General features: G+C 40.0%; 53 protein-coding genes and 1 riboswitch. Of the genes, 3 read left to right on the top strand and 50 right to left on the bottom strand.

Annotated features, from left to right (window positions below; translation table 11 throughout):
• Positions 1 to 375: 375 nt before the first annotated feature.
• The 29 genes from lysS to pth form a co-directional block, all read right to left on the bottom strand.
• On the bottom strand, positions 376 to 1,908 hold the full coding sequence (gene lysS / locus PaeCFBP13512_RS20900) for a lysine--tRNA ligase (RefSeq protein WP_069326098.1): 1,533 nt from the start codon (positions 1,906 to 1,908) through the stop codon (positions 376 to 378).
• A gap of 281 nt (positions 1,909 to 2,189) precedes the next feature.
• Entirely contained in the window at positions 2,190 to 2,669 is a 480-nt protein-coding gene (greA, locus tag PaeCFBP13512_RS20895) for a transcription elongation factor GreA (protein ID WP_069326097.1), read from the bottom strand.
• 239 nt (positions 2,670 to 2,908) lie between these two features.
• Positions 2,909 to 3,940 (bottom strand): tRNA dihydrouridine synthase DusB, encoded by a 1,032-nt coding sequence (gene dusB / locus PaeCFBP13512_RS20890; RefSeq protein WP_069326096.1) that lies wholly within the window; start codon positions 3,938 to 3,940, stop codon positions 2,909 to 2,911.
• A 93-nt stretch (positions 3,941 to 4,033) separates the two neighbouring features.
• Positions 4,034 to 4,579, bottom strand: a complete 546-nt coding sequence (gene folK / locus PaeCFBP13512_RS20885; RefSeq protein ID WP_137225709.1) for a 2-amino-4-hydroxy-6-hydroxymethyldihydropteridine diphosphokinase — start codon at positions 4,577 to 4,579, stop codon at positions 4,034 to 4,036.
• Positions 4,580 to 4,588: 9 nt separating this feature from the next.
• Positions 4,589 to 4,951, bottom strand: coding sequence for a dihydroneopterin aldolase (folB, locus tag PaeCFBP13512_RS20880; protein ID WP_137225707.1), 363 nt, complete (start codon positions 4,949 to 4,951; stop codon positions 4,589 to 4,591).
• Between the two features lie 43 nt (positions 4,952 to 4,994).
• A complete protein-coding gene (gene folP / locus PaeCFBP13512_RS20875; RefSeq protein WP_241669446.1) occupies positions 4,995 to 5,846 on the bottom strand; it encodes a dihydropteroate synthase in 852 nt (283 codons plus the stop codon).
• Positions 5,843 to 6,745 carry an aminodeoxychorismate lyase gene (gene pabC, locus PaeCFBP13512_RS20870; protein WP_137225705.1) on the bottom strand — a complete coding sequence of 301 codons (903 nt, stop codon included), beginning with the start codon at positions 6,743 to 6,745 and terminating at the stop codon, positions 5,843 to 5,845. Before pabC ends, folP begins: the two co-directional genes overlap by 4 nt.
• The gene (gene pabA, locus PaeCFBP13512_RS20865; protein WP_069326092.1) at positions 6,742 to 7,329 is read right to left on the bottom strand and encodes an aminodeoxychorismate/anthranilate synthase component II; all 588 of its coding nucleotides are present in this window, start codon (positions 7,327 to 7,329) and stop codon (positions 6,742 to 6,744) included. Before pabA ends, pabC begins: the two co-directional genes overlap by 4 nt.
• Complete coding sequence (locus tag PaeCFBP13512_RS20860) at positions 7,329 to 8,930, bottom strand: anthranilate synthase component I family protein (RefSeq protein ID WP_137225703.1); 1,602 nt, start codon at positions 8,928 to 8,930, stop codon at positions 7,329 to 7,331. The genes pabA and PaeCFBP13512_RS20860 overlap by 1 nt, the downstream gene beginning before the upstream one ends.
• A gap of 248 nt (positions 8,931 to 9,178) precedes the next feature.
• Positions 9,179 to 10,117, bottom strand: coding sequence for a cysteine synthase A (cysK, locus tag PaeCFBP13512_RS20855; RefSeq protein WP_069326090.1), 939 nt, complete (start codon positions 10,115 to 10,117; stop codon positions 9,179 to 9,181).
• A gap of 187 nt (positions 10,118 to 10,304) precedes the next feature.
• Entirely contained in the window at positions 10,305 to 11,213 is a 909-nt protein-coding gene (locus PaeCFBP13512_RS20850; protein WP_137225701.1) for a peptidyl-prolyl cis-trans isomerase, read from the bottom strand.
• 14 nt (positions 11,214 to 11,227) lie between these two features.
• On the bottom strand, positions 11,228 to 12,124 hold the full coding sequence (gene hslO, locus PaeCFBP13512_RS20845) for an Hsp33 family molecular chaperone HslO (RefSeq protein WP_137225699.1): 897 nt from the start codon (positions 12,122 to 12,124) through the stop codon (positions 11,228 to 11,230).
• Positions 12,125 to 12,184: 60 nt separating this feature from the next.
• A complete protein-coding gene (locus PaeCFBP13512_RS20840) occupies positions 12,185 to 12,997 on the bottom strand; it encodes a type III pantothenate kinase (RefSeq protein WP_137225697.1) in 813 nt (270 codons plus the stop codon).
• Positions 12,998 to 13,003: 6 nt separating this feature from the next.
• Complete coding sequence (gene nadC, locus PaeCFBP13512_RS20835) at positions 13,004 to 13,870, bottom strand: carboxylating nicotinate-nucleotide diphosphorylase (RefSeq protein WP_137225694.1); 867 nt, start codon at positions 13,868 to 13,870, stop codon at positions 13,004 to 13,006.
• A complete protein-coding gene (gene nadB / locus PaeCFBP13512_RS20830; RefSeq protein ID WP_137225692.1) occupies positions 13,860 to 15,506 on the bottom strand; it encodes an L-aspartate oxidase in 1,647 nt (548 codons plus the stop codon). The genes nadC and nadB overlap by 11 nt, the downstream gene beginning before the upstream one ends.
• A gap of 21 nt (positions 15,507 to 15,527) precedes the next feature.
• A complete protein-coding gene (gene nadA, locus PaeCFBP13512_RS20825) occupies positions 15,528 to 16,472 on the bottom strand; it encodes a quinolinate synthase NadA (RefSeq protein ID WP_137225690.1) in 945 nt (314 codons plus the stop codon).
• A gap of 276 nt (positions 16,473 to 16,748) precedes the next feature.
• On the bottom strand, positions 16,749 to 18,803 hold the full coding sequence (gene ftsH, locus PaeCFBP13512_RS20820) for an ATP-dependent zinc metalloprotease FtsH (protein ID WP_069326083.1): 2,055 nt from the start codon (positions 18,801 to 18,803) through the stop codon (positions 16,749 to 16,751).
• Positions 18,804 to 18,912: 109 nt separating this feature from the next.
• The gene (gene hpt, locus PaeCFBP13512_RS20815; protein ID WP_069326082.1) at positions 18,913 to 19,452 is read right to left on the bottom strand and encodes a hypoxanthine phosphoribosyltransferase; all 540 of its coding nucleotides are present in this window, start codon (positions 19,450 to 19,452) and stop codon (positions 18,913 to 18,915) included.
• Between the two features lie 48 nt (positions 19,453 to 19,500).
• On the bottom strand, positions 19,501 to 20,943 hold the full coding sequence (gene tilS, locus PaeCFBP13512_RS20810) for a tRNA lysidine(34) synthetase TilS (RefSeq protein ID WP_137225689.1): 1,443 nt from the start codon (positions 20,941 to 20,943) through the stop codon (positions 19,501 to 19,503).
• A 28-nt stretch (positions 20,944 to 20,971) separates the two neighbouring features.
• Positions 20,972 to 21,922 carry a protein kinase domain-containing protein gene (locus PaeCFBP13512_RS20805; protein ID WP_137225687.1) on the bottom strand — a complete coding sequence of 317 codons (951 nt, stop codon included), beginning with the start codon at positions 21,920 to 21,922 and terminating at the stop codon, positions 20,972 to 20,974.
• A gap of 120 nt (positions 21,923 to 22,042) precedes the next feature.
• Positions 22,043 to 22,573 (bottom strand): S1 domain-containing RNA-binding protein, encoded by a 531-nt coding sequence (locus tag PaeCFBP13512_RS20800; protein ID WP_069326079.1) that lies wholly within the window; start codon positions 22,571 to 22,573, stop codon positions 22,043 to 22,045.
• A gap of 138 nt (positions 22,574 to 22,711) precedes the next feature.
• A complete protein-coding gene (locus PaeCFBP13512_RS20795; RefSeq protein ID WP_137225685.1) occupies positions 22,712 to 23,071 on the bottom strand; it encodes an FtsB family cell division protein in 360 nt (119 codons plus the stop codon).
• A 199-nt stretch (positions 23,072 to 23,270) separates the two neighbouring features.
• Positions 23,271 to 23,555, bottom strand: coding sequence for an RNA-binding S4 domain-containing protein (locus PaeCFBP13512_RS20790; protein WP_069326078.1), 285 nt, complete (start codon positions 23,553 to 23,555; stop codon positions 23,271 to 23,273).
• Positions 23,555 to 23,827: an HU family DNA-binding protein gene (locus PaeCFBP13512_RS20785; RefSeq protein ID WP_069326077.1), complete on the bottom strand. Its 273-nt coding sequence runs from the start codon at positions 23,825 to 23,827 to the stop codon at positions 23,555 to 23,557. Before PaeCFBP13512_RS20785 ends, PaeCFBP13512_RS20790 begins: the two co-directional genes overlap by 1 nt.
• A 254-nt stretch (positions 23,828 to 24,081) precedes the next feature.
• Positions 24,082 to 25,569 (bottom strand): nucleoside triphosphate pyrophosphohydrolase, encoded by a 1,488-nt coding sequence (mazG, locus tag PaeCFBP13512_RS20780; protein WP_137225683.1) that lies wholly within the window; start codon positions 25,567 to 25,569, stop codon positions 24,082 to 24,084.
• Positions 25,570 to 25,607: 38 nt separating this feature from the next.
• Entirely contained in the window at positions 25,608 to 27,242 is a 1,635-nt protein-coding gene (locus PaeCFBP13512_RS20775; protein WP_137225681.1) for a putative polysaccharide biosynthesis protein, read from the bottom strand.
• A gap of 139 nt (positions 27,243 to 27,381) precedes the next feature.
• Positions 27,382 to 28,494: a peptidylprolyl isomerase gene (locus PaeCFBP13512_RS20770; RefSeq protein ID WP_137225679.1), complete on the bottom strand. Its 1,113-nt coding sequence runs from the start codon at positions 28,492 to 28,494 to the stop codon at positions 27,382 to 27,384.
• A complete protein-coding gene (mfd, locus tag PaeCFBP13512_RS20765) occupies positions 28,481 to 32,005 on the bottom strand; it encodes a transcription-repair coupling factor (RefSeq protein ID WP_137225677.1) in 3,525 nt (1,174 codons plus the stop codon). The genes PaeCFBP13512_RS20770 and mfd overlap by 14 nt, the downstream gene beginning before the upstream one ends.
• A 185-nt stretch (positions 32,006 to 32,190) precedes the next feature.
• The gene (pth, locus tag PaeCFBP13512_RS20760; protein WP_069326072.1) at positions 32,191 to 32,751 is read right to left on the bottom strand and encodes an aminoacyl-tRNA hydrolase; all 561 of its coding nucleotides are present in this window, start codon (positions 32,749 to 32,751) and stop codon (positions 32,191 to 32,193) included.
• A 179-nt stretch (positions 32,752 to 32,930) separates the two neighbouring features.
• On the opposite strand from pth, the gene PaeCFBP13512_RS20755 reads away from it, so the two are divergent.
• Positions 32,931 to 33,131 carry a hypothetical protein gene (locus tag PaeCFBP13512_RS20755; protein WP_069326071.1) on the top strand — a complete coding sequence of 67 codons (201 nt, stop codon included), beginning with the start codon at positions 32,931 to 32,933 and terminating at the stop codon, positions 33,129 to 33,131.
• Positions 33,132 to 33,197: 66 nt separating this feature from the next.
• Here the strand turns inward: PaeCFBP13512_RS20755 and PaeCFBP13512_RS20750 are convergent, their stop codons facing one another.
• From PaeCFBP13512_RS20750 to PaeCFBP13512_RS20700, 11 genes are all read right to left on the bottom strand, one after another.
• The gene (locus tag PaeCFBP13512_RS20750) at positions 33,198 to 34,151 is read right to left on the bottom strand and encodes a ribose-phosphate diphosphokinase (RefSeq protein ID WP_069326070.1); all 954 of its coding nucleotides are present in this window, start codon (positions 34,149 to 34,151) and stop codon (positions 33,198 to 33,200) included.
• Positions 34,152 to 34,350: 199 nt separating this feature from the next.
• Complete coding sequence (glmU, locus tag PaeCFBP13512_RS20745; RefSeq protein WP_137225713.1) at positions 34,351 to 35,736, bottom strand: bifunctional UDP-N-acetylglucosamine diphosphorylase/glucosamine-1-phosphate N-acetyltransferase GlmU; 1,386 nt, start codon at positions 35,734 to 35,736, stop codon at positions 34,351 to 34,353.
• Between the two features lie 176 nt (positions 35,737 to 35,912).
• Entirely contained in the window at positions 35,913 to 36,209 is a 297-nt protein-coding gene (spoVG, locus tag PaeCFBP13512_RS20740; RefSeq protein WP_069326069.1) for a septation regulator SpoVG, read from the bottom strand.
• Between the two features lie 195 nt (positions 36,210 to 36,404).
• A complete protein-coding gene (gene purR / locus PaeCFBP13512_RS20735) occupies positions 36,405 to 37,241 on the bottom strand; it encodes a pur operon repressor (protein WP_137225675.1) in 837 nt (278 codons plus the stop codon).
• A gap of 170 nt (positions 37,242 to 37,411) precedes the next feature.
• Complete coding sequence (gene ispE, locus PaeCFBP13512_RS20730; RefSeq protein WP_069326067.1) at positions 37,412 to 38,266, bottom strand: 4-(cytidine 5'-diphospho)-2-C-methyl-D-erythritol kinase; 855 nt, start codon at positions 38,264 to 38,266, stop codon at positions 37,412 to 37,414.
• A 219-nt stretch (positions 38,267 to 38,485) separates the two neighbouring features.
• Positions 38,486 to 38,761, bottom strand: a complete 276-nt coding sequence (veg, locus tag PaeCFBP13512_RS20725) for a biofilm formation stimulator Veg (RefSeq protein ID WP_069326066.1) — start codon at positions 38,759 to 38,761, stop codon at positions 38,486 to 38,488.
• Between the two features lie 106 nt (positions 38,762 to 38,867).
• A complete protein-coding gene (gene rsmA, locus PaeCFBP13512_RS20720; protein WP_069326065.1) occupies positions 38,868 to 39,752 on the bottom strand; it encodes a 16S rRNA (adenine(1518)-N(6)/adenine(1519)-N(6))-dimethyltransferase RsmA in 885 nt (294 codons plus the stop codon).
• A gap of 1 nt (position 39,753) precedes the next feature.
• Positions 39,754 to 40,302 (bottom strand): ribonuclease M5, encoded by a 549-nt coding sequence (gene rnmV, locus PaeCFBP13512_RS20715; RefSeq protein WP_069326064.1) that lies wholly within the window; start codon positions 40,300 to 40,302, stop codon positions 39,754 to 39,756.
• Positions 40,303 to 40,494: 192 nt separating this feature from the next.
• Complete coding sequence (locus PaeCFBP13512_RS20710) at positions 40,495 to 41,613, bottom strand: ubiquitin-like domain-containing protein (RefSeq protein WP_441343342.1); 1,119 nt, start codon at positions 41,611 to 41,613, stop codon at positions 40,495 to 40,497.
• Between the two features lie 323 nt (positions 41,614 to 41,936).
• Positions 41,937 to 42,160: riboswitch (cyclic di-AMP (ydaO/yuaA leader) on the bottom strand.
• A 195-nt stretch (positions 42,161 to 42,355) separates the two neighbouring features.
• Positions 42,356 to 43,123 (bottom strand): TatD family hydrolase, encoded by a 768-nt coding sequence (locus tag PaeCFBP13512_RS20705; RefSeq protein WP_069326063.1) that lies wholly within the window; start codon positions 43,121 to 43,123, stop codon positions 42,356 to 42,358.
• A gap of 47 nt (positions 43,124 to 43,170) precedes the next feature.
• Positions 43,171 to 44,493, bottom strand: coding sequence for an HD domain-containing protein (locus PaeCFBP13512_RS20700; RefSeq protein WP_137225673.1), 1,323 nt, complete (start codon positions 44,491 to 44,493; stop codon positions 43,171 to 43,173).
• 332 nt (positions 44,494 to 44,825) lie between these two features.
• Between PaeCFBP13512_RS20700 and PaeCFBP13512_RS20695 the strand changes: the two genes are divergently transcribed.
• Positions 44,826 to 45,080 carry an AbrB/MazE/SpoVT family DNA-binding domain-containing protein gene (locus PaeCFBP13512_RS20695; RefSeq protein ID WP_017815545.1) on the top strand — a complete coding sequence of 85 codons (255 nt, stop codon included), beginning with the start codon at positions 44,826 to 44,828 and terminating at the stop codon, positions 45,078 to 45,080.
• A gap of 324 nt (positions 45,081 to 45,404) precedes the next feature.
• Here the strand turns inward: PaeCFBP13512_RS20695 and rsmI are convergent, their stop codons facing one another.
• The 9 genes from rsmI to PaeCFBP13512_RS20650 form a co-directional block, all read right to left on the bottom strand.
• Positions 45,405 to 46,316 (bottom strand): 16S rRNA (cytidine(1402)-2'-O)-methyltransferase, encoded by a 912-nt coding sequence (gene rsmI / locus PaeCFBP13512_RS20690; RefSeq protein WP_137225671.1) that lies wholly within the window; start codon positions 46,314 to 46,316, stop codon positions 45,405 to 45,407.
• The gene (locus PaeCFBP13512_RS20685) at positions 46,313 to 47,065 is read right to left on the bottom strand and encodes a tRNA1(Val) (adenine(37)-N6)-methyltransferase (protein ID WP_137225669.1); all 753 of its coding nucleotides are present in this window, start codon (positions 47,063 to 47,065) and stop codon (positions 46,313 to 46,315) included. Before PaeCFBP13512_RS20685 ends, rsmI begins: the two co-directional genes overlap by 4 nt.
• Positions 47,066 to 47,168: 103 nt before the next feature.
• Positions 47,169 to 47,540: a DNA replication initiation control protein YabA gene (gene yabA, locus PaeCFBP13512_RS20680; protein WP_137225667.1), complete on the bottom strand. Its 372-nt coding sequence runs from the start codon at positions 47,538 to 47,540 to the stop codon at positions 47,169 to 47,171.
• A 31-nt stretch (positions 47,541 to 47,571) separates the two neighbouring features.
• Positions 47,572 to 48,372 (bottom strand): PSP1 domain-containing protein, encoded by an 801-nt coding sequence (locus tag PaeCFBP13512_RS20675; RefSeq protein ID WP_069326058.1) that lies wholly within the window; start codon positions 48,370 to 48,372, stop codon positions 47,572 to 47,574.
• Between the two features lie 175 nt (positions 48,373 to 48,547).
• Positions 48,548 to 49,522, bottom strand: a complete 975-nt coding sequence (gene holB, locus PaeCFBP13512_RS20670) for a DNA polymerase III subunit delta' (RefSeq protein WP_069326057.1) — start codon at positions 49,520 to 49,522, stop codon at positions 48,548 to 48,550.
• Between the two features lie 47 nt (positions 49,523 to 49,569).
• Entirely contained in the window at positions 49,570 to 50,013 is a 444-nt protein-coding gene (locus PaeCFBP13512_RS20665) for a YaaR family protein (protein WP_069326056.1), read from the bottom strand.
• Between the two features lie 344 nt (positions 50,014 to 50,357).
• Positions 50,358 to 50,687, bottom strand: a complete 330-nt coding sequence (locus tag PaeCFBP13512_RS20660) for a cyclic-di-AMP receptor (protein ID WP_069326055.1) — start codon at positions 50,685 to 50,687, stop codon at positions 50,358 to 50,360.
• 139 nt (positions 50,688 to 50,826) lie between these two features.
• Entirely contained in the window at positions 50,827 to 51,480 is a 654-nt protein-coding gene (gene tmk, locus PaeCFBP13512_RS20655; protein WP_137225666.1) for a dTMP kinase, read from the bottom strand.
• Positions 51,481 to 51,520: 40 nt separating this feature from the next.
• A complete protein-coding gene (locus PaeCFBP13512_RS20650) occupies positions 51,521 to 53,221 on the bottom strand; it encodes an aminotransferase class I/II-fold pyridoxal phosphate-dependent enzyme (RefSeq protein WP_137225664.1) in 1,701 nt (566 codons plus the stop codon).
• A 265-nt stretch (positions 53,222 to 53,486) separates the two neighbouring features.
• Here PaeCFBP13512_RS20650 and PaeCFBP13512_RS20645 point away from each other — a divergent pair, with 265 nt between their 5' ends.
• Positions 53,487 to 54,011: a hypothetical protein gene (locus tag PaeCFBP13512_RS20645; protein WP_069326052.1), complete on the top strand. Its 525-nt coding sequence runs from the start codon at positions 53,487 to 53,489 to the stop codon at positions 54,009 to 54,011.
• A 540-nt stretch (positions 54,012 to 54,551) separates the two neighbouring features.
• Here the strand turns inward: PaeCFBP13512_RS20645 and PaeCFBP13512_RS20640 are convergent.
• The gene (locus PaeCFBP13512_RS20640) at positions 54,552 to 54,980 is read right to left on the bottom strand and encodes a hypothetical protein (protein ID WP_137225662.1); all 429 of its coding nucleotides are present in this window, start codon (positions 54,978 to 54,980) and stop codon (positions 54,552 to 54,554) included.
• Between the last annotated feature and the right edge of the window lie 1,345 nt (positions 54,981 to 56,325).

Here is a 56,325-nt window from a genome sequence, read left to right as displayed (position 1 = left end):
GTTGTCTGTGTTTCTCGGTGACAACTTTTATATCATATCATGTTTCCAACCACTTGGCAAGCACTTTTTTTGAAAAAGTTTTTTAAGTTGTTCTCACAACCTGTCTTGCACACGATGGCGCCAGTTGTTGACTGGATTTATAGAATACCACATATTTTTCATTAGTGCAACACTTTCTATAAACTTTTTTTATATTGTTGAACAGTTTAATTAATAGATGATGCATTTATATACTGCTATACTATATGTATGACAACTATTTACATAAAAAAGGATCAAGCTAGTCGTTAAGCTAGACCAGCTTGATCCTTTTTCTATTGCTATTCATTATGAACTGAAATGAAGCTTTATCTCTTCTTACTTATAAAGAACAGCTTATTCAGCTGAACGATTACGCATATGTGGGAATAGTAGTACATCACGGATAGAAGCTGCATCTGTTAACAGCATAACTAGACGATCTATACCGATACCTAATCCACCTGTAGGCGGCATACCGTATTCTAGTGCACGAATAAAGTCATCATCCATTTCATGTGCTTCATCGTTTCCTTTTTCTTTTTCAACCATTTGTGCTTCGAAACGTTGACGTTGGTCAATCGGATCATTAAGCTCTGTAAACGCGTTAGCATGTTCACGTGCCACAACAAACAGCTCAAAACGGTCTGTAAAGCGTGGATCTTCTGTGTTACGTTTAGCAAGTGGAGAGATTTCAACCGGATGTCCTGTAATAAAGGTTGGCTGAATCAATGTCTCTTCTACAAATTGTTCAAAGAACTCATTTAAAATATGACCGAATGTCATATGCGGTTCTACTTTAACATGATGTTCCTTAGCTAGTGCATGAGCTTCTTCATTCGTCATGTGTACGCCAAAGTCTACTCCTTTTACTTCTTTAACAGCATCTACCATAGACAGGCGACGCCATTGTGGAGTTAGATCAATATCTTGTCCTTGATATTGAATATGTGTTGTACCCAGTACTTCTTGAGCGATATGAGCGATCATATTCTCTGTTAGACTCATAATATCTTTGTAATCTGCATATGCTTCATACAATTCAATCATTGTGAATTCAGGGTTATGGCGCGTTGATGTTCCTTCATTACGGTATACGCGTCCGATTTCGTATACTTTCTCCAGACCGCCGACAATTAAGCGTTTCAAGTGAAGCTCAATTGCAATACGCATATACAGTTCCATATCTAGCGCATTATGATGCGTGATAAAAGGTTTGGCTGCGGCTCCACCTGCGATAGAGTGTAGTGTAGGTGTTTCCACTTCTAGATAACCTAATGAATCCAAATAACGACGCATCGATTGAATAATACGGGAACGCGTGATAAATGACTGCTGAACTTCAGGATTCACAATCAAATCTACATAACGTTGACGGTAACGCAATTCAACGTCTTTTAGACCATGATATTTCTCTGGCAATGGATATAGTGATTTGGACAATACTTCTAGATCACTTACTTTAATAGAAGTTTCGCCTGTTTTGGTTTTGAATACTTTACCTGTAACACCTACGATATCTCCAAGATCTAGAATAGAGAACGCTTGGTACTTCACTTCTGGCGTGCTGTCTTGACGAACATAGATTTGAATACGTCCGCTTAAATCTTGAATATGTGCAAAGCTTGCTTTACCCATACCACGTTTAGCCATAATACGTCCTGCTAAACTTACTGTGATACTTTTTTCTTCTAGTTCTTCTTTGGTCAAACTATCATACTCACTAATAACGTCTGCTGCTGTAGAAGTACGTACATACTTTTGACCAAATGGATCAATACCTAGACCGCGTAACTCGTCTAATTTGTCTCTACGTATCTGCAATAGCTCACTTATTTCGTTTTCGTTATCCATCTCTTCTGGATTGGGGTTTACATTTTCTTCAGACATTGCTGAACTTCAACTCCTTCAAAGTAATACCTGTTGGCTATATTTCATATCTATTAATCGCGTTACATACAGGCTATGAAATATACACTATGAGTATAGTGTAACTGATTTGGCAGTATTCATAAATCTATAAAACGATTTTAACTGATAATATCTGCTTAACCTTTGCGAAATGTCCATATATTTCGTATTCATTTCAAGAAAAAAGCTTCCCAAAGGAAGCTTTTTCATAGGATATAACATAAATACGATCTACTTATCTTAACGTACATAAGACAATCTTATTTTTTGATTTCAAGAATTTTGTACTGGATCACACCGCCAGCAGGAACGCTAACATCAACGGTTGTTCCTTTTTGCTTACCAAGAATAGCTTTACCTACAGGGCTTTCATTCGAAATCTTATTCTGTGAAGGGTTAGATTCAGCACTACCTACAATGGTATATTCCATTGTGTCGCCAAATTCCATATCTTCTACAATAACAGTAGCACCAATACTTACGATATTAGTAACGATCTCATCACTATTGATAATACGAGCGTTGCGTAGCAACTTTTCAAGTGTAATAATGCGTCCCTCGATAAATGCTTGTTCGTTCTTAGCATCTTCGTATTCAGAGTTCTCACTAATATCACCGTACCCGATAGCAACTTTGATCCGTTCTGCTACTTCACGTCTTTTTACAGATTTAAGCATTTCTAGCTCGTCTTCCAGCTTCTTCAGACCGTCCTGTGTTAAAATGACTTCTTTGTCGCTCATCTCAACCGATTCTCCTGTCATGTGAATAATTTTCGCTCATCGCGCTTCGGGGTTTCTTGTCGAAATGATGATTGCAATAGGGATTCCCCAAAGAGGCTTAATTACTGTATCTAAACCTTTAGTTCAGGCAAATTTATACTGAAAAAGTATATGGGAATGATTACGAAATGTCAATAAAAAGGCAGGAGCAGTATTAAACACTGTATCCTGCCTTTATTATTTATACCTATGACGATCATTTAGATGCTACATACTTGCTCTGCTTCTTCGATTTCATTCCCCGGAGAACTTAGCTCACCTACAGGAAGTCCTTCTAAGAAGTTGTGCAAAATCTGTACCATTTCGTCACGCTTTACTTCTTCCATAATAGAATCTTTGATTTTGGCTGATCCTTTGATTCCTTTTAAATACCAAGAAAGATGCTTACGCATTTCTCTCACAGCCACATGTTCCCCTTTGAGATCAATCAAACGATCCATATGCAAAATCGCTATTCTGATTTTCTCTTCTGCGGTTGGCTCGGATAGTAATTGACCGGTCTTAAGGTATTCGATGGTACGGTATAACATCCATGGATTCCCTAGAGCGCCCCGTCCGATCATAACCCCATCACAACCTGTGGTATCCAGCATACGCTTCGCATCTTCAGGAGTAATCACATCTCCATTACCGATTACTGGAATAGAGACTGCTTCTTTGGCTTGCTTGATATATGACCAATCAGCTTGTCCTGTGTATAGTTGTTGACGTGTACGACCGTGTACGCTGACCGCTTTACCACCTGCATCAGCTACCGCTTTGACGTTATCGACTACGAAGATATGATCACTATCCCAACCGATACGCATTTTAACGGTAACAGGCTTACTTACATTAGCAACTACAGCAGCGACCATTTCATTGATTTTATTCGGATCAAGTAGCCATTTGGCTCCTGCATCACTTTTGTTAATTTTGGGAGCCGGGCAACCCATATTGATATCAATAATATCTGCATTGGTATCTTGATCCACCACTTTGGCAGCTGCAACTAGAGATTCACGATCTCCTCCAAAAATTTGTAGACTTAGCGGCTTCTCGCGCTCATCCACAAATAACATTTCGTGTGTACGCTTATTACCATTCAAGATGGCTTTATCACTTACCATTTCAGCACAGACTAGACCTGTACCAAATTCTTTGGCTATTAAACGGAAAGCAGGATTACATACTCCAGCCATAGGTGCGAGTACGACCTGATTTTTCATTTCTATATCACCGATTTTTAACATTCGGGTTCACTCCTTGTATCTCTATCCATAATGTAGCATGCAAACAAGCGACTGATTCCCTGTATCAAACAACAGATTTTATAATCTGTATATTTATTTTAATTTTGAATTAAAGGGCATAGTAAAAGCTTTGACATAGTGAATTCCTTGTTGTTCGGCTTCAATAAGCTGTAGCGATTGCTGAACCGAATAAAATAACTCGGGGTGCTGATCAGAGGATACTATTTCTGCTAATGGCGCCAGTACAAAAGCACGTTCGTTCATCCGTGGATGAGGTAACTCTAAACGCTCGGTATGCAATTGTTGATGATCCATCCATAGTAAATCGAGATCGACTGTACGTGGGCCCCAGCGAATATCTCGTACCCTACCTAACTTATTCTCAACATCCAACATGCTCATTAATAACGGTTCCGGTTCTAATGTGGTACGTAACCTTAATACCATATTTAAAAAAGAAGGTTGATCGATATACCCGACCGGTGCTGTCTCATACAGACCTGAACAACGAACAATCTCTATATCGGAATGATCACCAAGCATCTGTATAGCTTCTGTTAAGGTCTGCTCACGATCGCCCAAATTAGCGCCTAAAGCAATATAAGCCTCTGAATATTCAGAGGGAACAGATGACTTCATGACCGACTCTCACTTTCGTGTACGCCGCAATTCCACAGTAACGCCTTGAAAATGAATATCAAACGGTGGATGAGGCTTGGTTACTCTAACAGTTAGTGCATGTACCCCAGTATAAGCGTCCAGTAAAGAGGATGCAATACATTCTGCCAGAGCTTCAATCAATTTAAAAGACTGCTTTTCGACGATTTGTTTTACTTTTTCATGAATTTCAGCGTAGTTGATCGTTGTGCTAAGATCGTCGGTCTGTCCAGCAGTTGCCAGATCCATTTCTAATTCTAAATCGACATAAAAACGTTGACCTAATCTACGTTCTTCTTCAAAAACACCATGATAACCGTAATATTCCATCCGTGTTAGAATCATTTTATCCATTGATTATTTATCCTCCTGTATATCTTATTTCATTGGTTAACTTCTATTGATTGATGGTAGACTCTAGCATCGCATCACACATCATCGCCATCCGCTTATTCTGCTTAATATCATGCACACGTATAATCTGACAGCCTTGAGCAATCCCAAAAGCAGTGGTAGCTGTTGTTCCTTCAACTACATCGTTAGCAGGTAGATCAAGTACTGTCCGAATAAACTTTTTGCGAGATGTTCCTAATAATAATGGATAGCCTAGTGAAGATAGTTGATCGAGTTGCGACATTAGTTGTAAATTGTGTTGCGCTGTTTTGGCAAATCCGATACCCGGATCTAAAATGATATGTTCAGCTTGGACTCCTGCTTGCAGAGCATGATCGATACAAGCCTGAAGATCATGACGAATATCAGATACCAGATCGGTATAATCCATGTTATCTCGATTATGCATTAAAATAATCGGACATTGGGCAGTAGCAGCTACTTGTACCAGCAGAGGGTCAGCTTGTCCGCCCCAAACATCATTAATGATATGTGCTCCGGCTTGCAGTGCTTGCTTAGCCACTTCTGCTTTGTAGGTGTCTATTGATAATGGAATATGGGGAGCTTGACGATGCAAAGCTTCAATAATAGGAATTACACGTTCTAACTCTTGCTCTGTCGATACGGGGTCATGTCCGGGACGAGTGGATTCGCCGCCAATATCAATCAGATCTGCTCCGTCTTGCATCATTTGCAAAGCATGTTCAACAGCTCGCTCTACTAATGTATATTGTCCTCCATCTGAAAAAGAATCTGGAGTGACATTCAAAATGCCCATTATTAATGTTGTATCTCCAAGTGTTAAGTTGGTCGAACCCAAATCGTATGTTCTTTTATAGCGTATAGGCTGTTTCACTGCTGATAAGCCTCCTTAAGATAAGCGTAAGCTAATTGCAAAGTCATTGAATGGGAAAGATCATGAGGAACCTCATACGTTACTGTATCTTCTAATAATTGCTTTACAGGAACAATTTCTTGAACTGAATTGGTTAAAAATATTTCATCTGCTTCAAGTAAATGCTCCCATGTATAATGACCTTCATGCACAACAATACCTGCTGCCATAGCTAATTGGATAACAAAAGCGCGTGTAATGCCGGGTAGTATGCCTGTATCTATAGCAGGCGTATACAGTTGCTGATTTTTCACAAAAAAGAGATTGCTTACAATACCTTCTGCTATATGTTGTTCTTTGGTCAGCATTAGCCCTTCTACAGCCGTAGATGGATGATCTTGATATTGCATCAATTCGCGTTTGCCCAAAATACTATTCATATAATGGAGTGACTTAAAACGAATATCGCCTTCTGGTGTGTTTCGTAATGTGTGTAAGCGACGTAATGACTTGCTATGACTATATAGATGATCGATAAGCGACATTGAATCAGGACGTGCTGGAGGTAATGATTTGGCATATATAATGATATTCGGTTGCTCATAGGCTCCAGAAGGCAAACCTAATATATCGGTTCCTGCTGAAACGGTATACCGAATGTACGCCTCTGTTAATTCATTAGCATACATGAGATCTCGAATCTGATTTTGCACCTGATCTACCGATTCGTTCCACATGATTTCGAGCGACTCACAGCTATTAGCTAGTCGGCTTAAATGTTGATTCAGTAAAAAAGGCTGTCCATTATAAGTACGAAACGTCTCAAACAATCCCATTCCATACAAAAAACCGTGATCCATGACAGAGACCACGGCTTGATCTGTAGCAATAACTTGTCCGTTTAATGATACATATTTCATAATGTGGGTGCTTTATCTACTTTACGACTCAAAAAGCTACGCAACATTTCATGTCCATGATCGGTCACAATCGATTCAGGATGGAATTGCACACCTTCGACTGCATATTCTTTATGACGTAGACCCATAATTTCGCCTTCCGCTGTCTCCGCTGTAATTTCTAAACAATCCGGTAGACTTTCACGTTCCACGATCAATGAATGATAACGAGTCGCAGTAAATGGAGAAGGTAGATTCTCAAAAACAGATTTCTTATCATGCAAAATAGGTGACGTCTTACCATGCATTAATCGCTCTGCGCGAATAACATTGCCTCCAAAAGCTTGACCAATCGCTTGATGACCCAGACAAACACCGAAGATCGGAATATCGCCTTTGAAATGGTTGATTACGTCTAAAGTAATGCCTGCTTCTGTCGGTGTACATGGACCCGGGGATAATAGAATATGATCGGGTGCCATTGTACGAATACCCGCCATATCGATCTCATCATTGCGACGAACAACAACCTCTTCACCCAATTCGCCTAAATATTGAACAAGATTATACGTAAATGAATCGTAGTTATCTATAACGAGTATCATTATATTCTCCCTTTCTCTGCTTGCACTTGATCGTATTGCTCACTTAACATAACTGCTCTTGCCATCGCTCTCGATTTGTTAAAACATTCGCGATATTCGCGATACGGTTCCGAATCGATCACCACACCTGCACCTGCTTGCATATACGCTATATGGTCTTTGACCGTTAATGTTCTAATAATAATATTTAATTCCATATTACCATTATAGTCAATCCAGCCCATCGAACCTGTATACGCATCACGACGAGTCTGTTCTAATTCTTCAATAATTTCCATCGTACGCACTTTCGGTGCGCCAGTAATTGTTCCACCGGGAAATACAGCAGCGATAACATCATACACATCTTTGGACTCGGCTAGTTCACCTTCGACTCCGGAGACTAAATGCATCACATGAGAATAACGTTCGATCGTCATCAGTTCAGGCACACGTACTGTACCGTATTTGGCGATTCGTCCGAGATCATTACGCTGAAGATCGACCAGCATAATATGTTCGGCACGTTCTTTTTCATTAGATAAAAGATCGTCTTCCATCGCTTGATCTTCAATTTCAGTTGTACCTCTACGCCTTGTACCTGCTATCGGTCGTGCAGAGACTTTGCCATCTACAACACGTACCAATAATTCGGGTGAAGCCGATACTAAATAAAAATCAGGTGTACGTAGCAATCCCATATATGGAGACGGATTGGTTAAACGAAGCCATTCATACACCGATTCTGGTGTCGAAGCTAAAGGTCGATGACTGCGTAAAGACAAATTGACTTGAAATACATCACCCTGACGGATATACTCCTGAATCGTTTGCACCGCTTTTTCAAATTGAATCTGATCAAATTCGGTCTCAAATCCATACCCATCCGTACGTGAATCGGTTAATGCTATTGGATGTTCTGTTAGAAATTGCTTACGTGCTATTGTCGATGATGCTTGAGCTTGTTGTAGAATGCTCTGCCACTGCTCTGCCATCTGCGTTGCGCATGTAGCTGCATGATTATACGAAGATTGATGATCTGTACTTTTACCTATAGAGGTATGGACACAACAGTACAACTGCTTATCTGTATGATCAATCACCCAAATTTGGTTAAATTTCATCCATAGATAATCCGGCATTTCTAGATCATTGCTTAGATGATCAGGTAGTTTTTCTAAAGAACGAGCGACATCGTAACTTAGAAAGCCAACACACCCTCCTGTAAATGGAGGCACTTCTGGTAATTTAGGAGCACGATCGGTCGACATCCATGTTCGTAATATATCTAAAGGCTTGCCTGTATAAGAGGCATCGGTTATATATTCAGGTTGTGCATTCGGTATAGCCAAAACAGGAGTGGTATCTGTGGACTTTCGAATATGTGCTTGCTGATCTTGACCACTGAGTATAGATACAGGAGAAAGTCCAACATAACTGTATCTGCCACTTTTCCCATTTTCCAATACAAAAGAATAAGGCATCTCTTCTTGCCACAATTGTTCCCAGCTATCCGGTAAAAGTTGATCTTCTAACGGGATACGAACGATATAAGGCAGTTGGGTGTATCCTTCTGCTTGCCAGTCTGTCCATTGTTGAAATGATGTATATACTTTGGTCAATCGATCTTCCTCCAACCTGATGATCTATTCATTGTCGTTAGTATACTAAAGCATGGATCGAATGAGAAGATGCGGAATATAAAAAAGCTTCTAGCCTTATGCCGTGTAGACAAAGGTAGAAGCTTGAGATCCATATATATTCGAATATAACATCTTAGAACAAAAGATCAGTGTATCATACAACTTGATCTCAATACGGAAACATCTTCATATCAATAAAGATACTGTAGATCATCCGATAGTTCTAATTACGATTCGAAGTTGTATAGCGGTGTACTAAGGTAACGTTCACCGTTACTTGCGATAATCACAACGACACGTTTACCTGTACCTAACTCTTTAGCCACTTGAAGAGCGGCTTTGATCGCTGCACCGGAAGAAATACCTGTAAGAATCCCTTCTTCTTTGGCTACACGACGAGCCCATTCAAAGGCTTCTTCATTTTCAACATGAATAATTTCATCGTAAATGTTTTGGTTCAAAATTTCAGGAATAAAGTTAGCGCCGATTCCTTGAATTTTGTGAGGGCCTGGTTGACCACCTGCCAAAATAGGAGAAGCTGCTGGTTCTACTGCATAAATTTTGATCTCTGGGAAAGATTCTTTCAAAACTTCACCCGCACCAGAGATAGTACCACCTGTACCGATACCTGCTACAAAAGCGTCCAATGTTCCACCGATCGAACCGATCGCTTCTACAATTTCAGGGCCTGTTGTTTCACGGTGAATTTTAACATTCGCTTTATTTTTAAATTGTTCTGCAATAAAGTAATCTGGATTTTCACTCAAAATCGTTTCTGCTTTTTTGACTGCTCCATTCATACCTTCTGATCCAGGAGTAAGAACCAATTCTGCTCCATATGCACGCAGCAAATTGCGACGCTCTATGCTCATTGTCTCAGGCATTACAATTACACATTTATATCCTTTAGCAGCAGCGACCATAGCTAGTCCAATACCTGTGTTACCACTAGTTGCTTCAACAATCGTACCACCAGGTTTGAGTAAACCTTGTTTTTCCGCTTCTTCTACGATGCTGATTGCAATTCGGTCTTTGACACTGGAACCCGGATTCTGATATTCAAGCTTCAGATAGATATCTGCGCTTCCTTCAGGAACGATACTATTCAACTTAACTAGCGGTGTTCCTCCGATAAGTTCTGTGATGTTATTGACGACTTTTGCCATGCCTATAGCCCTCCTTCAAATGATAGAACGTAGCTGTGAATACGAACTCTATTCTATATGTCTAATCTACGCTATTCCGAGTAAAATAGTAGGTTTTAATATACTTTTATATTATCAATCTGTCACAGCGTTGTCAATCTAGCATTTAGCAAAAATAACACGAAATCGCTAAGATTGAATAAATATTTTATTCTGCCACAGATAAAATGTACGCATTATATTTTTCTCTTAATTGTTGCTCAATTTCATTTAAAGGTTTGGCTTGTCCTAGAGCAATTTTGCGTCTTGCAGTCTCCCGGCTCATGCTCTGCTTGGCAGAAGGAGCTGGACGAATATCGGTGACTTGTACAATCGCATAATGACCTGTACTTAATGCAATCGGTCCAACAACATCACCTGCTTGCATATCGTGAATAGCTTTTAACAATTCAGGTGGTTGAAAAGGATCATCTTGATCGATCCATCCAAGTGCTCCTCCTTGTGGTGCTGAAAATGTATCCACTGACATCGATTGTGCAACTGAGGAGAACACTTCTCCTTGATCGATACGTTCTATCGCTTGTTGCGCTGATTCTTCAGTGTCTAATTCAATCCACGCCAAATCAAATTGATGTTTTTGCATCGATTGTTCGTATTGCTTCAAGTACGCATCCACTTCTGCATCTGTAATTTTGATATCTGCTGTAGCGATCTTTTCCAGTTCAATCTGATATTCAGATTCTTGTCTCAGATCATCTGCACTTAATCCAAATTGAGTATTCATTTCTTGATAAAAGTCTGCTGGTGAAGAATATCCGCTAATACGCTCTGCTAGATCATCTTGAATCTCTTCTTCAGTAACTGCGATATGGCGTACTTGCACTTCAAGCTTGACCGCTTGATGATTCAGCATTTGTGTCAAAATTTCTTTGCCATATCTTCGCTTCAATTCATTAACCCATTCTTGTTCACTGATCGACTCATTACCTACCATCGCTACTGTAGAAGAGCTAGAATGTTGAACTGCCCGGATCACCCAAAAGGCACCGAGCAGCATAATAATTACAGATAATAAGACCAAGACGGCTGTCCATACAGGTGATCTGCCTCTAGTCATATATTTCGTATTCCTTAACTTTTAGCTTCAGCAAGAATAGATTCCAGATCTTGACGATCGAATAAATGCTTTTCACCGCAGAAATGACATACTACTTCTGCTTGTCCATCTTCTTCGATCAATTGCGTCAATTCATATTCGCCTAGACTCATCAACGTCTGTTCTACACGTTCACGAGAACAAGGGCAATAGAATCGCACATCTGATGTTTCCATCACTTGAGCATCAGGCACAACACGGCGTAACAGTTCTTCTAACTCTAATCCTTCTGCTAAAAGAGTCGTTACAGGTGGCAACGTGCTGATCGATTGTTCGATTTGGTCAATTTCTGCATCGGTAAGACCGGGTAACAATTGAATAATAAATCCGCCGGCTACAATAACAGAGTTGTCTGTATCTACAAGTACGCCAATACCTACCGCAGATGGAGTCTGTTCAGACTTCGCAAAATAGTACGTGAAATCTTCGCCTAGCTCTCCTGAAATAATCGGCACACTTCCACGATAAGGATCTTTAAGTCCCAAATCTTTGATTACATATACAAAGCCTTCAGTACCTACTGCTCCTGCTACATCCAATTTACCCATCGCATTACTTGGCAAATGAACATGTGGATGATCGACATATCCACGAACTTCGCCTTTGGCATTAGCATCCGCTACAATCTGACCGATCGGGCCGTCACCTTTTACTTGTAATGTTAATTTTTCTTCGCCTTTAAGCATGGCACCCATCATTGCAGCTGTTGTTAGCGTACGACCCATTGCTGCTGTTGCTGTAGGCCATGTATCATGACGTTGACGTGCTTCCTCGACTAAATGAGTAGAGCGAATAGCAAATGCACGTACTTTACCACCTAATGCTATACCACGGACGACAAGGTCCGGTTTTGTGTGTTGTTGATTTTCCATTTGTAATGGCTCCTCTCGTTGCTCTTGCTGTATTTTCCAATGAGCATGGTTCTTCTATTTTTATTTAGACGCTTTAGGCGTGCCAAAAGTTTTGTCTATCGTTGTGGTTATTACATTACGCTCATAAATCAAACGCAATCCTTCAAGTGTAAGCATCGGATTCACTTCATCGACCGTTTCGGTTTCACTGGAAATCAGTTCTGCCAAACCACCAGTAGCCACGACTTTACCAATCACGCCCATTTCAGCATGAATTCGTTTGACGATTCCATCCACTTGTCCAGCGTATCCATATATAATACCAGATTGCATGGCATGAACGGTATTACGTCCGATGACTTTTTTAGGTTTCTCTAATTCAATATTCGGTAACTTGGAAGCTCGTCGATACAAAGCTTCTGTAGAAATCCCAATTCCAGGGACGATTGCGCCGCCTAGATAATCACCTTTACTGTCAATACAATCAAATGTAGTCGCTGTACCAAAATCAACAACAATGACAGGACCACCGTATTTTGCAACAGCGGCTACTGCGTTAACAATCCGATCTGCTCCCACTTCGCGTGGGTTCTCATAACGCAAGTTCAGACCGGTGCGTATGCCCGGTCCGACAATCATAGGAGTATGATGTAAATATTTTCTACACATTTCTTCTAGCGTGTTCATAATTGGAGGCACAACAGAAGAAATAATAATTCCTTGAATATGATCAATCACAATATTGGACATCTGAAAAAGGTTATGCACCATCACTCCATATTCATCCGGTGTAGCTTGACGATTCGTATTGATACGGAAATGATGAAGCAATTGTTCTCCTTGATATACGCCCAACACGATATTCGTATTTCCAATATCAATCACAACTATCAAAGTGCGTCACTCCCCTTTCTTCGCACCCAAATCCAGACTAATATCCAGATTTTCAAAAGAATACGTCAGTCGTCCTACAGATATAATATCAACGCCTGTGGCTGCTAAGTTATAAATTGTGTTTAACGATACATTGCCCGATGCTTCAATTTTGACATGCGGAGCTTGCTCACGAATCATATGCACTGCTTCTTGCATACGTTCTGGTGACATATTATCAAGCATAATGATATCTGCTCCAACAGTCAAAGCTTCTTGTACTTGTTCTATACTTTCAGTCTCGACTTCAATCGTCATTGTGTGCGGAATCTGGTGACGAGCTGAGTTGACCGCTTCGGTGATTCCGCCTGCTGCTTTGATATGATTATCTTTAATCATCACAGCATCATAAAGTCCAAAACGATGATTATGTCCGCCACCAATACGTACAGCATATTTCTCAAGCATACGATGTCCCGGTGTGGTCTTACGTGTATCTACCAATCTTACCGGCAAATCTTGAATAGCATCTACATATTCACGAGTACGAGTAGCGATCCCCGACATCCGTTGCAATAAATTAAGTGCTAGACGTTCTCCTGTCAGTAGATGGTGTGTACTGCCTTCTACTTCTGCAATGATATCACCTTTGTGTAGCTTTTGTCCTTCTTGAGCGATAGGTTGAAACTTCAGATCAGGATGAACTGTGCGAAATACTAACTCCGCTACCGGGAGCCCCGCAAGTATTCCATCTTGCTTAGCATGAATAACAGCGCGACTGCTATGTCCTTGTGGAACTGTGGTTGCTGTAGTGATATCTCCAGCGCCTACATCTTCGTTTAGCCATAATTTGATCCATTGTATTAGATTGTCTTCGTATCCGTTAAACATCATCACTACTCTCCTTTGTTAGCCCTTGATGAATCTGTTGCACAATATGCTGTTGCCAATCTGTATCATTACGCTCTGGAAAATCTTCTCGATAATGTCCGCCACGACTTTCTTCCCGATACAATGCTGAACGCATCACAAGCAAAGCACATGTCAACATATTGGACAGCTCGATAGCTTCCTTTGTATTCATTGGATATTCAAAAATAATCCCTAATTCTTCAAGCTTAGTTAAGCCTTCTTGAAGAGATACAGAGGTACGACGAAGTCCAGCGTACTGTCCCATAATCTGTTGGAGTTCTAAGCGCCAACTGATCCATTGTTCGGCAGAGTTTGTGAATTCAGGTACATTCTTATCATAAGAAAGCATATCTTTTGCTGATAAAGAGGATTCTTGCTCGGGTTCAACCAGTGGAGGTAGTTGAAGAATTTGCTGAACTACCCGTTTGCCAAAAACAATCGCTTCGGATAATGAATTACTTGCTAATCGATTTGCCCCATGAATACCTGTAGAAGAGACTTCACCACAAGCAAATAATCGCTGCACACTACTTGCTCCTTGAAGATCGGTTTTGATACCGCCCATCATATAATGAGCCGCAGGTGCCACAGGAATCCAGTCTTGAGCTATATTTAATCCATAACTCATACAGGTTGCAAAAATAGTAGGAAAACGGCGTTTCAATGTCTCTTCAGACTCATGTGTGATATCCAGATAGACACAAGTACTTTCTTCTTTTTCCATTTCACTGATGATCGCTCTAGCTACGATATCTCGAGGTGCCAGTTCTTTTAACAGATGGTAATTTGCCATAAAAGCTTCACCTGTATGATTACGCAAAATAGCTCCTTCGCCGCGTAATGCTTCTGAGATCAGAAATCGCGGTGCACCTGGATAACATAAAGCAGTCGGATGAAATTGAATAAATTCCATATCTCGTACCTGTGCTCCTGCGCGGTAAGCCATCGCCACTCCATCACCTGTAGCCACATCAGGATTCGTCGTATATTGATATAGCTGTCCACTACCTCCTGAACAGATCACAGTCGCTTCTGCTTGGACATAGATGAGACGATCATCTGGTTGCTTTACGATGACGCCTGTACATTCATTGTGATGCGTGACTAGATCAATTGCCAAATGCTCATCCCAAACTTCAATACGTGGATGTTCAGCCACATGCTGAGATAATGCTCTAACAATCTCATATCCTGTAGAATCCCCATTTGCATGTAAAATACGGCGATGACTATGAGCCCCTTCTCGTGTTAACTCCAATTGTCCGTCAATCGTATCAAATAAAGTGCCTAGACGAATCAGTTCCTGTACACCTGCTGGGCCTTCTTGCACAAGCACATCTACGGCAGACGAGGAACAAAGACCAGCTCCTGCAAGCAATGTATCTTGACGGTGATAAAGAGGAGAATCATCTGCTGCTATCACCGCTGCAATCCCGCCTTGAGCATAACGAGTATTACTGTCTAATAATGATTTCTTTGTGATCATAAGAACGTGCTTATATTCACTTGCCGAAATAGCAGCAAACAATCCTGCAATTCCTGAACCTATAATAATAACATCGACTTGTTTGTGAATATATTCACTCAGATGATAATCTATCAGGCAATTTGGAATCATAATCTGTTCCCTCTCAATCGTTCAAGATGAAGATACTTGTAGCATACGTTCCAAAGAAACACGAGCTTGATCAGCAACAGCAGGTGGTACATAGATTTGAGGTTTCATCTGCTCTAAGCAATTGACTAATTTTTTTAAATTGTTCACTTTCATATTAGGGCATACTAAATATTTGCTAGCAAAGCGAAATGTTTTATCAGGGCTGTCTTTGCGAAGCTGATAACCTGTACCATCTTCTGTCCCTACAATAAACTCCTGACAAGGCGATTCTTTGCAATATTTGATAATCGCTGTTGTGCTACCTACAAAGTCACCTAAAGCAACAACATCTGGCCGACATTCAGGATGAACAACAAATTCAGAATGAGGATGTTTCGCTTTCATTTCCATTACGTCTTTGACCGTCAACATATCATGGGTATTACAATATCCTTCCCAGATAATCATCTTTTTATCGGTATGCTGTTGTACATAGTGCCCTAAATTTTTATCAGGAACCCAAATGATTTCGTCGGAATCAACAGACTGAATGACTTTCACCGCATTTGCCGAAGTACAGCAGATATCTGTTTCTGCTTTGATCTCAGCAGATGAATTAATATAAGTAACCACTTTAGCATTAGGATGTTTTTCTTTTAATCGACGCAGACCATCTACATTGACCATATCTGCCATTGGACAACCTGCCCGCTCATCAGGGATAATCACTGTTTTGTTAGGTGCTAGAATTTTAGCACTTTCACCCATAAAGTGAACTCCACAAAACACAATCGTATCCGCTTCAGTCTGAGCTGCTTTTTGCGCTAACAAAAAAGAATCGCCACGGAAATCTGCCACTTCTTGAATCTCATCCCGTTGATAATAATGAGCTAGAATAATAGCATTGCGCTCCTTTTTTAATTCTAAAAGACGTTCCTTGAGCTGTGCATCCCGTTCTGCTTTCTTTTCCAGTGCTAACGCTTCCATCGTAATCACTCCTTCAAATTGATTGAGATTCATTTCACAATGTTTGGCAGAGAAGTATGTTCTAAGGTAGTTATAGCTTTCTGATCGAATAGTTTGTGAAAAATATCCCGTACTACCGTGTAAATTGTGTCAAATTTGTGATCAGGTTCAACCAATAATGTACACAATGCTATACTCACTTGTCAATCTATGAATTTGAACAAATGCTTTAAACGCAAAAAAGCCTGAAGATCCTATTGATCTTCAGGCTTTTATTTACTGCATTTTTGTTATTGATTACGAAGTGGGTGTACTTCCACCTGTTCCATTTGGTCCACGATCTTCGCCAGGGCCATTAGTAGGGCTATTCGGAATATCTCCGTCTTTGCCCAATCCAGGTGTAGATGGAGTGTTATCTTTCTCCAAGCTCAAAGAACCACCGATTGTATCTACAGTTGGTTCGCCACCTTCTGGTGTTTCGCCTGAACCGCTATTACCATCGCTATTGCCAGTATCACTTAAAGATCCAGTTTCAATCAATTCTTTGATTTGTTCTAGATCCAATGTTTCTACTTCAAGCAATGTTTGAGCAATCAAATGCATTTCTCTTGAATGCTTTTGCAATAATTCGCGACAGCGTTCGTAAGATTCCGTAATAAAACGGTGCATTTCTTGATCGATCTCATAAGCGATTTTATCACTATAGTTTTGCTCGTGTCCGATATCACGACCCAAGAATACTTGACCTTGAGCAGTACCGAATTGCATCGGTCCAAGCTTCTCACTCATACCGTATTCAACGATCATGCTACGTACGATACCAGTTGCTTGTTGGAAGTCACTATATGCTCCAGTACCAATCTCGCCGATAAATAATTCTTCAGCAACACGTCCACCTAGCAAACCAGTTACTTTATCCAACAATTCCTGTTTCGTTACAAGCATACGGTCTTCTTTAGGAAGCATAATAACATACCCGCCAGCACGTCCACGCGGTACGATTGTTACTTTGTGTACCATATCCGCATGCTCCAAGAAATAACCTACAATCGTATGACCCGCTTCATGATAAGCAACGATGCGTTTTTCACGATCACTAATAACACGACTACGTTTTTCTGTACCTACGATGATACGGTCAATAGCTTCATCAACCTCATTCATCGAAATATCACGACGATTACGACGCGCAGCAAGCAATGCTGCTTCGTTCATCAAGTTCTCCAGATCTGCACCTGTAAAACCTGTTGTACGTTTCGCAATTGTATCCAATCTTACGTTAGACGTAAGCGGTTTGTTGCGTGAGTGAACTTTCAGTACAGCTTCGCGACCTTTCACGTCTGGACGATCAACCGTAATTTGACGGTCAAAACGACCTGGACGTAACAATGCAGGATCCAAGATATCTGGACGGTTAGTTGCAGCAACGATAATAATACCTTCGTTTGCTCCAAATCCATCCATTTCAACAAGAAGTTGATTTAGCGTTTGTTCGCGCTCATCATGACCGCCACCAAGACCTGCGCCCCGTTGACGACCAACAGCATCAATTTCATCGATGAAAATAATACATGGTGCATTTTTCTTCGCATTTTCAAACAAATCACGTACACGCGACGCACCGACACCGACAAACATTTCTACGAAATCAGAACCGGAAATGCTGAAGAATGGTACGCCTGCTTCTCCTGCTACTGCACGAGCAAGCAATGTTTTACCAGTACCCGGAGGACCTACAAGAAGTACCCCTTTAGGAATACGAGCTCCAACGGCGTTAAACTTACGTGGATCTTTCAGGAAGTCAACAACTTCGACGAGTTCTTGTTTCTCTTCGTCAGCCCCTGCTACATCCTCGAATGTAATTTTTTTCTTCTCTTCGTTATACAAGCGAGCACGACTCTTACCAAAGTTCATCACTTTGCCGCCGCCACCCTGAGCTTGATTGAAGAGGAAGAAGAACAGAATAAACATAATCACAAGTGGAATCATCGAAGTGATGAATGACAACCAAATACTGTCGCCTTCCATCGGCTTAATGGTTACTTGTGTACCCCCATTGTCACTAGCTGTTTCGATCTCGTTGATCGCTGCATCAGTGGCAGGGATGTAAGAAGAAAATGCATTCGACTTCGCATCTGCTGGTTTTGTTTTGTATTCACCTGTAACTAAATACGCATAGTTATCAAACTGAACCGTAACAGAGGAGACATTACCAGCAGCAAGTGCTGCTTTAAGCTGATCATATCTTGGATTATCGGTAGCTTCGCTTCCGTCACTAACGTAACGTACAATGCCCACCACGACTAAAAAAAGAATTAAATAGAAACCCGAATTCCGGATGAACCGATTCATCCCCTACCTCCTCTCGAGACACTTAAATTATTTTACCATAGCCAGACTTACGTTCTCAATAGAGCTCGAAGCCAAATAACGGATATTGCTGCTATTCAGGCATAGGTAATTAGTTTGAATAAATTGCCGGTTTTAAAATCCCAATGTAGGGGAGATTCCGGTATTTCTCAGCATAATCTAGACCGTATCCAACAATAAAAGCATCCGGAATAACAAAACCGGTATAATCTGCTTCTAAGTCAACGGTTCTGCCTGCTGGCTTATCGAAAAGAGTAACTACACGTACGCTACTAGCACTACGACCGCGCAATACCTCCATAAGGTAACTAAGCGTGAGTCCACTGTCAATAATGTCTTCTACGATCAATACGTCCCGTCCTTCAACAGAAACATCTAGATCTTTAATGATTTTGACAACACCGGATGATTTGGTAGATGCTCCATAACTGGATACCGCCATAAAATCAATCTCAAGCGGTACATCGATCCGTTTAACCAGATCAGCCATAAATACAAAAGCACCTTTCAATACACAAATCACAAGCGGGTTGCGTCCCTTGTAATCGTCACTTAGCTTAGCGCCAAGTTCTAAAATCTTCTGCTGAATCTCTTCTTCACTGATGAGTACTTCTTCAATGTCATTGCGCAACTTGGTTGAACCTCCTACATTATACTTATCAAGCCGAATCGACGATAATCAAACATTTTCTTCAGTTTTTATTCGCCTCATATGTACTACACAAGAAGTACCCGGGTGCACCAAAGCTGATCCCGAACGTCGAATTCCTGGAATCCATAGCACTTGACCGTGAAAATCAGCCAATAAAGGCAAAGTATTACGCTGAGATAATGGTATTTTCTCATCGATAAAAAGATTTTTAACTTTCTTCGTTCCGCCTTTTCCTGTAAGTTTAAACGAGTCACCTTGACGGCGAGAACGCAAACAAAGCGGAAAAGTCAGTAAATCCGCATCAAAAAACGCTTCCTCCGAAGAAAGTTCCATCTGATCTGAATCATTCCTATTCCATGGCAATAATCGGATATCTAATTGCTCCTTGGTAAAAGGAATAGATATAACCTCATTATTACGCAAAATCGGAATACAATATGGTTCATAAAACTTGGGTACTCCTCGTATAAATCGGATATTCTGATACTCTCGGACACAAGTGACCTTATCGCCAATATCCAGACTCCAACTTGTGAGACCACTTTGCATAATCTGTCCCCGAACCATCTCAATTTTGGAAAAATCAAATTGTTCGTAAGATGGTGACAGATAACTCAATATTAGTTTAATCAACCTCCGTTGTAAAGCGACATGCACTTCCACGAAAGAAGTAACTTCAAATGAAAACGATCCTTCTTCTTCTTTAACCAATTCTGCGTATAACGTCCCTGTTTCCTGTTGAATATAATCATTTTCAGTTCCGACAATTTCAGCAAGCCTTGCCAGTGATGGCACCAACTGCTCATTAAATTGCTCCAAAAATGGTAAAACATCCAATCGGATACGGTTACGTGTATACTTGCGGTGAAGATTACTGCTATCTGTAATGTAACCAAAATCGCATTCTTCACAGGCATGAATCAAGGTCGTCTTGTATATACGTAAGAACGGACGTATAAGTTCCACATTTTTTTCAGTTCTACGCATTTTTATTCCGCTTAATCCTTCAGCCCCTGATCCACGCAAAATTCGCATCAATACCGTTTCTGCTTGATCATCCATATGATGAGCCAGTGCGATCGAATGTGCAGACCATTTCTCAGCGATTCGATGCAAAAAATCATAGCGTAATGTACGTGCAGCTTCTTGTGGTCCTTGACCCGTCTCTACCATATAATCAGGCGTACTGACTTCTTCTAGCTCAAAAGGAATGTGCAAGTCTGACGATATCTTAGCTACATATTGCGCTTCTTGTGCAGACTCTTCTGGACGAAATCCATGATTAAGATGAGCGCAGACTAGCTTCCATTGATATTCATCGGATAAAGCATGCAAAACATGAAGTAGGGCTACAGAATCTGGCCCACCTGACACAGCGACAATAATGGTATCGCCAGCTGAACCAAGACGCTGTTCTTTTACAAGTGTTCTGACATGCTCTAACAACGATTGCCATGTCTTTCCACTCATCATACTCTCCCCGTTTCTTGATCGTTTTTTACTTGGTAAAGAATAAAGCGATAAGTAATGTAATTCCTAATATAATGATCGACCAGATCAGCGCATTTTTTAGGCGCCTGGTCACTGGATCGCCATTGTCTCCATATCTATTTAATACACCTGAACCACTTACTGCTTTCCATGCATGATAAGCTTCGCCAGTACTGTCAAATTCTCCGCGCAAAGCACGCTTTAACCAAGGAGCATACCGTTTCAATCTGGGCGTCTGATCGACCAGCGTTACCAGATCGGCAGAACTTCGTATTTGTGGCAATTGAGTAGATATCACTTTTTGTAAGCCCGGTTCATTGAATAATTTGATACACATCACGGCAAAAGCAAACAAATCATAGGCGTAATCTCCTGTCCGACTGCCTGCTTTCCAGAATTTGCGATCATACCATTCTGTAAATTGATGCAGACTTCGTCCTGCTTGACTTGCACCACCGTAATCGATCAATTCTACCTGTCCTTCGTCGGTAATAATCACATGTTCTGCTTTGAGATCGCCAAATACCCAATCTGCTTCATGCAGATCACGTAAAATTTCTAGCACCCCTAGACCTGCTTTGCCTATATGTTCACTTCCTTTGGATCGAAGGAAATTACTTAATGTTTGACCTTTTACATATTTCATCACATAAAAAGGAATAATGAGTCCATCTTCTTCATAGTCATCGGCATCATATAGATAACGATTGACCTGATTTTTTCCTGTTTCTTTCCAATGCTTATGTAAAGAAAAAAGAAGTTTGATCTCTGCTTGTAACGTACGATTATAAGCTCCCATTTTCAATGCATATAGATTACCATTCGCTAGAGCAGACACTAAATAAACGGTTCCGTTGGTTCCGGTGCCCAGTACGCGCTGTATCATATACTGTTGTCCTCTGGTTCTTCCGCTAATCATCGTTCCTGGCGGCAATTCAGAATTAGTTGATATTGACACCGGGCTTCTCCTTCTCCTCTGAGGGCAGTCTCTCAATTTAGTGTACCATACCTATAGCAAAAAAACCGCAGATGCCTAGGCACCTACGGTCGTTATTGTGTTCTATATGCAAGGTAAGGATTAACTACGCTTGGCACCACGGCCTCCACGTTTGGATTCCGTATTTTTTTTGAGTGAAGAAATGCGTTCCTCACTATCTTTCATGAAGCGTGTCAATTTATCATCAAACGTAGGTTTGCCAACTGCTGGCTTGTTGAAAGAACGACCTCCACGATCACCGCCACCGCCGCGGTTAAATCCGCCACCGCCGCCTCCAGAACGTTCTCCGCCGTCTCTACCGCCGCCACCGCTGTTACGTTGCTCAAAGCTACGCTCAGGACGAGGTGGTCTAGAAGATGGTGCTGGTTCTGCTGGTTTGTCAACGGCTTGCTTGATCGAAAGTCCGATTTTACCGTCTTTGTCGACATTGATGACTTTAACAGTAACGACGTCGCCCATTTTAAGATGGTCATTAACGTCTTTTACATAGTTGTCGGCAATTTCCGAGATGTGAACAAGACCAGTGACACCTCCCGACAAATCTACAAATGCTCCAAAGTGCGTTATTCCCGTCACTTTGCCTTCTAACTTGGTGCCCACTTCAATTGCCATAGAGTAAAATAATCCTCCCTTAAAATATACAGTAAAATCCCTTACGGATTACAATCTGCGTTGATTAAATTATAACGGAAGCCGAAAATAAGGTCAACTCACTAATGCTCAGTTTTACGACTTATTTCACTTCATTATTCATTTGCTGTCTGTTGCATCGGTTGCCCAAATCGGTGTTTCACCTGGTAAATACATACCATATTGCTTACGAGCGACTTGTCCGATGTATTCAGGATCTTCCAATCGCTTCACTTCACTTTGTGATTGAGCAAATGCTGCATCTGCTTTTTGCTTCTGCACTTGATGCTGTGCGAGTTCTTCTTTTTTATCCGCTAGATGTATCGACTGCATGATGAAAGTATAGATCGCCCAGCCCAGGAATAACACCATGAAAAGCATCCAAATCCGTAGCCGTCTGCGCGCCCCATTGTTTCCTTGAGATGACTGATTATTTGTTTTGTAGCTACCGCTTCGAATCGGCGTAGGTTTTGATATCATCGGGTTGCCTCCTTGATGGTCTGTCGTTATCGTATCACCAACATTACATTTTAATTAACATTACCACAAAATAACGATTTGTAACACTTTGTCGACAAATTAAAACAAAAACAAAAAAGGCTGTCCTCCAGTCCGAAGACTTAAGGACAACCTTTTTTAAACACTGAGCAATACATGTACCATTGGATATCTCTCCAAATTACTCTTTGGAAAAAATATCATCCTGTCTGACGATAGGCTCTTCTTTAAGCAATGTATACATCGTTGCTGCTTCGTCTTTGCGCGTACTATCTGCCAACCGTTCTACTTGTACAGTGACTAGCTTTTGTCCAAATTGAACCGTAATCTCGTCACCGACTTTAAGTGTAGCACTAGGCTTGGCTTCACGTCCGTTCAACAGGACTCGTCCCTGCTCGGACACATCTTTTGCCACAGTACGGCGCTTGATCAGTCTCGATACTTTCAGGAATTTGTCCAGACGCATTAGTTTACCGCTTCTTTAAGTTTGTTACCTGCTTTAAACGCAGGAACAGTAGATTCTGAAATGTTAATTTCTTCACCTGTTTGCGGGTTGCGTCCAGTACGAGCTGCACGTTTGCGAGTTTCAAACGTACCGAAACCGATCAATTGAACTTTATCGCCTTTTGTTAATGCATCTGTAATTTCGCTAAGGAAACCGTTTAATACTGTTTCTACATCTCTTTTTGTCAATCCGCTGCTTGTAGAAATGTTGTTAATCAAGTCTGTTTTATTCATTATTCAAAGCCTCCCAAATATTCAAAGAAATATAGCTGCGTTATTCTGATTGTCTATACATGCACAATAAGTTTACGCAAAGTTGCTTGCCTACAGTATATTACATTCTTCACGACATCCCAAATTCCTCTATATTTCACTAGAGTTTTTGGTGCCATATGCATCATAGCATACCGTAAGCGTGTGCTTCAACGCTGCTAGGAAGATCATAACATAAGAACGTATGCTCTGCTTATTTTTTTCAAAATAATTGATTACCCTTTATTTTGCAATTTAGCTTCATCCCATAATTGATCCAGTTCTTCCAGTGTCATCGAACGAATATCTTTGCCTTGCGTGTGTAAAGACTGTTCGATATATTGAAATCTTTGTTTGAATTTGCGATTGACTAATGCTAAAGATTGTTCAGGATCAGCATCGATAAAGCGTGCAATATTCACTGCACAGAACAACACATCTCCAAGTTCCAACTGTTGATCTAATGCAGGATGCCCTTCACGTACTGCTTCTTTAAGCTCTAGAATTTCCTCGTCCATTTTGGCAAAAGCACCTTCGATATTTTCCCAATCAAAGCCGACTTTAGCTGCTTTTTTCTGAATTTTATAAGCAGTTAGTAGTGCAGGCAGATCACGTGGAACCCCATCCAGAAGAGAAGCGGCTACATCTAATGTACCTTTGAGTTTTTTCTCTTCTACTTTCATCGCATCCCAATTTTGGAGTGCTGTCTGTGCATCATTGGCTTCACGATCACCAAATACATGCGGATGGCGGAAGATCAATTTTTGATTCAGACTTTCGATCACATCATAAACAGTAAAAGCTCCTGTTTCTTCTTCGATCTGAGCATGAAGCATAATTTGTAATAACACATCGCCTAATTCTTCCTGCATATGTTCTGGATCATCATCATCTATCGTTTCTAACACTTCATAGGTTTCTTCAATAAAGTTCTGGCGAAGCGATTGGTGAGTCTGTTCTTGATCCCATGGACAACCACCCGGACTACGTAAAATAGCAACGATCTCATGCAAACGAGCAAATGTACGATTACGTATCTGCTCATCTTCTGTACGAGGTACATAGATCAATGATAAATTACCATAGTTTTCAGTACGATCTAATTCATATACAGGTGTACGTTCGATTATTTCTTTGCCTTGCACTCCCAAATAGTGACACACGATCACTTCAAAATCATCAGGATACAGTTCCATTAAGCTTAATTTGACATCTGAAGCGGTAAACGTATCATACACTTGTCCAATGACCGTATGAAGCTGAGGCTGAAGCAATTGAGCATTCAACTGCGCCGCATCTAATAACTGAAATCCTTCGATAGGATCGAAGCCTAGACGGGTAAATGCCTCATCCAAAAAGCTTTCTCCACCCAGTACATTCACAGTAATATTCAGCGCTTGTCCCTGCTCACGCAAAATCTGAACTGTTTTCTCAGCCACCATCGGATGACCGGGTACAGCATAGATGATTTCTTCTGTATCTAGTCCCTCTACTGCTGCTTGTAACAATCGATTAGCAATCTCTGCGTACACTTCTGGAAATGAATTTTTCGATTCATATACATCATCAAATGTGACAAAATCAGCCTGTAAAGCTTCTAATGCTGGATGATCTTTGGTGCGAACAAATAGCTTTTCAGCTTGTTCTAATTTGCGAAAAATTCCGACAGTCAATTGATCAACATCGCCTGAACCCAATCCAACTATTGTAATTTGAGCACTCATATTGTTCCTCCTTACATTTCTCAATAATGTCCCTATTTTCACGAAATTAATTTGAATTTTTGAAGTAATTTTGCTAGTTTTTTGCCTATTTTCGGCAGAGCAATAATCTCTGCTGTTGTCATGATTTTCAACTGGAATATCCCGCCGGCAAACACAACACCACCGATACATACCCCGCCTAAAGTGATCAGTGAAGCTTGAATACGTCCATCTAATCCCCAACGATCAAATAGATATTCAGCGCCGAACATCCATGCGATTACAGCACCAGACATCACAGCCACTAAAAATAAAGGCTTCACTACATCTTGCTTCCAGGTAACTTGCAAACGTGTTAATCGTATCAATAACCATGTATTCAATACAGCAGCTACCGCATACCCAACAATACCCGCAAAAGCAGCCCCATTAATACCAAAGTACGGTACCAATATAATATTCAGCACTGCTTTGACCACAGTAGCAAGTAGTAGATGTACTGCTGGCGCTTTGACAGAACCCATTCCTTGCAATAATGCAGCGGTCACGATAGATACGGTAGCTCCTACACCTGTAAATGCTAACCAGCGCATCGCTTCGCTACCTGCATCATCTTGATACAACATAATATCTAGCGGAACTGCTAATACAGCTACACCCGCTGAAGCAGCAAGCCCCAGTAACCAAAACCAGCTTAATGCCTGCCGACTCTGCGATTGCACTAGATCCATCCGATCACGCACTCTAGCATCCGCCAGCGCAGGAATAAATAGCACTGATAAGGAAGTCGCTAACATCGACATTAACTGCACTAAAGGCATACCTCGATTGTATATCCCGAATTGTACCATAGCTTCTGCTTCGCTCCAGCCGATCCCTTTTAATAAGCGTGGTACGGTAAAAGTATCCACCAGACTGATTAAAGGAGCAGACAAAGAACCTAAGCAGATCGGGAGTGCATATAATGATAAAGCTTTAAGTAGCGGAAATACAGGTTCATGCACGCTATGTGATTGAGAGGATAAAGACAACTTGTTCGCTGATTTCTGCCGATAAATCCACCAGTAGATCAGCATCACGAATAGTCCAGCGGCTCCACCAGCAGCAGAACCAAATGTAGCGCCTGCGGCGATCCAATCATCTGCGGCTCCATTACGATCTAACATCAGTAGTAGAATAACCATAGCGGCTACTCGAATCGTCTGTTCAGCAACCTGAGAGACAGCTGTAGGAATCATATTGTGCATTCCTTGGAAGTACCCTCTTAACCCTGCCATGATCGGTACTAACGGCAAAGCGAGTGCTGAACTACGTATCGCGGCTTCTGTATGTCGGTTATCAATCCAATCTGCTAGTAAAGGTGCTCCTATGTACATCAGAATGCCACCCACTACGCCTAACACGATCAACATCACGGATGAGATCGTAAGTACGCGCCTTGCTCCTTCTTCATTACCTGCGGCGATACGTTCAGCTACAAATTTGGAGACGGCAGCTGGAAAACCAGCAGTGGCTACAAGAAGAACGAGTGTATAAAAAGGATACACCGCATTATAAATACCGAATACTCCATCGCCTCCGATATTCTGCAACGGTATTTTTTGGATCGTGCCGATTAATTTAGACAATACAGCAGCTAACGCTAATATAAATGCTCCCTTGAGCATGCGGGACGATGGAGATGATTCTTTCATATGCACGGTGCTCCTTTCTAGCCAGTCGTGGCATTCTTTTTTCGGAATAAATTACACAAAAATAGCGCGGAGACTCCGCGCTATTTGTTTTGCTCATTCAATCTACTTTTTGCTATAGAAGCCAATCAGTCATCAAATATTATTTACTGCTTTCTGCTGGTGCTTCTGTAGCAGGTGCAGTTGTTGTTGGAGCTGTTGTTCCCTCTGTAGCTGGTGCTGTTGTACCTTCTGTCGGCGCTGTTGGAGCTGTAGTTGCTGGAGCCGCTTCAGATTTAGGTAGATTTTTCTTCGTAATCATACCTGGTACTTCTTTAGACATATACTCACTGAATTTTTGAGAAGCAATTTGAGATTTAATCGTTTCTTTTTCTTCTGTTGTAAGATCAGCAAATGCTTTTTCTGTACGAGATTCAACTTCGATTACATGATAACCGTAATCTGTTTTAACCGGATCACCGATCACACCGATTTTTTGTTCTAGTACTGCATTTTTGAAACCTTCAACCCAGTTTCCGACTTTCTCATTTTCGTAAAGACCACCTTTGTCTTTAGAACCTGTATCGTCAGAATATTTTTTAGCGATGGTTGCAAAGTCTGCTCCGCCATCCAATTTAGCTTTAACTTCTTTAGCTAATTTCAATGCTTGAGCATCTGTACGAGTCGTTTTGCCATCAGCACTTTGTAGTCCGATTAATACATGACGTACAGTCGCTGTTGCATAATCTTTTTTGTTATCAGTGTAGTATTTCTCTACATCTGCATCGGTTACTTTTTCTTTCATCACTTCAGAAGCAGTCAATACACGTGTCATATAATCTTTAACATCTTGCTCTGTCAAATTAGCTTCTTTGAGCATAGTAGCAAGTTGTTCAGGATCTACACTTGTTTTAAATTGCTTAAGTTGTTCTTCACCTTGTTTAGCACCTGCTGTTTTTGCTGCTTCGCTTGCACTTTCATCAAGAGATTTGTAAGCTACCTCTTGCTCAAGCAAAATTTCTTTATATTCGTCCATATCAAACATTTGTGCATATTGAGGAGAGAAGAATTTCATCATACTAACTTCATGATTAAATTCATTTTCAGTGATTGTACCGCCTTTATACTCGGCAACCACCGCACTTGTATCTTTCGTTTCATCATTCTTTGTTTCTGCGGTTGTTCCTTTGTTACAAGCTGCTAACAGACTGATGCACAGAATAGCAACTACTGCTAACATCGTCGTTTTCCGCGCAGCTTTTTTAATTGGCCACATCCTGTAGTTCCCCCTTTAGTTTGAATGATTCCATGATAGCCTCGAGGAATTGGCAGAGCAGTTCAAGTAGCTCGCCATCCGTTAGTCCTTTACCTTTGACTTGAATAACCATATTGGAACCCTGATTAAATTGTACACGTCTTTCGAAGCGATTGCCAACTTGGGACAGTTTGGACAAATTGAACGCTTTTTCTTGCCCTGTATGGAACTTCAGCAACACATCGTCTCCACGGCGCGAAATATTTTCGATTCCATAACGCTTGCCGTACAGCTTGAGTCGTGCCACCTGTAACAACTGCAATACCGCTTCAGGCAATTCACCAAAACGATCCAACAGCTCATCTTCAAGTTCGCCAATATCATCAAATGCAGATAAAACAGCGACCTTTTTATAAATTTCTATTTTTTGGATACTGTCATAAATATAATCAGCTGGAAGATACGCGTCAATAGACAGATCGATAACGGTATTCCAATCGTTCGCTTTGGTATCTTCTTCGCCTAGCATAGTCACTTTACGTTTCTGAATTTCTTCAGCTAACATTTGTGAATACAAGTCAAACCCGACCGAAGCGATAAAGCCCGATTGCTCTGCACCTAGTAGATTACCTGCTCCACGAATCGATAGATCACGCATCGCAATTTTAAAGCCTGAACCCAGCTCTGTGAACTCTTTGATCGATTGAAGACGCTTCTCTGCCACTTCAGTTAAGACTTTATCCCGTTGGTACGTAAAATAAGCATACGCAATTCGGTTCGAACGTCCAACCCGACCACGTAACTGATAAAGCTGAGAAAGACCCATTTTATCAGCATCATGCACAATTAGCGTATTCACGTTTGGAATATCGACGCCTGTCTCAATAATACTGGTACTGACGAGTACATCGAATTCACCGTCCAAGAAATCAAGAATCGTTTTCTCCAATTCTTGCTCAGACATTTGACCGTGTCCAACAGCAACTCTTGCATCAGGAACCAGTTCCGAGATTTGCGCTGCCATCTCATGAATGCCTTGTACTTTGTTATAAAGATAATAAATTTGACCACCACGAATCAATTCGCGCTCTACTGCTTCACGAACCAGAGTATAACTATGTTCAACCACATACGTCTGTACAGGGAAACGATTCTCTGGCGGTGTCTCAATAACAGAAAGGTCACGCACACCAAGCATCGACATATGAAGCGTACGAGGAATCGGTGTTGCTGTCAGTGTCAGTACATCGACATTGGTTTTGAGGCGTTTGAGCTTTTCTTTATGGGATACACCGAATCGTTGCTCTTCATCGACAATCAATAGACCAAGATCTTTGAAAATAATATCTTGAGATAATAGTCGATGCGTACCAATAACAATATCAACTGTACCTTGCTTGATGCCTTTGATCGTATCATTCTGCTCTTTACGTGTACGGAATCGGCTTAATACACTGATATTGAACGGATATTCAGCAAATCGTTCACGGAATGTCTCATAATGCTGTTGCGCCAAAATAGTAGTTGGGACAAGAATAGCCACTTGCTTACCTTCGATAGCTGACTTAAAGGCTGCCCGAATCGCTACTTCTGTTTTACCATACCCTACATCACCACAAAGCAGACGATCCATTGGACGTGTTTGTTCCATATCTTTTTTGATCTCATCAATCGCACGTAACTGATCACGAGTCTCATCGTATGGGAAAATATCTTCAAACTCTTGCTGTTCTGCTGTATCTTTTTCAAATCCATAACCCGAAGCTTCTTGGCGCTCAGCATACAGTTTGATAAGATCATCTGCAATATCTTGAACCGAAGAACGAACTTTACTTTTCACTCTCGTCCATTCATTGCCACCAAGCTTGTAGACTTTCGGTTCTTTTTCTTCAGAACCTACATATTTCTGAATCAAATCGATCTGTTCGATTGGTACAGACAGCTTATCGCCGCCTGCATACATAATATGCATATAGTCTTTATGAATACCGGCTACCTCAAGTGTACCGATCCCCATATATTTACCGATACCGTGATTCTGATGAACCACATAGTCGCCTACTTTAAGTTCGGTATAACTACGAATCCGTTCAGCATTATCTACATTCTTACTGACTTTGCGGACTTTACGCTGCTTTTTAGAGAACATTTCGCCTTCAGTAATAACGGCTAGATTAATCGATGGCAATTCAAATCCTGTTTGTAGACTTCCATCAATCATAATCGGTGTCTCAATATCATAATCGTCAAGAACACGGCGTACACGTTCCATACGTTCTTCACCATTTGCCACCATTAATACTTGAATGCCTGCTTTTTTCCAGCGTTCCATCTCAGACTTGAGTACGTTCATCTGTCCATGGAAATCTTGCATAGTGCGACTGACAAAGTTAACGATATTGCCGGGTAGCACATGCGGAACTTGACGCAAAAAGATCGACGTCCAGATCGTCTGGAAGCCACTACGATACATAATATCATCGGTGTCTCCAGCAAGCTCAAGCGAAGGCAGGTTTTTACCATTTTGCAGTAAATGCATATTCCATTCGGATTCATCACGCTCTAATTGCTTAGCAGTCTCTAGCAATCGTGCAGGTTCTTCCATAATCAGAATCGTATCTTCAGGCATGTAATTATATAAAGTCACCTGTTCTGGATACAGCAAGCTGATATATTTATATATTTCTGGGAAATAAATATGTTGGCGCATCAATTCGATTTCACGACCAATTTCTTCACGTAGACGAATCTTCGCCTGACGATCGGTCATTTTTTCGATTTGCATTTCAAGACGAGCAGAAGCCAAATCTGCTGCATGATTCATACGGGTACGATCAGCAATAATTTCGCGACAAGGAGTAATGATAATCGATTTGACTTTATCAATCGAACGCTGATCATCAGGATCAAATGTACGAATAGAATCAATATCCTCATCAAATAATTCTATCCGGTAAGCCAGATTAGCAGTCGCAGGGTAAAAATCGATAATCCCACCACGTACACTCATCTCGCCACGTGATTCTACACGTTCTACACGCTCATAGCCAAGCTCAATCATACGCGTCAGAAATGTGTCTAGAACCAGTGTACCGCCTTCTTGCAATTCAATTTCAGCACCTGCTAATGACTCGGGAGCAGGTACAAATCGCCGAATACCGGAAAAAGGCACAACAACAATGCCTCTGAATCCAGCAGCACATTTCATCAATACATCGATGCGTTGAGCTAATGTCTCAGGGCTTGATATCGCTGACTCTGCGGCTACCAGTTCGTTCGCAGGGTATAGCAAAACCTGCTCAGGTGTTAGCGCTTCCTGTAAATCTTCAGCAAGCTTGTGAGCAGCAAACATATTATGAGTGACAACCAATAACGGTCTTTGAACTTCTGTGAACAGACTAGCCATCATGATCTGGCGTGAAGAACCGGATAAACCGGAGATGAGTTGTTCTTTCATCCCGGACACAATACCAGATGTAACAGAACCAAAATCCTTATCTTTGGCAAATGCTTGTATCAGAGTTTCTAACAAAACGGCACCTCACTTATCCTTAGGTAAAAACGGTAAAACGACAAATCGGATTCATCTCGATTTGCCTATAAACAACCGCCTTCTTATCCAACCCTTATTACGGATCAGACTCAAAGGCGGTACTTATGAATTTGGGACAGTTATCAATGTCTGTATTTGCTTACGAATTAAGGCTTATTATAGCATTAACCGTTAAATTTAGCCATCGTCTGCTCAAAGGTATGCTTTAAGCTATATTCCATCGCATTACACGAATTTTCGATCATTTCATCTAACAGTTCCTTTTCTTTTTTGGCAAAAGGAGATAGAACATAATCAACAATCGCATAACCAGGCGTTGGTCTTGAAATACCCATTCGAATACGATCAAATGTCTGTGTCCCGGTATGTTGAATAATCGATTTGATCCCATTATGTCCACCTGCACTACCTTGGTAACGCAGACGAATTTTACCTGTTTCGGTATCCATATCATCATAGACTACAATCATATCTTCTAGAGCAACTTTATAATAATCCATATATCCTCTGACCGCTTCGCCAGATAAATTCATATAGGTCATCGGCTTGATCAAAACGACCTTAATTCCATCAATATGTCCTTCACCGATCAGCGATTTACTTTTAGCTTGATTAATAGCGATCCCGTGGCGATCTGCTAAACGATCCAATGCCATAAAACCTACATTATGACGAGTTTTGGCATATTCAGATCCGGGATTGCCCAAACCTACAATCCATTTCATTCGTACATATCCTCTTTTCTTTAGAAATAGGCAATGATACAAAAATTAAAGGTTGCTATATTATCGTGCAGTCACTAACATTTTTTGCTAAAATCAGATTATTGAATACGTATCATCTTTTTGATACTTATCTGCAAATGATCAACTTCACGACTAACCAGTAGAGAGGGGGATTCAGCATGTACACCTTTGGGCAGCAATTGCTGAAAAACCGTCATTTTTATGATCATTTTAAACAGGAAGTGCCTGTGCAGATTTATCGTCGTGATATTCCTGTCGATATCGGAATGATTACGGCGTATGATCACCAGTTTATTGAAGTGAATCGTGTATTGTACCATCGGCAACGTCATGTTTTTTTATCAAGACCAGGTTATTAAAATAGATACGCCGATAAGGGTTACTCGCCTCAGATGGGGCAAGTAACCCTTTTATTACATCAACGCTTATTCAATTTCAAATAATTTACTGATCGACAACTCTTCATGAACACGAATAATCGCTTCGCCCATAAGAGGTGCTACCGATAATACTTTTAATTTGCTTGTAGGATTAGGATGTGTAATCGGAATAGTATCTGTAACAATAACTTCTTTGAGTGGTGAGTTTTCCAGACGATCCATAGCTGGGCCGGATAATACAGGATGTGTACAACAAGCATACACTTCTTTCACTCCACCTTCGATCAAAGCATTTGCACCTAATACGATAGTACCCGCAGTATCAATAATATCATCTACCAAGATCGCAGTTTTACCTTCGATATTACCAATAATGTTCATCACTTCGCTCACATTCGGTTCAGGGCGACGCTTATCGATAATCGCAAGCGGAGCACTGAGTAGATCAGCAAGCTTACGCGCGCGAACTACACCACCGTGGTCAGGAGACACGACAACAGGATTCTCAATTTTTTTGGAACGGAAATATTGAGCCAAAATCGGTACTCCAAGTAGATGGTCTACAGGAATATCGAAGAATCCTTGAATCTGCATCGCATGTAGATCCATAGCAATAACGCGATGAGCGCCTGCTTTTTCAATCAGATTCGCAACCAATTTGGCTGTGATCGGATCACGTGAACGTGCTTTACGGTCTTGACGTGCATATCCGTAATACGGAATAACCACATTGATACTTTTAGCAGAAGCACGTTTTAATGCATCTACCATAACTAGCAGTTCCATCAGATTATCATTGACAGGTGCACACGTAGATTGGATGACATAGACATGGCAACCACGAACACTTTCAGACAACTTCACCTGAATCTCTCCGTCACTAAATCCAGTCGTACGAGATTCACCCATAGGAATACCAATATAGTCAGCAATCTGTCCCGCCAACTTAGGGTTAGAATTACAAGTGAAAATTTTTAATTTAGAATCACAATAAGTCATAATGGTTAAAACCCTCCGTGGTGGTTCATTGGAATGCTTATCAACTCGGCGTTCATTTCTCTTTAGATCCGTCAAATCATACAACAAGCATTATATATTTCATATTATATAATAATTCTTTAGCGAATAGTGGCATTTTGTTCGTAAGAATCGATAATAATTTTAGCTACACATCATTAATTTTTGTTATAAATGTTAATTATTCCTTTTTATCATGAATTGCTTTCGCTTTAGCGCGAATTTTTTCAGCATATCCTGATTTGTTTTCTTGACGTTGACGAGCGATTGCCATGTCGTTAGCTTCTACATCTTCTGTAATGGTTGAGCCTGCTACCACATAAGCGCCATCACCGATACGTACAGGAGCAATCAAGTTCGAATTGCTGCCAATAAATACGTTGTTACCAATCTCTGTAACAGCTTTGTTGAGTCCATCATAGTTAGCTGTGATCGCCCCACAACCAATATTAACGCCTGAACCTACAACAGCATCCCCTACATAACTGAGATGAGGAATTTTGGAACCTTGTCCTACAGTTACATTTTTCAATTCTACAAAGTCGCCTACTTTTACTTGATCACTTAACTTTGTACCCGGACGCAAGTAAGCAAATGGACCAATATTACCTTCAGCCCCTACTTCAGCTCCAGACAGAATCGATTGACGAATCGTTGAACCATTGCCTATTGTGGAATTTTCAATTTCTGTATTCGGTCCGATGATACAATCTTCACCAATCACTGTTGCACCGTTAAGGACGGTTCCTGGATAAAGGACTGTATCTGAACCGATTACCACGTCAGCTCCAATATAAGTCGCTGATGGATCAATAATCGTAACTCCGTTTAACATATGTTTTTTTGCAAGGCGTGCGCGCATAAATCCTTCAGCTTCTGACAACGCTAGACGGTCATTTACACCGATTGATTCAGCTAGATCAAATGTTTCGTAGGCAGCTACCATTTCACCTTGTTCACGCAAAATAGTAATGCAGTCTGTTAGATAATATTCTTGTTGAGCATTATCGTTCGTAATTTGAGAAAGAGCTTGGAACAATTTGCTGTTATCAAAACAATACGTACCTGTGTTGATTTCTTGTACAGCTAATTCTTCAGGCGTGCCTTCTTTTTGCTCAACGATTTTCTGTACACTACCATCAGCTCCACGAATAATACGACCGTATCCTGTAGGATCAGTCATTGAAGCTGTCAAAATCGTTACTGCTGCACCCTGACTTTCATGATTAGCAATAATATTTTCAAGTGTCTCAGGAGTTACCAAAGGCGTATCTCCACAAATAATAATCGTTGTTCCTTTTTCAGTACCCAGCAAAGATTCTGCTTGTTGAATCGCATGACCTGTTCCTAATTGTTCACTTTGTAGTGCGTATTCTGCACGATCGCCTAGATAAGCTTGTACCGCTTCTGCTCCGTGACCTACAACGACTACACTGCGCTCACAATGAACTTGCTGTACAGCATCCAGTACATGACCTACCATCGGCTTACCGCATACTGGATGTAGAACTTTGTACAATTTGGATTTCATGCGTTTACCTTTACCTGCTGCGAGTATGATTGCCATTCTTTTTGAATCCAACAATACAGACCTCCTTATTCGAACTCATATATTTAAATCATTATGTTAGATTTATCGTTAAAACTCCTTAATGAATATATCTTATTCCAGACAAAAAGAAAAGGGAGCCACAATGTAGCTCCCTGTGGCTCCCTTTTCTTTCAAACCCCAATAAGTAAACGTTAAGCACCTTCTTCAATCACTTCTTCAATCGCTTCTTCTTCCAATCCTGCACGTTCATATTCAGCTAATACAGCTAACTGAATCTTCTCGCGAGTTCCAGAAGAAATAGGATGTGCGATGTCGCGAAACTCGCCATCAGGTGTCCGTTTGCTTGGCATTGCAACAAACATTCCATTGTTACCATCAATTACACGAATGTCATGAACGACAAATTCGCTATCAATTGTGATGGATGCGATTGCTTTCATTCTGCCTTCGGAATTTACTCGGCGGAGTCTTACATCCGTTATTTCCATATGTGTTCACCACCTTTGTCTATTCAAGACTTGGTTGTGTAATTCCACACATGGAAGTCAAATTCCTTCTTTTTTCTCCAAATTAATTGTATATTTTTTTATTTTATTTATCTTTAGGCTCGATTTCTACCGTTTTCACCTGATTTTGATGATATTCGTTCTCATTACGAAAATGAAAATTATCGGCAGAAAAGCTTAATTAGGATCATTTTCAAAGTAGTTCCCAGGTTGCACCGTAATTTTTTTGTTTTTAGGATCAATATCAGTTACTTTCGCAAGTGACACATAATCTGCCCACAGACGATCATCTGTGTCGACAGAACCAGATTCTAAAAGCACCCCGACTCCAGCAACTGTTGCATTAAATTCTCCTAAAAGATCAACCATACCTTGAATAGTACCGCCAGCTTTCATAAAATCATCGATAATCAATACACGTGATTTTTCTTTAAGTGCCCGGCGTGACAATGTCATCGTATGCAGACTCTTGTGTGAACCTGATACATAGTTAATACTTACCGCAGATCCTTCTGTCATCTGATGATCCCGGCGTACCAGTACAACCGGCAGATTCAATTGCGTACCTGTAGCATGAGCCAAAGGAATTCCTTTGGTTTCTACTGTCATAATGACATCGATCGGCGTATCTGCAAAAGCTGAAGCAAAAATCTTACCTACTTCATTCAAAATCGCAGGTTGCCCTAACAGATCAGACATATAAATATAGTTACCTGGAAGCAGACGATCCGGTTGTCCTAATTGACCGCAGATTTCTTCCATAAATGAAAATGCTTTTTCTTTCGCCAGCTTTGGAATATATTTCACTCCGCCTGCTGCTCCTGCAAGTGTTAATAATTCTCCCGTACCATCTTCTTCAAAAACTTCTTTAATAATGGTCAGATCCTCACTAATCGATGATTTGGCCGCTCCGTATCGATCAGCGAAAGTGGTTAATGGAATCAGCGTATGTGGTCGTGAAGTTAAATATTGAGTTAATTCAACTAACCGCGCGCTTCTCTTTAATTTTTTCACCATAACGCCTCGCTATCTACAAAATATTGACATTTTATACCCTAAATCCGAATAATTAAAGTGAATATAACATTTTTGTACGTGTTTGTAAAAGAAAATCGCAATCTTTTTCTCTTATGGCTTATCATCGAGCACCATTTAGAGTTAAAAAGACTGCGATTTGAAATCATTTAAGTTAATATCCGCACAGCATAGACTTCTTTGCAAAATCCACGTAATCCATTATAGACACGAGCTACTTTGGACTCGCGCGAGATCAATCCGAATACAGTGGGTCCACTTCCTGACATAAGCACACCATCGGCTCCCAACTGAATCATTGCCTGCTTGAGCTGTTGAACTTGCGGATAATGAGTCAGAGTAACATCTTCCAACACGTTACCCAGTTGATGACAAATCTCATCAAAAGATTTGTTTTCTAACGCTTTTTGCATTTCTAGAGCAGAAGGATGCTTAGCGATCTTATCTGCACGAAACCGTCCGTATACATCGGCAGTAGACACGTTAATAGGTGGCTTCGCTAACACAACCCAGCAATCTGGTGGACTGGTCAGTGGAGTAAGTAGCTCTCCACGTCCTGTAGCGAGTGCTGTCCCCCCTGTGATGCAGAAAGGAACATCAGAGCCAATAGAAGCACCTAGCTCCATCATGTCTTCATGGGGAATCTGGAGGTTCCAGAGACGATTCAATCCTCTAAGCGCTGCTGCAGCATCACTGCTACCTCCAGCTAGACCAGCCGCAACTGGAATCTGCTTATCGATATGAATATGTACGCCTTGCTTAATATTATATTTTGCTTTAATTTTTTGAGCAGCTTGAAAAGCCAGATTTTTCTCGTCTAAAGGAATATATCCTGCTTGACTAGAAATTTGGATCGTATCTCGAGACAATTCAGTGATCGTTAGGCGATCGGCTAGATCCACCATTGTCATGATCATCTCGACCTCATGATACCCATCCGGTCTTTTATGTAACACATCCAGCATCAGGTTGATTTTTGCTGGCGCTTTTTCATATATCTTCATGCTGTTCCTCCACCCTCAACATTCCATCCGAACGATTTGATACGCTGCGTACGGGTTCCTGTGCTTATCATTACGAATAATCCATATTATAAAAAAAATGACGTACAAAGTCTATTATATGGGTATCGGGTTCCGTTCATGTAGATCAAATATAGTCACAAAACAAAACAGTCTCTACCCCGAAAGGAGATAAAGACTGTCTTATACTAAAACAGTTATTCAATTCCCAACATATTCGATTCGTGTCTGACAATCGTCATCACAGACGGTGACTTCCACAGAATCTGTCAATATATCGGCATAGCTGTAAGACACACGTTCAAATGTCTGATGCTCTTCAGCGAGCTTGACAATAAAAACAGAAGGGTAGGTCTCTTCCAAAACTCCGGTTCGTTCGATGGTCTTCTTACGACCACCATTAGCACGTAACGTAATTTTGTGCCCTACATGAGCATCAAGACTACGTTTGATTTCCAAAAGCGCATTGTTAGCCATTGACTACAACCACCTCTTTCCCTCTTCATTATATCAAAGAAAAGAGTGTTTGTCAAATGAACATTAAATTATAGCAGTATTAATTTTATCTTGTCAACGAATTTTTTCAACGGATACCTGCTCTCAAAAATACACTGCTCAAAGTTGCGTATTCTTGCAAACTAAGTGTCTCTCCACGTCTAGAAGGTTCGATTCCTGCTTCTGCCAAAAGTTGCTCTAATTGTGTACGATCGCCACCTTCAAAATAACGGCTACGCAAGTTATTGGCGATTGTTTTGCGACGCTGTACAAAACAAGATTGCATTAATTCAAAGAAGTACGCTTCATCTTCGACTTCAACTGCCGGACGATCCCTTAGTTTCAAGCGAATGACAGCAGATTCTACATTCGGTTGCGGGATAAATACCGTTTTAGGGACGATACAGATCAATTCAGGCACGCAATAGTATTGAACAGCAATACTAAGACTTCCGTAGTCTTTGCCTCCAGGAGGGGCTGCCATGCGCTGAGCGACTTCTTTTTGAATCATAACGACGATATTGTCTAACGGTAAACGTTCTTCTAACAACTTCATCACAATAGGTGTAGTGACGTAGTAGGGTAAGTTAGCCACCACACTGACTTTTTCAACTTCACTGAAGTCTTCACGGAACAATTGATGCAAATCGACTTTGAGCACATCATCATGACGTACTTTAGCATGAGGATAAGGCTCTAAGACTTCTTTCAAAATCGGAATCAAGCGACGGTCAATCTCAACTGCTGTGACTGCACCTGCTTCTTGAGCTAGACGCTCGGTTAATGCACCGATTCCGGGTCCAATCTCTAATGCTCCATTTTCAGGCGTTAATTCAGCTGCTTCTACAATTTTGTTCAAAATATTGGAATCGATCAAAAAGTTCTGACCTAAGCTTTTTTTAAACGAGAATCCATATTTATTAATAATTTCTTTGGTGCGTTTGGGTGTGGCTATTTCTAATCGTTCATCCATATTATTGTTCTTCCTCCGCTTCCATTTGTGAGAGTGCTGTTGCAAACTCTTCACGGCTAATTCCAAAAATACGTAAACGTTTATGGAACTGCTTTCCATTGCCATAACCTATGCCGAGCAGATTGCCCATTTTCATTCGTCGCTCCGCAGCATCAGGTTGCATCACAAGTCCTGTCATGATCAGATCTTCCCAATCGATCAGAACTTCCGCTTCTGGCATCTCAGAGTGTACACGCGCCAACGCTTCACGAATAGCTTCTGGAGAAGCATTTTCGACACCAATATCACCTTTGAGCGTAGCTTCACTTTCAGGGATAAAAGCATGCTTACATCCAGGGACTTTCTGCGCTACGATCTTACGTATCCGTTCACCTGCAAAATCAGGATCAGTTAATATAATTACACCGCGTCGTTCTTGAGCTAATTTTACACGACGAATCACATGAGCACCTATAGCTGAGCCGCCTGTCTCGATCGTATCTGCGTCTACAGCTCTTTTAATCGCTACGGTATCGTCTCGTCCTTCCACAACAATCACTTCTTTAATCACGTTGATTGTACGCTTCCCTTCACTCTCTAAATGATAAGATAATCTGTTCGATATTCATCTTAACAGAACAAAAAGAAGAGGATTTATCCTCTTCTTTTTGTTTTCTTTATGCACGCTCATAGTTAATATTATTTATATCATATAACAGATGACTGGGCTTAAGCAATGGTGCTATCCCAATCAACACCCTCTCTAGGGTTTAACCGGGCCAATTACATATACAGTGTAACCGGATTTGCGTCCAAATGCTCTCGCTTGGCTCAAGCTGTCTATATACACGTCGATTTTATTACCGTTAATAGCACTACCGGTATCTTCAGCACGGCGGAAGCCAATGCCTTCAATGTATACCCACCATCCCATAGGAATGACACTCGTATCGACTGCAATCGTACGACCTTCTGTTACACGTGCTCCCGAAGCAGTCACTGTACCTAGACCAGGTTCTTGAGACGAATAAGCAGTTAGAGATACATTGTTCAGTACTTTCGCATAAGAGAAATCTACACCTGCTTTGGAAGTACTATTACTTGATCCTCCACTAGAAGAAGCAGCTGCGAGAAGTTTAGGCTCCTCTTTTTTGGTACCAATAGCTACAATCTTATCTTTTACTTTTGCGGTTGTTTTTTTATTAACCATACGTTTGGAGACGAATTCTCCATCTTCGTATACTTTCTCGATGTATTGAACCACTTTACCTGTTTGACCGCCTTGCACTAACTTGGTTTTACCTTCAAGCATGGAACCATCGGTTTTTTTAACCGTTTGATATGGAATCTTGACTACTTTTTTCGCTACAAATGATTTGGTACGCACAATCTTGATATCCATATTGTCATGAACTGAAGATTCCATCGCAGGTGTTAATTGATCTTCACCTGACAGTGTTAACCCAGCCTGCTCCAATGTGTTACCAACTGTTTTAGAGGTGGTATAAATTTTCTTGGTTCCACCATCTGCCGTAATGTTTACTGCAACCGCATGGTTAATATAAACTTTGTCCCCATCCTGAAGCGCGCCATTCATAGGCATAGATACTTTATCTTGTGGTGCCACTTTAATTTGATTTTCATCAAGCAGTTGAGAAAGCATCAATTTACGTGTTTCCACGGTTTGTGCTTTGCCGTCAATGACTACAGAAATATTTTTACCCGCTTGATTATAAAGTAGGGACAATAGCATCGCTGCAAGAGCGATCACTAATAATGCAGCCCACAATACATAGCGTAGGTTTTGTTGCTTCCAACTCAGCGCGTAAGACATGCTGGATGAGCGCGAACCATGGGTTTTTTCGAAAGGAGCAATTGCCACTTCTTCCGTCCTCCTTCATAGTCTCGCCGTCTAGCTGTGACGTAATTGTATATGACGCGACTATATAACAGAATTTTCACAGGCTGATCGTAAGCATAAGATTACCAAATCTGTGTGATAATCTTTCGTGATGTTCAAAAATGCCTGCGCCATGGTCAGTCTAAGGGACACACCTAATATCTGAAAGATCAAATTTCAAATATCGTATTCTCTGAATCTTTTCGTTTAGCCCAAAACAAAAGAAGCCTCTGGAAAAGAGCAAAGCAACTTTTCCTTGGCTTCCGACGTATCTAAATACAGTTCGGAAAACGTTAGAAAATACGAGGTTGCCTCTGCATCGCTTACGGGGTTAGCTGTCGGATTCGGACACATCATATTTCTTGCCCTTTGAAGGCTCCTCCGCTCATGGCGCGAGTACCTCCAATTCACCCCGTAGACCCTGTAAAAGGAATCATACATAATGACTTCGGTATTCTGATAATAATGGCTTGAAGACATATGTTGGTTCCCCCGTTTTCCTATGCAGGAAACTCAGCGAGACCGAATCATGGAATCTTGCGTAATAACAGCAAGATTAAATCACTGATGAAATAATATCCCGAACCCAACCCTCATGTAAAGCGACCAGCAAGCACGTTTTTCTGAATAAATGGTTAAAAAGTTGTCATATTCTTCTGTTTTTTGGTTATAATTTATTCATATATCCGTTTAACGCTGTTTTTTGCGTGATTTACTCTCTTTTTCACCGAATGCCAAATCGTTCCAGTGCATTTTTAGTTGTAATTGTACTAATTTCTTCCAGTGATACCCCTTTTAGCGCAGCAGCAGCTTCTGCTACAAGTGTCACATAACCGGACTCATTTCGTTTTCCACGATAAGGATGTGGTGTCAAAAATGGGGAGTCTGTTTCAAGCAAAAGACGGTCCATTGGAACCTGTTGTAACACCTCTTTAGGTTGCTTCGCATTTTTGAAAGTAATCGGTCCTCCAAACGATAAATGAAAGCCCATATCGAGACACATTTTAGCCGTTTCCCAGCTACCTGAAAAGGAGTGCATAACCCCTCCAACTTCATGTGCTTTTTCTTCGCGCAAAATCTTAACAATATCTTCATGAGCATCACGATTATGGATAACAATCGGCATATTAATCGAACGTGCTAGACCGATTTGTTCACGTAATACTTTATGCTGTACTTCTTTCGGTGAAGTATCCCAGTGATAATCCAGACCAATTTCACCAATCGCTACTACTTTTTCATGTTTGCATAGCGATTCGATCCATTCCAGATCTCCAGGTTGCATATGAATCGCATCTACAGGATGCCAGCCAATAGCCGCATATATAAATTCATAACTTTCGACTAATTCCATCGTGGTGGGAATCGTTTCACGGTTGAATCCCACATTGATCATTCGGGTTACCCCTTGTGCATAAGCACGCTCAATCACTTCTTTACGATCATCGGCAAATTCGATCGAATCCAAATGAGTATGTGTATCAAATAACATATAATTTTCTCACTCCTTCTCTGTTTCTCGTTCTTTTTTCGCTAATCTTATATTTCAAATTCCATCTGTGGCGGATTAATTTTGTTTTCAAATATCGCTGCCACTTCTTCGGATAATTGATGAATAACTTTCTCTAACTTATCTTGCGGATAATACAGATGATATCGACCGCGATGAATCCCACTAATTGAACGTACAATATCCGATACTTCTGATATTTCTTGGATTCGGTTTTGACGATCTAATAATAGAATTTGTTTTTCTTTTTTAGGATCACCTGGACGAAATACATCATAAGGAAGATCGGTGGGAAAATCGATTTCTAGATCATAATCAGGATGCAATCCTACTCTAGCAAATTCGCTACGTATACTGCTAATTGTCTGCTTATCAATTAGATCTGTCTCTACATATTTATACAACTTACGCTGCATAAAACGATGACATACATCTGACAAAATATCATCGTCTTCCCTTGTCCATTGCATAAATGCTGTCTGTACTAATGCTTCATCTAGCAATAAATAATCACCAACTTGAATATCACCTTTGAATAACTCGGGTAAAGGATACGGCAAAAATTTAAAATCAAATCCTTCATCGAACAATTCTTTGGCACGACGGAAAATTTGTTTTAATACAATATCTGAACTTCGAGTCACTGGATGAAAATACACTTGCCAGTACATCTGATAACGTGCCATAAGATAATCTTCGATCGCATGCATACCTGATTCTTTGACAACGACGCGTCCATTGTGAGGACGAAGCATCCGCAAAATACGATCAACATCGATCGTTCCATAATTAACTCCTGTAAAATAAGCATCCCGTAACAAATAATCCATCCGATCCGCATCTAACGGACTCGATACCAGATTCACAACGATCTTTTTCTCATAATCTTTGCGAATAACAGAAGCGACTCGTTCAGCAAGACCACTCTCTGCTTCTTCCAATACCCGATTCACTTCGGTATCTCCAAGTAGGATACGACACGTCCATTCTTCATGATCCATATCAAAAGCTTCTTCTATAGAATGAGAAAAAGGTCCATGACCCAAATCGTGTAATAAAGCGGCACATAATGCCACCAGACTTTCTTCACGTGGCCAATCTTCAAAACCACCACGTTCAAATTGAGAAATAATGCGACGTGTAATTTCATATACACCTAATGAATGTGAGAAACGGCTATGCTCTGCTCCATGAAAAGTTAAATAGGAAGTTCCCAATTGTCTTATACGACGTAATCTTTGAAATTCAGGTGTATTAATCAAAGTCCAGATTAAACGATCTTGCACGTGGATATAATTATGTACAGGATCTTTAAATACTTTTTCTTCTCCTAAAGGTTGTACAGGCTTCAAAATAAATTCCTCCTTCTATCAATAAACCCTAACTATTTAAAATTAAAAATAGTTTTTTCGACGATATTGTCGAATGTTGTCGGTATATACAAGCTACGAATTTCCAAATCGACAAAATAATTTTAACCCTATAATACTTGATAATACCGCTATATAAAAATATTTTTTCAAAAAAAAGTGAAAAAAACTGTATTTTTCTTAAATTATAGGTTGACTGATTTGGGAAACGTTGGTATTATGAATATCATAAAACATAGAAATTTGTCGAATGTTAGCACATCAAACAAAACAATAACAACTAATATATTTAAATTTGAGAGGATTGATCAGTAATGATGAAATCAACTGGTATTGTAAGAAAAGTAGACGAATTGGGCCGCGTAGTAATTCCTATCGAACTTCGCCGTACACTAGGTATCGGAGAAAAAGACGCTTTGGAAATCTACGTTGATGGCGAGCGCATTATGCTTAAAAAATACGAGCCTGCTTGTATTTTCTGTGGTAACGCTGAAAATGTAACTTATTTTAAAGGAAAAATCGTTTGTAATGAGTGTATTTCCGAAATTCCTGTCCCTGTGACAAAATAAATAAAATAGGTTATACTAGAACTATCAACTTATTAATTCTAACCTTTTTAATATCTCCTTGAACCTTTACTCAGCATTTTGTCTGGGTAAAGGTATTTTTTTGCTTTCTTTTGGTTTTCAAAAAAGGCTTATCTTTCATTATACTTCCTTTTGCATAGCACTTCCAATGTGCACATCAAAAAGGAACCTCGAACAGATCAAGATTCCTCTATTTTCACGCTTATTTTCTTCATTATTTTTGTTAAAAACTCATCTATTTAACGAGTTTCTTCTATTATAAATGTATTTACCAAGCAAGCTCTTTCGTAACCACTCATATGCGTCTTACTCTTCTTCATTTAATAACACTTGATATACATCACGTTTAGAGATTTCACGATCTTTTGCTGTTTTTTTCATTGCATCTTTACGTGAAATATTCTCTTTATTTTCGTAATGGATCACATGCTCTTCTATCGTCATTTGTTGCCACCATTCGCTGGCTTCAGCTTTGGCTTCGATGATAGATTGTCCCTCGATTACAACACAGTATTCACCAATCGGTGGATGCGATTCTAACCATTCCAGTACTTCTTCTACACTACCACGTGTCCATTCTTCATGACGCTTTGTCAGCTCACGTGCTAATACCACATTACGATTGCCTAAATGATGTGCAATCGCTGTTAATGTTTTGATAATTCGGTGTGGAGACTCGTATAACAGCAATGTACCTGCTCCATACTTCACACTACCCAGTACTTCTTCTTGACCTTTATGATCTCTAGGCAAAAATCCAATAAACGTAAACCGATCTGTCGATAATCCAGAAGCAATCAAAGCAGACAGTGCTGCATTCGCTCCAGGAATAGGAACCACAGCAATTTGTTGCTCCAGTGCTAACTTCACTAATTCTTGCCCTGGGTCAGATATAGCAGGCAATCCAGCATCACTCACAAGCGCCAGACTACTTCCTTCTATAATAAGGCGAATTAACTCCGGTCCGCTGGCTTTTTTATTATGCTCATGATAACTCAGTAATTTGCCTGGTGTAATATCGAAATGAGTTAGCAATTTGCGAGTCTGCCTTGTATCTTCAGCAGCAATAATATCGCATTCCTGTAATGTCCGTACAGCTCGATACGTCATATCTTCTAAGTTACCAATCGGTGTTGCAACTAAATACAAAGTGCCTGCCCCTTCATGAAGAACAGCAGACTCTCCTTTAGCAAAACTTTTTTGAATCTGTATGCTCATAGTGACTCCTTTAACCCGTAATAGACAGCTTTGAGATCAGGTGTATATTGTTCATGTTCATCATATACGATAAGTGGTGGTAGCATACGCATTTCTGGCTTACCTCCACGTAATCCTTCAACTAACACCATATTCGCTTCCATATGTTGACGAGGATGTACAAATCGAATACGCTTCGGTTCTACTCCATATTGACGCATCAAAATAATAATGTCGGCTAACCGGTGCGGGCGATGAACCATAGACAGTTTACCACCATTGCGAAGAAGCTTGGCAGACGTTTGAATCACATCTTCTAACGTACAACCAATCTCATGTCTTGCCATCGCATGATGAATATTTAACTTCATATCGCTTCCTGTTACAGGAGCATAAGGAGGGTTAACGGTTACAGCATCATAAGCTTCTCGTTCACCTGCAAGTGGCATATCTTTGAGGTCTTGTACGCGAATCTTCACCTGTTCTTGTAAATTATTCATGGTTACACTACGCATCGCCATATCTGCTAAGCGCTCTTGAATTTCCACACCTTCAATACTAGCATTTGTCCGTGTCGATAACAGAATAGGTATTACCCCATTGCCAGTACAAAGATCAATTATTTTACCACGCTTAGGAATACTGGCAAACCGTGCCAGCAGTACAGCATCCATCGAAAAGCTGAACACTTCTCGACTTTGAATAATTTTAAGGTCATACGTAAGCAGATCATCAATACGCTCATCTGCCAGAAGGGGTTGTTCGTTCATGGTATTTCCTTTCTTATCCTGCTTTGTTTAGAAATGATACTACATTATGATTACACTATATAAAAACCGCGGCATAATGCTGTCCGCGGTTTGGATAATGCTACTATTCAGATTTATTCAAAAAAGAAAGGCAGAACAAGCAATCGCCTTCTGTACGCAAATGTCCATAATACACATTACAGATATGGAAGCCTTCGTGATAAATACGTGCTAGATTATCATAACCTTCTCCAACGACTTCTAGATCAGGTAAGTCTGAATACAATTTAGACGAATAGGTGCCAACAGATTTAGGCTCAATAACAGGAACCTCTTTTTTCAAAACTCTGCGCAACTGTTCATTTTCGGTACTCAAGCGTTGATTCTCTTCTAACAGTTCTTTCACAGCTTGCTTCATTTTACCCATATCTCCATGCATATGATCCATCTGTGTTTCCAATTCGTGAATGTGTGTAAAAAGATTTTTCTTCTCCAAGTTCCCACCTCAAAAGCAGCCTTGATCGGGTTTACTTCACGACCACGTCATCCAATGGCAGTTCTTTGACTTTACTGATGTCAAAAATCTGAACATGTACAGTACGCGAACCGGCATTGATACCCACCACTTTACCATCGCCTAGCGAAGTGACGACAAATTTACCGATAGCCGGAAGCTCTTCCTTCACGCTCTCATAATTATCGTGCTCGAATTTAAGACAACACATTAGACGTCCACACAATCCAGAAATCTTGGTTGGATTCAAGGACAAGCTTTGATCTTTAGCCATTTTGATCGATACTGGCTCAAAGTCTCCTAACCAGGAAGAACAGCATAGAATACGTCCACAAGGACCTATACCACCTAGCATTTTAGCTTCATCACGTACACCAATCTGGCGTAGTTCGATACGTGTACGGAAGATACTGGCTAGATCTTTAACCAGTTCTCGAAAATCGACTCGACCTTCAGCTGTAAAATAGAAAATAATCTTATTACGATCAAATGTAAATTCTACATCGACCAACTTCATTTTCAATTCATGCTCTCTGATTTTGTTAAGACAGGTTGTGAAAGCATTTTTAGCTGCGATCCGATTTTCTTCTACTACTTGAGCATCATGATCTTCTGCAATCCGAATCACTTTTTTCAAAGGAAGAACGACATCAGATTCATTGACTTCTTTTTTACCAATCACTACTTTACCATATTCAATCCCACGTGCAGTTTCTACAATAACGTGTTGTTCACTTTCAACTGGAAAGTCTAACGGATCGAAATAATATATTTTACCCGCTTTTTTAAAGCGGACTCCTACTACACTATACAAAAGATAAGCCCCCTCATTTGCCAATACCGTTTTTCAACTCTACGGCAAAAATTCCGATATGAAGAATTACTTCTTATTCTCACCTGACATGACGTATTCAAAAAATGTGCGTTTGTTTAAAGCTTTGTGCACTCGGCATGATGTTATACACTGTCCGGTCTGTGATGAAGCTCCTTCAACCGCTAACGCCTATAAGAAATTGCTCCATGCATAACTGTGGATTCACATGAGAACGAAGCATTTTCTTACACTCTGCAGCAAGCGACATACACGATATCCAATGCTGCATATCACGAGTGGTAGCCACCTTGGAGAGAGACTCTAACTGATCTATAAAAACGATACTCTCGTGCCTTCCAATCTGGATATGAATGATATCCTTAAACCATAAGTGGAAAAGATCAAATACGTGCTCAATATGATCTCCAAGTCCGCCTTTAAACAGCTTTTGCTGAGCAGTAATAAGGCTCATACTCCCTCTACCTGCGGATTCCTTCCCTAATTGTAACATTACGTTTCTGATTTCTGCAAACCAATTCTGTGCTAGCAATTCTCGGCATTCCTCCAGATCAGACGCAATATGAACAACGCATCGTACTAAAGGCATTGGAAAGCCTTCATCTCCTAAGATTTGAGCCATTTTTTGAGGATCTGGTGGCGTAAATACTATAGGTTGAGTACGGGAACGAATCGTAGGCAATACCGACTGTGCATTTTCTGTGAGCAAAATAGCTACAGCAGGTGCTGGCGGTTCTTCCAAGAATTTTAACAGACTATTGGACGCTTGTATCGTCATTTTATCTGCATCTTTGATAATATATATTTTACGGTTACCCGATTCTGAACGATACGAAAAAATCCGCTGAATATCGCGGATTTGCTCAATTTTGATTGAAGATCCATCTGGTTCAATCACATGAAAATCAGGATGATTACCATGTTCCATCTTGCGACACTGTATGCACTCTCCACAGGCTTCGTCGCCTTTATGAATACAGACTAATGCTTTGGCAAAGCTATTCGCCATCTTCATCTGACCGCTACCTGCTGGTCCACTAAACAAATACGCATGAGAAATCTTTTGATTACGCAGACCATTTTGTAACATCTGCTTAGCAATATCTTGCCCGACAATTTCTTGAAAAGACATGGTGCCTCCTTACTGAACAGCTCACTTCAAGATCTATACTTAATATATTAATATAAAAAGTTAATAAGCATACCTCGAATTTCACCCATCCGTTGCAATAACTCGATTCGTCCTTCTTCACTTTGAAGCAATTCTTCTGCCATATTCATCAACATAGAATCTACTTCATCTAACAATTTATACTTTTTACCACGACCCCGACGATCGAAGCTTTGCGTTTCTTTTACTTTGACACCGCGACGCACGGTATCTTCCAAAAAGCGTTTAACCAACATTTGATACGCTTTAAGTTCACGTAGTGTCATCGATTTTGCAAGCCGGTCACCCTGCATTTGAATCTCTTTAAATTGACGCTGAATATCATCATGTGTCGCTTGAGCACTATTATTTTGAAGCACATCCGAGAAATTCCGTTGTTGTACTACTCTATTGGGAGAATCGGATACGATAGGGTTACTTTTTAATGGAGGATAACCGGGGTTAATTTTCATTATTTTCTTCCTTTCTTTGCTGGCATTGAACTTCTACTTATAGGCAGATCTTCTTTATATATGCCGGATAGTGTATATATCAATTAGCAGTCGCTAAACAGAGTCGTTATTAATTAGTATCGTTCATATTCACTGATTTACGAATAGTAAAATGAAAAAAAGTTCAATTTTTACGTATCGATACAACGAACGATCACAGATTTACAGCAGATAATAAAGACGGACCGGTTCCCAATAACGTAACCGATCCTCTGTTTGTTTCTTAATTATACTCTTTATTATTTAATTATGTTTAAAGATGTACTGATTTTTGCGTATTTTTTAAAATAAAATCAAATTCTTTTTTAGAAATGTTCAAATCGCTCAACAGGCATTACGAATACAGTAGCGCCACCTACTTGTACTTCCACTGGCAATGGAAGATACGAATCTGTTGTACCGCTCATTGGAGTAACTGGTGTAACCAGCTGTTCACGAATCTTACAACTATTACGAATGACTTCCATAACAGCTTCGATCTGGCTATCATCAACACCAATCATAAATGTTGTATTTCCAGCACGTAAAAATCCGCCTGTACTGGCTAGTTTTGTTGCCCGAAAATTAGCTTTTACCAATTCGCCTGATAGACGGTTACTATCTTTATCTTGCACGATCGCAATAATCAGTTTCATTATAATAGCCCTCCTTTTACAGATCTGTAAGGCACCAAGCCCTGCTTTTTGTATTCGACATCGATAAGCATAATACCTCTATTTACTCTTTATCCATATTGTAACCGACTACCCTGAATAAGAAGCATATTCCTTATTCTTATACATGATACTGCTGAATTAATGTATCCAATACTTGCTTAATATCGTTAAAAACATGCTGTTCATCTTGCTCACCATTGATCATAACAAACCGTTCTGCGTGTTGTTCAGATAGTTCCATATATCCTTGATGTACTCGATGATGAAATTCCAATGCTTCCAGATCCAGACGATTGACTTCTCGTTCACCAGACTTAGACATAATGCGCTCTAATCCTACTTCAGGCTTAACATCAATATAGATATTCATATCTGCCCAATACTGCTGACCCTCTACATCTATCGCTAATTGATTAATATCGAGTACAGCTTTGCCCAGTTCACGTCCATACCCTTGATAAGCCAAAGAAGACATCACATACCGATCACAGATAACGATTCTTCCTGCCTGAAGCGCTGGAATCACTTTTTGAATTAAATGTTCTCTTCTAGCACTTGCATATAATAGACACTCTGTTAATCCACTCATATCATTATCAACATTCAAAATAACTTCACGAATTTGTTCAGATACAGAGATTCCCCCCGGTTCACGAGTCGATAAAAAATCAATCTGTTGTTCATTAAGATAACGTTTAATATGTTCAAGCTGACTCGTTTTACCGCTACCATCCATACCTTCTAATACAATAAATAAACCTTTTGCCTTCATTCTTATTCCTGCTTTCTGTAGACTACTGCTCGGTAGACATCTATTTATAGACACGCAATGTATTCAATGTAGAATCAGCAGTGCCTTGTATTTTGTGATGATGGCTTCGTAATGTTAACAGTCTATCATATACAGAAGAATGTATGATTTCTCCTGCATACAAAATGGGAATACCGGGAGGGTAGGGAATCACCATTTCTGCACATATACGTCCTTCTGCTTGTTCTAGAGATACTACCTCTACATTTTCTTCATCAATAGGTGTCATTGTAAACAAAATAGGCTCTGATATATTGTACTTGTTTTGCTCATTAGATTGATCTTTATCAAGATTGATAGATTTGCCTTGATTTGTTACTTGATCCCTATGCTGTTCTGTATGATCATTACTTTTCTGATCTGCACTATCCGCATTAAAGTGAAATGAAGTCACTGAACTCATCTTTTTTGACAAATGGTCATCCTCATTGCCCTCAGAAGATCGTGTACGCTCTATTGTAGCTTGATTCGTATCTTCTTCCACGTTTAATTGATGATCTTCTACACTAACTGTGAGTGGCTCTTGAGCGATCTGATGAAGAGCATCTAACAAGCGCAGACTATCTTCCAATGTCGAACCCAGACTAAATACGAGCACAACATACCGATCATCACTCATCTCAGGTACACAACCATAGTGCTCTAACCGCTCTTGCAAGACTTCACCAGACAAATACCCTTCCAGATCATAGATCACCACTTTAAAAGGATCTTGTGTATATCTCTCATCTGAAAAAGATAAATAATCGAATCTTTTGTTTTCCGTCAATTTATCCATAAAATGATCTCGAGCTTCTAATCCAGTTGTGAAAATTTGCTCTCCATAACAATCTAATAAATAACGACTTAGATCCAGAGAAGCCATCAACGGATAGGAAGGACTTGAACTCTGAACCATCGTCAACCGTTGCTTTAATAAAGAACGAGCAATCAAATCCCCCTGCACATGTAGCATCGCACTCATAGTCATTGCCGCCAACATTTTGTGAGTAGATTGAACAACACCATCTGCACCTGCTGCTAACGCACTGATAGGGAAACGATGATGCTGGCTATAATGTGCTCCATGAGCTTCATCAACTAGCAAAGGTATCTGATAGCGATGACAAGCGTCAGCAATTCCACTCAAGTCTTTGCCCATACCATAGTAATTGGGCGAAGAAAGTAGAACAGCTTTGGCAGTCGGATATTGCTTCAACGCTACTTCAATACTTTCTAGATTTGGAATTACAGCCAGACCGCTTGCTTGATCTAACTCCGGTGTTAAAAAGACTGCCTTAGCTCCTGCCATCATTAATCCATGTAATATCGATTTATGTACATTACGTTGTACAATAATAATATCCCCTGGATGACTACATACTGTTAAAATAAGAGCTAGATTACCAACTGTGCTACCACCTACAAGAAAATGGCTTTCTTCAGCTCCAAAACATTGGGCAGCCAACTGCTGAGCTTCTTGAATAACACCCTCAGGATGATGAAGATCGTCGGTACCACTAATTTCGGTAACATCCAGTTGTAATATAGAGCTAAATAAATCATTTCCTATGATTGGTTTGAGCACATCCGTATAGATCATACCATTTTTATGTCCAGGCACATGAAAGCTACGCTGATCTGAACCAGCGTAATGAGTCAAAGCATTGTACAAAGGTGCTTTGCATAATTTGGTTGTAGAAGCTATCCATTGATTAGTCATATAGTCATTCCTATAATATTTATTGTGTATTGTTCCCTATTCTTATTATAATCAAAATAACAGATATCGTCTCAAACTAACTTATGATATATGCTAGGTACTTATAATCTGAGTACGTGTATTTCAAAAGGTACATATTTAACCGATATAAGGGTAACAACTAGCGATTGGATACAGACTACTTCTCGTGGAAAATATGAAGATCAAAAGTTAAATACCACTACCAAATGATAACAATAATACAATACAAGGAGGGTCGCACCGGATGGTAGCAGAAGCTCAACAAAATGCAACTTTTTATCAATACCAACTCATCAAAAAATGGCCAGTGACCAGAGTCTGGAATTTAATATATTTACTTATACCTATTCTAACATTAGCGATTGAACTGTATTACTTCTCATGGTCTAGTTTTGGTTTTTGGGTGCTTTCTTTTCCATTAGTATTATGGATTCAATATGTTATTTCTCGTTCTGTATTGATTATGACGGTCAATCATTTACGCAAACGATGGAAATTTCAAATTCAATTTCCATGGATCGGTTATCTGCCTGATCAATTTATGGGCTATTCTACATTCCGCAGAGTGTTATTACATACAACGTGGATCGGGTTATGCTTTGCTGCTGTTTTATGTATGTGGCTCCCAGTCAACTTTTCAATTTCTTTAGTTATGTGGCATATTTGGTTTTGCTTACCCCGTTTAATCATCTTGCTTCGTTTATTCCGTAAACGCAAAGATGGCATTATTAAATTAACAAAAGAAGAAGTATCTTATTATATCCAATAATTCGACTTCCAACAGTATAACTAGACTATTATATCAAAATTAAGGGAGTACTTCTTAAATAGAGTACTCTCATAACTACTCACTACTCACTACTCACTACTCACTACTCACTACTCACTACTCACTACTCACTACTCACTACTCACTACTCACTCATTATTAACGGTAATGACTATATTGCTAGCAATTACAGCATAATACCCGCTATTTTATCTACTCTAATTAATTTCTAATCTATTACTGAACTCTACAAACAAATAAGCCAGTAAAAGTAAACTGCATTGACTCCATTAACAAAATATCTAAAAACTCTATTAAACAAGCAAGTACAACACGTTCATAAAATAAGTCAATACAACAAAAAATCGGTATCTTTCTAAATGCAGAAGATAACCGATTTTTATTTTATAATTTTAACTTCTGTTCTCTGTTCTCTGTTCTCTGTTCTCTGTTCTCTGTTCTCTGTTCTCTGTTCTCTGTTCTCTGTTCTCTGTTCTCTGTATTAATTTTGGGCTTTCCATCTACTTCACTAGTCAAATGCTAAGGATTGATCGTAGCTTCAGCAATAGGTGCTCTCGAACTTTTATCAGGTACAATAACAGTCAAATAATTATTCTGTAATACTAATTGTAGTGTACGATTACCTTGTACAAAAACAAAGTTAGTCTGCTCTTCATCTATATTCTCTTGTTGTTGTTTCCAACCCCAATTTTTAATTTCTTGTAAATACAGGTCTGGTAATGTAGATGCTTCTATTCCTGGAAGCTTATAACGTACATAATTCATTTGCCTATTATTAATAACAGTATCCATATCCTTCACTTCTTCTGGAATAGGAAAACTAGACTCTACAAAAGCACCCTGATAATGAGTCCAAGAAATATTAGCTTGCGAACAACCTACTAATGCTCCCCAAAGAACTCCCAATAATAATACATTCCATATCCGATGCTTGTTCTTCCACCACATCACATCGTCCTCCTAAATAAAGATAGAATTCATCATGTTCATATATTTGTGAATATATAAGGTATAATCAACAATCAAATTCGCATACTGTATAATTATACATTCTGTTAATAATAAATATACTTAATTACGCTCTATGACTTCAAATTAAATTTTCCTATATAAAACGAAATCACTTTTTTTCGCTATCGTGACTTTAGAACTATCTAATACTTATATCAGTATACTATTTGTTACAACAACTTCTGTAACAAAACAGTTACACTTCACTAAGATTAAGATACAATATCTTATAATCTATAGCTTATTTATGTATTTATATAGATGAAGATCCAAAGATACATGAAGAAATATAACATCATGTAGTCATAACAAGAAATGATCCATCTCACTGACTTATTCTTTGCCTAATCAAAACGTATACAAAATATAACTGTTCTTAAGCTCTAACTTTGATTCTATCTATTTGCTTGTACCCCATCTTATGAAAATATCATTCATTCTACACTCTTTGCTCGCTTTATAATTATGTAAAGTAATAAACACATACAGCAAGAAAGTCATGATCTTACACTGCCAACAAAAGCCTCTAGCCCAGAAGTAGACACCTATACTACCTAGACATACTTATATGATAGTGTATTCTATTGCAGAATTATGACGGTACCGTTCTGAATTTCAAACAGAGGAATAAGAAGCCTGAAGATAAGTAATCTTAGCATAAGTAATTTTAAAACTTATAGCTGCTCTTTTCTTGAAGCTACTTTATTAGATTCTATATAGAAAAGGATCTAATAGATTTAATACATACGATCACAGCATTGGCAGCATTGAACTTGTATAGAAATTCATATAAGGATTTCTTCTATATGTGCTATCTATAGAAAGTATAAGAAGAATAATGGTCATCTTGATCTAACCTTACACCCTGTTTAATCTAATCATAACCAAAATACTATCTATACCCCAATCCAGATACAGCCCATACAATCTTTCCTAAGCCCCTTATACTCAAACCTTATGCTCTTTCTCAGAAATTAAATCCTCTACATCTACATATCGATACAGAGAAGAGATTGCCCTAACCCGTTGCCGTTGGAATCCATGTTATATCTCTCTACCCATCCTCTAAAACCAAAGGGTATAGATGCTATTGGAGTTCTAGTCTGCCTTACCTATTATTAGAGATCTATGAAAACAAACAAAATCTATAAAAACAAAGCAAAAAAAGAGCGACTCCTGTAAACAGGAATCACTCTTTGGGTCTTTCTCGTTGCTTGGCAACGTCCTACTCTCCCAGGACCCTGCGGTCCAAGTACCATCGGCGCTGGAGGGCTTAACGGTC

The sequence above is a fragment of the Paenibacillus sp. CFBP13512 genome, assembly GCF_005233705.1.
Taxonomy (GTDB): Bacteria; Bacillota; Bacilli; order Paenibacillales; family Paenibacillaceae; genus Saccharibacillus; species Saccharibacillus nuruki.
This window is presented reverse-complemented; position numbering and strand designations above follow the sequence as displayed.

What these genes read in the sequence shown, in the direction of transcription:
- lysS (WP_069326098.1), bottom strand. Translation starts at nt 1,908, where the DNA reads ATGTCTGAAGAAAATGTAAACCCCAATCCAGAAGAGATGGATAACGAA.
- greA (WP_069326097.1), bottom strand. Translation starts at nt 2,669, where the DNA reads ATGAGCGACAAAGAAGTCATTTTAACACAGGACGGTCTGAAGAAGCTG.
- dusB (WP_069326096.1), bottom strand. Translation starts at nt 3,940, where the DNA reads ATGTTAAAAATCGGTGATATAGAAATGAAAAATCAGGTCGTACTCGCA.
- folK (WP_137225709.1), bottom strand. Translation starts at nt 4,579, where the DNA reads ATGAAGTCATCTGTTCCCTCTGAATATTCAGAGGCTTATATTGCTTTA.
- folB (WP_137225707.1), bottom strand. Translation starts at nt 4,951, where the DNA reads ATGGATAAAATGATTCTAACACGGATGGAATATTACGGTTATCATGGT.
- pabC (WP_137225705.1), bottom strand. Translation starts at nt 6,745, where the DNA reads ATGAAATATGTATCATTAAACGGACAAGTTATTGCTACAGATCAAGCC.
- pabA (WP_069326092.1), bottom strand. Translation starts at nt 7,329, where the DNA reads ATGATACTCGTTATAGATAACTACGATTCATTTACGTATAATCTTGTT.
- cysK (WP_069326090.1), bottom strand. Translation starts at nt 10,117, where the DNA reads ATGGCAAAAGTCGTCAATAACATCACAGAACTTATCGGAGGAACACCG.
- PaeCFBP13512_RS20850 (WP_137225701.1), bottom strand. Translation starts at nt 11,213, where the DNA reads ATGACTAGAGGCAGATCACCTGTATGGACAGCCGTCTTGGTCTTATTA.
- hslO (WP_137225699.1), bottom strand. Translation starts at nt 12,124, where the DNA reads ATGGAAAATCAACAACACACAAAACCGGACCTTGTCGTCCGTGGTATA.
- nadC (WP_137225694.1), bottom strand. Translation starts at nt 13,870, where the DNA reads ATGATGTTTAACGGATACGAAGACAATCTAATACAATGGATCAAATTA.
- nadB (WP_137225692.1), bottom strand. Translation starts at nt 15,506, where the DNA reads ATGATTCCAAATTGCCTGATAGATTATCATCTGAGTGAATATATTCAC.
- nadA (WP_137225690.1), bottom strand. Translation starts at nt 16,472, where the DNA reads ATGGAAGCGTTAGCACTGGAAAAGAAAGCAGAACGGGATGCACAGCTC.
- ftsH (WP_069326083.1), bottom strand. Translation starts at nt 18,803, where the DNA reads ATGAATCGGTTCATCCGGAATTCGGGTTTCTATTTAATTCTTTTTTTA.
- tilS (WP_137225689.1), bottom strand. Translation starts at nt 20,943, where the DNA reads ATGAGTGGAAAGACATGGCAATCGTTGTTAGAGCATGTCAGAACACTT.
- PaeCFBP13512_RS20800 (WP_069326079.1), bottom strand. Translation starts at nt 22,573, where the DNA reads ATGGCAATTGAAGTGGGCACCAAGTTAGAAGGCAAAGTGACGGGAATA.
- PaeCFBP13512_RS20795 (WP_137225685.1), bottom strand. Translation starts at nt 23,071, where the DNA reads ATGATATCAAAACCTACGCCGATTCGAAGCGGTAGCTACAAAACAAAT.
- PaeCFBP13512_RS20790 (WP_069326078.1), bottom strand. Translation starts at nt 23,555, where the DNA reads ATGCGTCTGGACAAATTCCTGAAAGTATCGAGACTGATCAAGCGCCGT.
- PaeCFBP13512_RS20785 (WP_069326077.1), bottom strand. Translation starts at nt 23,827, where the DNA reads ATGAATAAAACAGACTTGATTAACAACATTTCTACAAGCAGCGGATTG.
- mazG (WP_137225683.1), bottom strand. Translation starts at nt 25,569, where the DNA reads ATGAGTGCTCAAATTACAATAGTTGGATTGGGTTCAGGCGATGTTGAT.
- PaeCFBP13512_RS20775 (WP_137225681.1), bottom strand. Translation starts at nt 27,242, where the DNA reads ATGAAAGAATCATCTCCATCGTCCCGCATGCTCAAGGGAGCATTTATA.
- PaeCFBP13512_RS20770 (WP_137225679.1), bottom strand. Translation starts at nt 28,494, where the DNA reads ATGTGGCCAATTAAAAAAGCTGCGCGGAAAACGACGATGTTAGCAGTA.
- pth (WP_069326072.1), bottom strand. Translation starts at nt 32,751, where the DNA reads ATGAAATGGATTGTAGGTTTGGGCAATCCCGGATCTGAATATGCCAAA.
- PaeCFBP13512_RS20755 (WP_069326071.1), top strand. Translation starts at nt 32,931, where the DNA reads ATGTACACCTTTGGGCAGCAATTGCTGAAAAACCGTCATTTTTATGAT.
- PaeCFBP13512_RS20750 (WP_069326070.1), bottom strand. Translation starts at nt 34,151, where the DNA reads ATGACTTATTGTGATTCTAAATTAAAAATTTTCACTTGTAATTCTAAC.
- glmU (WP_137225713.1), bottom strand. Translation starts at nt 35,736, where the DNA reads ATGGCAATCATACTCGCAGCAGGTAAAGGTAAACGCATGAAATCCAAA.
- spoVG (WP_069326069.1), bottom strand. Translation starts at nt 36,209, where the DNA reads ATGGAAATAACGGATGTAAGACTCCGCCGAGTAAATTCCGAAGGCAGA.
- ispE (WP_069326067.1), bottom strand. Translation starts at nt 38,266, where the DNA reads ATGAAGATATATGAAAAAGCGCCAGCAAAAATCAACCTGATGCTGGAT.
- veg (WP_069326066.1), bottom strand. Translation starts at nt 38,761, where the DNA reads ATGGCTAACAATGCGCTTTTGGAAATCAAACGTAGTCTTGATGCTCAT.
- rsmA (WP_069326065.1), bottom strand. Translation starts at nt 39,752, where the DNA reads ATGGATGAACGATTAGAAATAGCCACACCCAAACGCACCAAAGAAATT.
- PaeCFBP13512_RS20705 (WP_069326063.1), bottom strand. Translation starts at nt 43,123, where the DNA reads ATGTTATTTGATACACATACTCATTTGGATTCGATCGAATTTGCCGAT.
- PaeCFBP13512_RS20695 (WP_017815545.1), top strand. Translation starts at nt 44,826, where the DNA reads ATGATGAAATCAACTGGTATTGTAAGAAAAGTAGACGAATTGGGCCGC.
- rsmI (WP_137225671.1), bottom strand. Translation starts at nt 46,316, where the DNA reads ATGAGCATACAGATTCAAAAAAGTTTTGCTAAAGGAGAGTCTGCTGTT.
- PaeCFBP13512_RS20685 (WP_137225669.1), bottom strand. Translation starts at nt 47,065, where the DNA reads ATGAACGAACAACCCCTTCTGGCAGATGAGCGTATTGATGATCTGCTT.
- holB (WP_069326057.1), bottom strand. Translation starts at nt 49,522, where the DNA reads ATGTCTTTTCAAGAAATTGTCGGGCAAGATATTGCTAAGCAGATGTTA.
- PaeCFBP13512_RS20665 (WP_069326056.1), bottom strand. Translation starts at nt 50,013, where the DNA reads ATGAAAATTAACCCCGGTTATCCTCCATTAAAAAGTAACCCTATCGTA.
- PaeCFBP13512_RS20660 (WP_069326055.1), bottom strand. Translation starts at nt 50,687, where the DNA reads ATGAAACTGATTATTGCGATCGTGCAAGATAAAGATAGTAACCGTCTA.
- tmk (WP_137225666.1), bottom strand. Translation starts at nt 51,480, where the DNA reads ATGAAGGCAAAAGGTTTATTTATTGTATTAGAAGGTATGGATGGTAGC.
- PaeCFBP13512_RS20650 (WP_137225664.1), bottom strand. Translation starts at nt 53,221, where the DNA reads ATGACTAATCAATGGATAGCTTCTACAACCAAATTATGCAAAGCACCT.
- PaeCFBP13512_RS20645 (WP_069326052.1), top strand. Translation starts at nt 53,487, where the DNA reads ATGGTAGCAGAAGCTCAACAAAATGCAACTTTTTATCAATACCAACTC.
- PaeCFBP13512_RS20640 (WP_137225662.1), bottom strand. Translation starts at nt 54,980, where the DNA reads ATGTGGTGGAAGAACAAGCATCGGATATGGAATGTATTATTATTGGGA.